The 56,307-nt window shown below is 65.0% G+C and carries 52 protein-coding genes and 2 pseudogenes (2 of these 54 only partly in view); 24 read left to right on the top strand and 30 right to left on the bottom strand.

Going from position 1 to position 56,307, the window contains the following annotated elements; all coding sequences use genetic code 11:
* Positions 1 to 1,027, top strand: the 3' portion of a protein-coding gene (locus HAP54_RS17805) for a cation:proton antiporter (RefSeq protein WP_166302224.1). Its footprint begins 518 nt before the window's first position; the window shows 1,027 of its 1,545 coding nt (coding positions 519–1,545); its start codon lies off the left edge, out of view; the stop codon is at positions 1,025 to 1,027.
* A gap of 75 nt (positions 1,028 to 1,102) precedes the next feature.
* Positions 1,103 to 1,873, top strand: coding sequence for a hypothetical protein (locus HAP54_RS17800; RefSeq protein WP_166302221.1), 771 nt, complete (start codon positions 1,103 to 1,105; stop codon positions 1,871 to 1,873).
* 20 nt (positions 1,874 to 1,893) lie between these two features.
* On the opposite strand, the gene HAP54_RS17795 is transcribed toward HAP54_RS17800, so the two are convergent.
* On the bottom strand, positions 1,894 to 2,700 hold the full coding sequence (locus tag HAP54_RS17795) for an SDR family NAD(P)-dependent oxidoreductase (RefSeq protein ID WP_166302218.1): 807 nt from the start codon (positions 2,698 to 2,700) through the stop codon (positions 1,894 to 1,896).
* 199 nt (positions 2,701 to 2,899) lie between these two features.
* On the opposite strand from HAP54_RS17795, the gene HAP54_RS17790 reads away from it, so the two are divergent.
* From HAP54_RS17790 to HAP54_RS17780, 3 genes are all read left to right on the top strand, one after another.
* Positions 2,900 to 3,934, top strand: a complete 1,035-nt coding sequence (locus HAP54_RS17790; RefSeq protein ID WP_166294930.1) for an IS110 family transposase — start codon at positions 2,900 to 2,902, stop codon at positions 3,932 to 3,934.
* A 466-nt stretch (positions 3,935 to 4,400) separates the two neighbouring features.
* Positions 4,401 to 5,660 (top strand): MFS transporter, encoded by a 1,260-nt coding sequence (locus tag HAP54_RS17785; protein ID WP_224741887.1) that lies wholly within the window; start codon positions 4,401 to 4,403, stop codon positions 5,658 to 5,660.
* A 371-nt stretch (positions 5,661 to 6,031) separates the two neighbouring features.
* Positions 6,032 to 7,249, top strand: a complete 1,218-nt coding sequence (locus tag HAP54_RS17780) for an EAL domain-containing response regulator (protein ID WP_166302213.1) — start codon at positions 6,032 to 6,034, stop codon at positions 7,247 to 7,249.
* 14 nt (positions 7,250 to 7,263) lie between these two features.
* Here the strand turns inward: HAP54_RS17780 and HAP54_RS17775 are convergent, their stop codons facing one another.
* The gene (locus HAP54_RS17775) at positions 7,264 to 8,166 is read right to left on the bottom strand and encodes an HpcH/HpaI aldolase/citrate lyase family protein (protein ID WP_175619441.1); all 903 of its coding nucleotides are present in this window, start codon (positions 8,164 to 8,166) and stop codon (positions 7,264 to 7,266) included.
* A 19-nt stretch (positions 8,167 to 8,185) separates the two neighbouring features.
* Entirely contained in the window at positions 8,186 to 8,665 is a 480-nt protein-coding gene (locus HAP54_RS17770; RefSeq protein ID WP_166302209.1) for a hypothetical protein, read from the bottom strand.
* 208 nt (positions 8,666 to 8,873) lie between these two features.
* On the opposite strand from HAP54_RS17770, the gene HAP54_RS17765 reads away from it, so the two are divergent.
* Positions 8,874 to 9,173, top strand: coding sequence for a hypothetical protein (locus HAP54_RS17765; protein WP_166302207.1), 300 nt, complete (start codon positions 8,874 to 8,876; stop codon positions 9,171 to 9,173).
* A gap of 267 nt (positions 9,174 to 9,440) precedes the next feature.
* On the opposite strand, the gene HAP54_RS17760 is transcribed toward HAP54_RS17765, so the two are convergent.
* The 3 genes from HAP54_RS17760 to HAP54_RS17750 all read right to left on the bottom strand — a co-directional run bounded on the left by HAP54_RS17760 (position 9,441) and on the right by HAP54_RS17750 (position 13,112).
* Positions 9,441 to 10,784 (bottom strand): IS1380-like element ISBdi2 family transposase, encoded by a 1,344-nt coding sequence (locus HAP54_RS17760; protein WP_166204320.1) that lies wholly within the window; start codon positions 10,782 to 10,784, stop codon positions 9,441 to 9,443.
* 141 nt (positions 10,785 to 10,925) lie between these two features.
* The gene (locus HAP54_RS17755) at positions 10,926 to 12,119 is read right to left on the bottom strand and encodes a hypothetical protein (protein WP_166302205.1); all 1,194 of its coding nucleotides are present in this window, start codon (positions 12,117 to 12,119) and stop codon (positions 10,926 to 10,928) included.
* 363 nt (positions 12,120 to 12,482) lie between these two features.
* A complete protein-coding gene (locus HAP54_RS17750; RefSeq protein ID WP_166302203.1) occupies positions 12,483 to 13,112 on the bottom strand; it encodes an NUDIX hydrolase in 630 nt (209 codons plus the stop codon).
* A 92-nt stretch (positions 13,113 to 13,204) separates the two neighbouring features.
* Between HAP54_RS17750 and HAP54_RS17745 the strand changes: the two genes are divergently transcribed.
* On the top strand, positions 13,205 to 13,630 hold the full coding sequence (locus tag HAP54_RS17745; protein ID WP_029077682.1) for a PaaI family thioesterase: 426 nt from the start codon (positions 13,205 to 13,207) through the stop codon (positions 13,628 to 13,630).
* A 102-nt stretch (positions 13,631 to 13,732) separates the two neighbouring features.
* Positions 13,733 to 14,744 (top strand): annotated as a pseudogene (locus tag HAP54_RS17740) (aldo/keto reductase).
* A gap of 423 nt (positions 14,745 to 15,167) precedes the next feature.
* Here the strand turns inward: HAP54_RS17740 and katG are convergent.
* Positions 15,168 to 17,333, bottom strand: a complete 2,166-nt coding sequence (katG, locus tag HAP54_RS17735; protein WP_166302201.1) for a catalase/peroxidase HPI — start codon at positions 17,331 to 17,333, stop codon at positions 15,168 to 15,170.
* A 118-nt stretch (positions 17,334 to 17,451) separates the two neighbouring features.
* Here katG and HAP54_RS17730 point away from each other — a divergent pair, with 118 nt between their 5' ends.
* Entirely contained in the window at positions 17,452 to 18,411 is a 960-nt protein-coding gene (locus HAP54_RS17730; protein ID WP_166302199.1) for a LysR substrate-binding domain-containing protein, read from the top strand.
* Positions 18,412 to 19,312: 901 nt separating this feature from the next.
* Here the strand turns inward: HAP54_RS17730 and galU are convergent.
* Positions 19,313 to 20,188, bottom strand: coding sequence for a UTP--glucose-1-phosphate uridylyltransferase GalU (gene galU / locus HAP54_RS17725; RefSeq protein WP_166302197.1), 876 nt, complete (start codon positions 20,186 to 20,188; stop codon positions 19,313 to 19,315).
* A gap of 306 nt (positions 20,189 to 20,494) precedes the next feature.
* On the opposite strand from galU, the gene HAP54_RS17720 reads away from it, so the two are divergent.
* Complete coding sequence (locus tag HAP54_RS17720) at positions 20,495 to 21,808, top strand: lytic murein transglycosylase (protein ID WP_224742068.1); 1,314 nt, start codon at positions 20,495 to 20,497, stop codon at positions 21,806 to 21,808.
* A gap of 359 nt (positions 21,809 to 22,167) precedes the next feature.
* Positions 22,168 to 23,889: an SGNH family hydrolase gene (locus tag HAP54_RS17715; protein ID WP_166302195.1), complete on the top strand. Its 1,722-nt coding sequence runs from the start codon at positions 22,168 to 22,170 to the stop codon at positions 23,887 to 23,889.
* A gap of 171 nt (positions 23,890 to 24,060) precedes the next feature.
* On the opposite strand, the gene HAP54_RS17710 is transcribed toward HAP54_RS17715, so the two are convergent.
* Positions 24,061 to 24,426 carry a CsbD family protein gene (locus HAP54_RS17710; protein WP_166302193.1) on the bottom strand — a complete coding sequence of 122 codons (366 nt, stop codon included), beginning with the start codon at positions 24,424 to 24,426 and terminating at the stop codon, positions 24,061 to 24,063.
* A gap of 61 nt (positions 24,427 to 24,487) precedes the next feature.
* Positions 24,488 to 25,222 carry an SDR family NAD(P)-dependent oxidoreductase gene (locus HAP54_RS17705; protein WP_166302191.1) on the bottom strand — a complete coding sequence of 245 codons (735 nt, stop codon included), beginning with the start codon at positions 25,220 to 25,222 and terminating at the stop codon, positions 24,488 to 24,490.
* Between the two features lie 176 nt (positions 25,223 to 25,398).
* Here HAP54_RS17705 and HAP54_RS17700 point away from each other — a divergent pair, with 176 nt between their 5' ends.
* The gene (locus HAP54_RS17700) at positions 25,399 to 26,178 is read left to right on the top strand and encodes an SDR family NAD(P)-dependent oxidoreductase (protein ID WP_166302189.1); all 780 of its coding nucleotides are present in this window, start codon (positions 25,399 to 25,401) and stop codon (positions 26,176 to 26,178) included.
* A gap of 228 nt (positions 26,179 to 26,406) precedes the next feature.
* The gene (locus tag HAP54_RS17695) at positions 26,407 to 27,294 is read left to right on the top strand and encodes a TauD/TfdA dioxygenase family protein (protein ID WP_166302186.1); all 888 of its coding nucleotides are present in this window, start codon (positions 26,407 to 26,409) and stop codon (positions 27,292 to 27,294) included.
* 145 nt (positions 27,295 to 27,439) lie between these two features.
* Here HAP54_RS17695 and HAP54_RS17690 read toward each other — a convergent pair whose 3' ends face one another.
* Positions 27,440 to 28,099, bottom strand: coding sequence for a YqgE/AlgH family protein (locus HAP54_RS17690; RefSeq protein ID WP_166302183.1), 660 nt, complete (start codon positions 28,097 to 28,099; stop codon positions 27,440 to 27,442).
* A gap of 136 nt (positions 28,100 to 28,235) precedes the next feature.
* Here HAP54_RS17690 and HAP54_RS17685 point away from each other — a divergent pair, with 136 nt between their 5' ends.
* From HAP54_RS17685 to HAP54_RS17670, 4 genes are all read left to right on the top strand, one after another.
* The gene (locus HAP54_RS17685; protein WP_166302180.1) at positions 28,236 to 29,075 is read left to right on the top strand and encodes a protein-disulfide reductase DsbD domain-containing protein; all 840 of its coding nucleotides are present in this window, start codon (positions 28,236 to 28,238) and stop codon (positions 29,073 to 29,075) included.
* A 185-nt stretch (positions 29,076 to 29,260) separates the two neighbouring features.
* Positions 29,261 to 30,652, top strand: coding sequence for an oligosaccharide flippase family protein (locus HAP54_RS17680; protein WP_166302178.1), 1,392 nt, complete (start codon positions 29,261 to 29,263; stop codon positions 30,650 to 30,652).
* Between the two features lie 33 nt (positions 30,653 to 30,685).
* Complete coding sequence (locus HAP54_RS17675) at positions 30,686 to 30,922, top strand: hypothetical protein (protein WP_166302175.1); 237 nt, start codon at positions 30,686 to 30,688, stop codon at positions 30,920 to 30,922.
* A complete protein-coding gene (locus HAP54_RS17670; protein ID WP_166302173.1) occupies positions 30,919 to 31,221 on the top strand; it encodes a type II toxin-antitoxin system RelE/ParE family toxin in 303 nt (100 codons plus the stop codon). The genes HAP54_RS17675 and HAP54_RS17670 overlap by 4 nt, the downstream gene beginning before the upstream one ends.
* An 88-nt stretch (positions 31,222 to 31,309) precedes the next feature.
* Here HAP54_RS17670 and HAP54_RS17665 read toward each other — a convergent pair whose 3' ends face one another.
* From HAP54_RS17665 to HAP54_RS17650, 4 genes and pseudogenes are all read right to left on the bottom strand, one after another.
* Entirely contained in the window at positions 31,310 to 32,098 is a 789-nt protein-coding gene (locus tag HAP54_RS17665) for a 3-hydroxybutyrate dehydrogenase (RefSeq protein WP_166302170.1), read from the bottom strand.
* Between the two features lie 12 nt (positions 32,099 to 32,110).
* Positions 32,111 to 33,279 (bottom strand): annotated as a pseudogene (locus tag HAP54_RS17660) (DUF3734 domain-containing protein).
* Between the two features lie 104 nt (positions 33,280 to 33,383).
* Positions 33,384 to 33,881 carry a CAP domain-containing protein gene (locus HAP54_RS17655; RefSeq protein WP_166302167.1) on the bottom strand — a complete coding sequence of 166 codons (498 nt, stop codon included), beginning with the start codon at positions 33,879 to 33,881 and terminating at the stop codon, positions 33,384 to 33,386.
* Between the two features lie 429 nt (positions 33,882 to 34,310).
* The gene (locus tag HAP54_RS17650) at positions 34,311 to 35,345 is read right to left on the bottom strand and encodes an IS110 family transposase (RefSeq protein WP_166294930.1); all 1,035 of its coding nucleotides are present in this window, start codon (positions 35,343 to 35,345) and stop codon (positions 34,311 to 34,313) included.
* Positions 35,346 to 35,810: 465 nt separating this feature from the next.
* On the opposite strand from HAP54_RS17650, the gene HAP54_RS17645 reads away from it, so the two are divergent.
* A complete protein-coding gene (locus HAP54_RS17645) occupies positions 35,811 to 36,281 on the top strand; it encodes a YybH family protein (RefSeq protein ID WP_166302164.1) in 471 nt (156 codons plus the stop codon).
* Positions 36,282 to 36,469: 188 nt separating this feature from the next.
* Here HAP54_RS17645 and HAP54_RS17640 read toward each other — a convergent pair whose 3' ends face one another.
* From HAP54_RS17640 to cysG, 9 genes are all read right to left on the bottom strand, one after another.
* Positions 36,470 to 37,519, bottom strand: coding sequence for a sulfate/molybdate ABC transporter ATP-binding protein (locus tag HAP54_RS17640; RefSeq protein WP_166302161.1), 1,050 nt, complete (start codon positions 37,517 to 37,519; stop codon positions 36,470 to 36,472).
* Positions 37,509 to 38,471, bottom strand: coding sequence for a sulfate ABC transporter permease subunit CysW (gene cysW / locus HAP54_RS17635; protein ID WP_414646202.1), 963 nt, complete (start codon positions 38,469 to 38,471; stop codon positions 37,509 to 37,511). The genes HAP54_RS17640 and cysW overlap by 11 nt, the downstream gene beginning before the upstream one ends.
* Positions 38,472 to 38,479: 8 nt before the next feature.
* A complete protein-coding gene (cysT, locus tag HAP54_RS17630) occupies positions 38,480 to 39,286 on the bottom strand; it encodes a sulfate ABC transporter permease subunit CysT (protein ID WP_166216195.1) in 807 nt (268 codons plus the stop codon).
* 64 nt (positions 39,287 to 39,350) lie between these two features.
* Positions 39,351 to 40,340, bottom strand: a complete 990-nt coding sequence (locus HAP54_RS17625) for a sulfate ABC transporter substrate-binding protein (RefSeq protein ID WP_166302155.1) — start codon at positions 40,338 to 40,340, stop codon at positions 39,351 to 39,353.
* Between the two features lie 210 nt (positions 40,341 to 40,550).
* A complete protein-coding gene (locus HAP54_RS17620) occupies positions 40,551 to 41,282 on the bottom strand; it encodes a phosphoadenylyl-sulfate reductase (RefSeq protein WP_166302152.1) in 732 nt (243 codons plus the stop codon).
* Positions 41,279 to 41,794 (bottom strand): DUF934 domain-containing protein, encoded by a 516-nt coding sequence (locus tag HAP54_RS17615; RefSeq protein WP_166302150.1) that lies wholly within the window; start codon positions 41,792 to 41,794, stop codon positions 41,279 to 41,281. The genes HAP54_RS17620 and HAP54_RS17615 overlap by 4 nt, the downstream gene beginning before the upstream one ends.
* Entirely contained in the window at positions 41,781 to 43,436 is a 1,656-nt protein-coding gene (locus tag HAP54_RS17610; RefSeq protein WP_166302147.1) for a nitrite/sulfite reductase, read from the bottom strand. Before HAP54_RS17610 ends, HAP54_RS17615 begins: the two co-directional genes overlap by 14 nt.
* Positions 43,437 to 43,448: 12 nt before the next feature.
* A complete protein-coding gene (locus tag HAP54_RS17605; RefSeq protein WP_029077708.1) occupies positions 43,449 to 43,766 on the bottom strand; it encodes a DUF2849 domain-containing protein in 318 nt (105 codons plus the stop codon).
* A complete protein-coding gene (gene cysG / locus HAP54_RS17600) occupies positions 43,763 to 45,214 on the bottom strand; it encodes a siroheme synthase CysG (protein ID WP_166302144.1) in 1,452 nt (483 codons plus the stop codon). The genes HAP54_RS17605 and cysG overlap by 4 nt, the downstream gene beginning before the upstream one ends.
* 247 nt (positions 45,215 to 45,461) lie before the next feature.
* Between cysG and cysD the strand changes: the two genes are divergently transcribed.
* The 3 genes from cysD to HAP54_RS17585 all read left to right on the top strand — a co-directional run bounded on the left by cysD (position 45,462) and on the right by HAP54_RS17585 (position 50,647).
* A complete protein-coding gene (gene cysD / locus HAP54_RS17595; RefSeq protein WP_166302141.1) occupies positions 45,462 to 46,256 on the top strand; it encodes a sulfate adenylyltransferase subunit CysD in 795 nt (264 codons plus the stop codon).
* Positions 46,257 to 46,304: 48 nt separating this feature from the next.
* Positions 46,305 to 48,224, top strand: coding sequence for an adenylyl-sulfate kinase (gene cysC / locus HAP54_RS17590; RefSeq protein ID WP_166302139.1), 1,920 nt, complete (start codon positions 46,305 to 46,307; stop codon positions 48,222 to 48,224).
* Between the two features lie 260 nt (positions 48,225 to 48,484).
* Entirely contained in the window at positions 48,485 to 50,647 is a 2,163-nt protein-coding gene (locus HAP54_RS17585; protein ID WP_166302136.1) for a malate synthase G, read from the top strand.
* Positions 50,648 to 50,719: 72 nt separating this feature from the next.
* On the opposite strand, the gene HAP54_RS17580 is transcribed toward HAP54_RS17585, so the two are convergent.
* From HAP54_RS17580 to HAP54_RS17570, 3 genes are all read right to left on the bottom strand, one after another.
* Positions 50,720 to 50,875 carry a Thivi_2564 family membrane protein gene (locus tag HAP54_RS17580; protein ID WP_061880958.1) on the bottom strand — a complete coding sequence of 52 codons (156 nt, stop codon included), beginning with the start codon at positions 50,873 to 50,875 and terminating at the stop codon, positions 50,720 to 50,722.
* Between the two features lie 199 nt (positions 50,876 to 51,074).
* Complete coding sequence (locus HAP54_RS17575; RefSeq protein WP_166302133.1) at positions 51,075 to 51,707, bottom strand: DUF2865 domain-containing protein; 633 nt, start codon at positions 51,705 to 51,707, stop codon at positions 51,075 to 51,077.
* Positions 51,708 to 51,733: 26 nt separating this feature from the next.
* A complete protein-coding gene (locus HAP54_RS17570; protein ID WP_166302130.1) occupies positions 51,734 to 52,552 on the bottom strand; it encodes a L,D-transpeptidase in 819 nt (272 codons plus the stop codon).
* A 230-nt stretch (positions 52,553 to 52,782) separates the two neighbouring features.
* Between HAP54_RS17570 and HAP54_RS17565 the strand changes: the two genes are divergently transcribed.
* The 3 genes from HAP54_RS17565 to HAP54_RS17555 all read left to right on the top strand — a co-directional run bounded on the left by HAP54_RS17565 (position 52,783) and on the right by HAP54_RS17555 (position 54,985).
* Complete coding sequence (locus HAP54_RS17565) at positions 52,783 to 53,895, top strand: AI-2E family transporter (protein ID WP_166302127.1); 1,113 nt, start codon at positions 52,783 to 52,785, stop codon at positions 53,893 to 53,895.
* Positions 53,896 to 54,032: 137 nt separating this feature from the next.
* A complete protein-coding gene (locus HAP54_RS17560) occupies positions 54,033 to 54,404 on the top strand; it encodes a DUF883 family protein (RefSeq protein ID WP_166302124.1) in 372 nt (123 codons plus the stop codon).
* A gap of 134 nt (positions 54,405 to 54,538) precedes the next feature.
* The gene (locus HAP54_RS17555; protein WP_166307977.1) at positions 54,539 to 54,985 is read left to right on the top strand and encodes a hypothetical protein; all 447 of its coding nucleotides are present in this window, start codon (positions 54,539 to 54,541) and stop codon (positions 54,983 to 54,985) included.
* 212 nt (positions 54,986 to 55,197) lie between these two features.
* Here HAP54_RS17555 and HAP54_RS17550 read toward each other — a convergent pair whose 3' ends face one another.
* The 3 genes from HAP54_RS17550 to HAP54_RS17540 all read right to left on the bottom strand — a co-directional run.
* Entirely contained in the window at positions 55,198 to 55,590 is a 393-nt protein-coding gene (locus HAP54_RS17550; protein ID WP_166302122.1) for a hypothetical protein, read from the bottom strand.
* A gap of 341 nt (positions 55,591 to 55,931) precedes the next feature.
* A complete protein-coding gene (locus HAP54_RS17545; RefSeq protein WP_165126501.1) occupies positions 55,932 to 56,105 on the bottom strand; it encodes a hypothetical protein in 174 nt (57 codons plus the stop codon).
* Positions 56,106 to 56,239: 134 nt separating this feature from the next.
* A protein-coding gene (locus tag HAP54_RS17540; RefSeq protein WP_166302120.1) for a hypothetical protein crosses the window boundary here: on the bottom strand, positions 56,240 to 56,307 show its 3' end. Its footprint extends 130 nt past the window's final position; 68 of the gene's 198 nt are visible here — the last part of the coding sequence; its start codon lies off the right edge, out of view; the stop codon is at positions 56,240 to 56,242.

Genomic DNA, 56,307 nt, shown 5'->3' with positions numbered 1-56,307 from the left:
GAAGGTGCGCGAATTCGTGCCGTCGCTTGCGGTCGCGCTGGTCGGCAGCCTCGCCGCAGGCTATCTGTTCGCGCAGGTCTGGATGATGATCACCCGCCGCATCACCGAGGCGCCGAGCGCGATCATCACCCAGTTCGGCGGCACCTTCATGGTGTGGATCATCGCCGAACATATCGGGCTGTCGGGCATCCTCACCATCATCGCCTATGCGATCACGATCGCCCGCACCGCTCCGGCCCGCACATCGGCGCGGCTGCGCGTGTCGTCCTATACGGTGTGGGAAACCGTGATCTTCGTCCTCAACGTGCTCGCCTTCATGCTGATCGGCATGCAGCTGCGTCCGATCTGGTCGGAGCTCGACGACGAGGTGCGGTGGAAATATTGCGGCTTTGCCGCTGCGATCCTCGCGGTCGTGGTCGTGGTCCGCATCGCCTGGGTGATGTCCTATGGCGCCTTCCTGCGTGCCCTGAAGGCGCGCAGCCTGCTTCCGCGCTACGTGGTGGCGGCGGTGCCGTCGCTGCGGCGTAGTATCGTCGTGTCCTGGTGCGGCATGCGCGGCATCGTCACACTGGCGGCCGCGTTTGCGCTGCCGGAGTATTTTCCGTATCGCGACCTGATCCTGCTGACGGCGTTTGCCGTGGTGCTGGGCTCGCTGGTGATCCAGGGCCTGACGCTGCGGCCGCTGATCCTGGCGATGAAATTCGATGACGACGATCCGATCGCGCGCGAGGCCGCGCACGCCCGCGGCGTCGCCTTTCGCGCGGCGCTGGACGAAATCGATGCGGACCCCTCCGAGGAGGCCGAGATCCTCCGACTCGAATACCGCGCGGTGCTGCTGCGCGCCGAGACCGAGCCGGACGGCGGCATCGCCTCGGGCGAGCTGCCGGCCGATCCGCTGCGCCGGCGCGCAATCGCAGCAGCGCGTCAGGCCTTGCTCAATTTGCGCCACACCGAGGCGATCGGTGACGACGCCTTCCATCTGGTCGAAGAAGAGCTCGACCGCGCCGAACTCAGCGCTGAAGCGTGACGGCCCGCCGTCTTCACAAGATCGTTCGCAGCCGAGCCCGGTTGAACCATCGCCGGATTTGTCAGACCCAACATCATGACAATCCTCATCGATCGCAATTCACAACGCGCCTCGGCGAAGATCGAAGCGCAGTTCTTCTATTTCTATATGGCGTTGTCGTGCATGGCGGTCGCCCTGCTCGGCTTTGCCCCGACCTACTGGGTGCCGATGGCGCGGGGCTCGCTGGCAGCGCCCCCTGTCGTGCATTTGCATGGTCTGCTGTTCTTCGCCTGGACACTCTATTTCGTATTCCAGAGCTGGCTTGCGGCTTCGGGGCGGATCGTGCGGCATCGCCGGGTCGGCATGATCGGCGTGTCGCTTGCGACCGCCATGACGATGCTGGGCCTGATGGCCTCGATCAGCGTCATGAAACGGTCGGCCGCGATCGGGCAGATCAACGAAGGCATCGCCTTTTCGATCGTTCCGTTCAGCGGCATCGTGTTCTTTGCCGTCGTCTTCGCGCTCGCGATCATTTATGTCCGCGACCGCGAAGCGCACAAGCGGCTGATGCTGCTCGCAGCCATTTCGATCCTCGACGCGGCGGTTGCACGCTGGTTCCTGACCTTCCTCGCACCAGCAGGCCCGCCGGGGCCACCGCCGGTCCCGGTCACGATCGCACCGGCATTCGTCGCCTATCTGCTGCTGGTCGTCGCGATCGTGTTCGACTGGCGCACCCGCGGCCGTCCGCACCCGGTCTACATCTATGGCGGATTGGCGCTGGTCGCGGTGAAGCTGTTGAACTGGCCGATCAGCACCTCGGCCGCCTGGCATTCATTCGCCGGCGGCATCCTGGCGCTGGCGCAGTAACCTCCTTCACGCACCCGACTTCACGCGCCCGACTTGGAGGTGATGCCGCCGTCGACCACGAGCTCGATGCCGGCGACATATTTCGATTCGTCCGACGCCAGGAACAGCGCGGCATTGGCGACGTCCCAGGCGTCGCCCATGTGCCCCATCGGCACCTGTGCGTCGCGGGCGCGCCACATCGCCTCGACATCGCCCTTGGCGTAGCTCTGCGCCAGCCCCGCCGAATGCGCGACCATCGGCGTCTTCATCAGCCCGGGCAGGATCGCGTTGACGCGGACATGCTTGGAGGCGAACTCGACTGCGGTCGAGCGCGTCATCTGGTTCATCGCGGCCTTGCTCGCGTTGTAGCTGACATAGGAAATGCCGACATGGCGGATCGAGGCGATCGACGAGATGTTTATGATCGAGCCGCCACCCTGCTTGATCATGACGGGAATGACGTGCTTCATCGACAGATAGGCGCTCTTCAGGTTGACCGCGAACACGCGGTCCCAATCGGCCTCCGCCACCTCGACCACGCTGCCGACCTCGGCGATGCCGACATTGTTGTCGAGCACGTCGATGCGGCCATAGGCCTTCAGGCAGGCCGCGACCATCACTTCGACCTCGGCAGCGCGCGACACGTCGGCGGTGAATGCGACAGCCTTGCCGCCCTCCTCCGTGATGATCTTGACCCTCTCCTCGGCCGCGGCGCCGTTGCGATCGACGCAGAACACGCTCGCGCCCTCGCGCGCAAAGGTCACGGCGGTCGCCTTGCCATTGCCCCAGCCGGGCCCGATCGAGCCCGCGCCAACCACCATCGCAACCTTGCCCTTGAGCAAATCCATCGTTTGTTCTCCGTTGTTGTTCTTGTCGCCCGAATAAGGCCCGTAGATGGGGTAACGGGCCGGCCGCCCGCTCGCTACGGCGCGATTTGGAAGCGCGCTCGCGAGCGGCCTGTTGGTTGGAAGGCGGTCGTCCCTCAAACTGATGGTGTCAATAAACGGAGTCGGGCAAGCCCGCTCCAAGCATCATTAAGGGACGACCATGTACCACTATGCAGGAATCGACGTGTCTTTGGAATGCTCGAGCGTCTGCCTTGTCGATGGGACAGGTAAGATTTTGCGCGAGGCGAGGGTTGCGAGTGAGCCGGAGGCCTTGATCACCTGGTTGCGGTCGCTGGGGTTGGTGCTGGAACGGATCGGGCTGGAGGCTGGTCCGCTGTCGCAATGGCTCTACGCAGCGATGCGGGATGCGGGCCTGGCAGTCGAACTGTTGGAGACGCGGCACGTCCGCGATGCCTTCAAGGCGATGCCGGTGAAGTCGGACCGCAACGATGCCCGCGGGATCGCGCAACTGATGCGGCTGGGCTGGTTCCGGCCGGTGCACTGCAAGTCGATCGAAGCGCAAGAGACGCGGGCGGTTCTGACGGCACGCAAGCTGCTGCAGTCCAAGCTGCGCGACATCGAGAACAGCCTGCGCGGCGTGCTCCGCGGCTTCGGTCTGAAGGTCGGCACGACCACCGAGCGCACGTTCGCCGAACGCATCCGGGAGCTCGTAGCGGGCCATCCCGGACTTGAGATCGTGGCACAGGCGCTGCTCGAAGCCCACGCCGTGCTGCGGCGCGAGTTCAATGGCCTGGATAAGCACACCCAAAAGCTCGCCAGGTCGCACCCTCAAGCCCGCCTCCTGATGACGACACCGTCCGTCGGCCCGATCGTGGCGCTTACCTACGCCTCGGCGGTCGACGACCCGAAGCGCTTCCGGTCCTCGAAGGCGACGGGAGCGCATTTTGGCCTCACCCCGAAGAAGTACCAATCGGGCGAAACCGACTATACCGGCCGCATCAGCAAGATCGGCGATGCCTCCGTGCGCGAGGCGCTCTATCAAGCGGCTCACGTCATGCTGACCAAGCCGGTCAGGAACTGCTCGGCGCTGAAAGGCTGGGCGATGCGGATCGCCCGGCGCGCAGGCCTGCGCAAGGCCAAGGTGGCGCTCGCACGCAAGCTCGCCGTCGTTCTGCATCGCATGCTCGCCGACGCCAAACCGTTCAACCCGATGGCCAAGGCCTCGGCAACCTAAGCAAGGAGCAGCAATCGGTTCTGGGCGGGCCACGACACCAGGCTCTCCCTGAGCGAGGTCCCTGCGCCGGGACGATGGATCCGGTCAGGCCGCCATCCGGGAAGTGGCTCACAACCACGCTTCCGTAGATTGGCCGGCCGGCTCCTCAATGCACCCCATCAGGCGACGGCCTTCGCGCCGATCCCGTACAGAAGCAAGTGCCCGGCGAGTGGATCACGCAAAAAGGGATTGACTTACAAAGGCCCGTTACAGAAGCCCGGATGAAGCGCCAGCGAAATCCGGGGGCCGGCCTCCCCGGATTACGCTGAGCCCTATTCTCCCCTTAGGCTCAGCCGGAAATTGGCCGCACACCCCCACTGGGTCAACCCATCCAAACAGGGATCCCGTATGGCAGCACCGCTCGCCACGACGGGAACTCTGCGCATGCGAGCGGGTTGAGATGCGCAATCCCGCGGCGAGGTATGACTTGCAGCCGTCCCGGACGACCGCCACGCGAGCGCTTGATGCGTTGAACTTCTTCCTCGCCGACGTGCGGGACGGGCTCGGCCCTTATCTGGCGATCTACCTGCTGACCGAACGGAAATGGGACGAGGCCTCGATCGGGTCAGTGATGTCGATCGCGGCGATTGCCGGGATCGTCGCCCAGACCCCGGCCGGTGCCCTGATCGACCGCAGCCGCGCCAAGCGCGCCCTGATGATCGCGGCTGCGATTGCCGTGACCGCCGCGTGCCTGCTGCTGCCGCTGCTCGACCGGTTCGAATTGGTCGCCGCGACCCAGGCGCTCGCGGCCGCCGCCGGTTCGGTGTTCGCGCCGGCGATCGCCGCGGTGACGCTCGGCATTGTCGGACCCAAGGCATTCGCGGCGCGGACCGGGCGCAACGAGGCGTTCAATCACGCCGGCAACGCGGTGGCCGCGGCGATCGCCGGCGGCACCGCCTACTGGTTCGGACCGATCGTCGTGTTCTGGCTGCTGGCGGCGATGGCGCTCGCTAGCATCGCCGCAACGCTGTCGATCCCGGCCGCCGCCATCGACCACCAGGTCGCGCGCGGGCTCGACGATGTCGCGGAGCAGCATGGCATGGCGCAGGACCAGCCATCCGGCTTTCGCGTGCTGCTGACCTGCAAGCCGCTTTTGATCTTCGCGGTCTCCACCGTGATCTTTCACTTTGCCAACGCGGCGATGCTACCGCTGGTCGGCCAGAAGCTCGCATTGGTCAACCGCAACCTCGGGACCTCGCTGATGTCGGTCTGCATCATCGCGGCGCAGATGGTGATGGTCCCGGTTGCGATGCTGGTCGGACGCAAGGCTGATGTCTGGGGCCGCAAGCCGATCTTCGCTGCGGCGCTCGCGGTGCTGGCTGTTCGCGGCGCGCTCTATCCGTTGTCGGACAACCCATACTGGCTGGTCTCGGTGCAATTGCTCGACGGCGTCGGCGCCGGCATCTTCGGCGCGCTGTTCCCGCTCGTGGTTGCCGATCTCACACACGGTACCGGGCATTTCAACATCAGTCAGGGCGCGATCGCCACCGCAACCGGCCTCGGCGGCGCGCTGAGCACGGCGGTCGCCGGATTCATCATCGTCCACGCCGGTTACAGCGCCGCATTCCTGTTCCTTGCAGCCGTCGCTTGTGCCGGGCTGATCGGCTACTGCGCGTTGATGCCGGAGACATTGCGCACCGCAACGACGACGTCACGCACGACTGCATTGGCACCGCAGAACGGATGATCCGATTCACGGTCGGCGCTCGGCAGCGAATCAACGCATCGTGCCGCGTGACGCGATCTGATGTCCAACAATGACGCAGATTCATATCTGCATCGAAGCGACACCACAGTCCTTAACGCCGTCTCTCGATGAAACACGCGCGCAATGTTTCTGCCGACGTCAAAAGCCGGCGCGATCGCGCTCATGAACGTCAGATGACGCATTTGTTGCGCGCGCGACAGCGGTGAAACGCGCCGATTCCCGCGTCATTTGATTCGAATTGAATCCTTTAAGGTTAGCGGCGCAATCAATGTATGAGCCAGAAATTTCCATGATTGCCGCCGCTCTTGGATGTACGAGTCAGGCCGGGGTAATTACGGATAAGGCGGGGCATGAACCACATCAGTCACATCGGACACGCGCGAGCCGGATGGTTCGGACATCGCAAGCTGACCCCACGCGCATGCATTGCGGACAGCAAAAAACACCTTCGGACCTTCCTCGCGGAGGCGCTGGAAGACCTCGGCTTCATCACCAGTGAATGCAGCCAGGCTTTGGAACTCGAAACCGTCCTGGACGCGGAACGGCCCGATCTTCTGGTGCTCGGCGTGTCCGTTGACGGCATCGAAGTCAGTAAAATTCTCGAGACTTTGGTGAGAAAGGACTACGGCGGCAAGGTCCTCGTCATCGGCCAGCCGGACTCGATCATCGTCAAGGCGGTCCGGCAGATCGGCGATGAATACGGCATCGTCATGCTGCCGGCACTGTCGACGCCGTTCAGCGCGGGAACCCTGCGTGACAGTCTTGCGTCGCTGCTGCCGCTCGAACCCGCGCCGAGCCCGGCGGTGGATGTGCCCGAAGCGCTGAAGGCCGGCTGGCTCGAGCTGTGGTATCAGCAGAAAATTCATCTCCGCACGCTGGTTCCGAGCGGCGCCGAAGCGCTGATCCGGATGCGCCATCCCGCCTGGGGCGTGGTGCCGCCGGCCTACTTCATCCCCGATGAGAGCGATCCGCATTTTCATGCGCTGTCCGAATTCGTGATCGCGCGCGCGATCGAGGACTGGCGCTATCTCCTCGAGCAGATCGGGCCGGTCGATCTCTCGATCAACCTGCCGATCTCGTTTCTCGCCGACGACGATGCGGTACGCGAGCTCTGTTACCGCATGCCGGATCATGCGGCCTTCGCCGGCCTGCTGATCGAGATCGACAGCACCGAGGTGGTCGACAATCTCGACCTTGCGATCGATGTCGCGAGGCGCGTACGGTTGCACAATATCGGCATCTCGATCGACAATGTCGGCGCCAACTGGCCGTCCTTGCTTGGACTGCCGAACTTCCCGTTCGTCCAGCTCAAGGTCGACCATCAATTCGTCACCGGCTGCGCGGACCAGCGCCTGAAGCAGACGGTGTGCCGGCGGGTCATTGAGCTCGCGCATGACAGCGGCGCGCAGGTCGTAGCCCAAGGCGTCGAGACGCGCGCGGATTTCCTCGCCGCGCATGAGATGGATTTCGATCAGGTCCAGGGTTACCTGTTCGGCAAGCCGATGGGCGTCAAGAAGTTCGCGCGCTCACGCATGCACTTCTCGGAGAAAGAGCCGGTCGTATCCTGAGGCGCGGCCTCTGGTCAGGCTTGAGCATTGCGATCGATCGCGCGCAGCGCCTCGCCGCGCGCGATCAGGCGCTTTGCGTTCGAATAGGTCGGGACCTCGAGCAGCGAGCCGTCGAGCTCGACGCGTCCAAGGCCCTGTGTCCGCGCCGCCTCGAACGCCGCGACGATCCTGCCTGCATGGCGCAGCTCGTCCTCGCTCGGCGTGAGGACGCCGTTGACGATTGTCGCATGTGCGGGATCGACCAGGCTCTTGGCGGTGTAGCCCAGCCGTCGCGCCCAGGCCGTGTCGCGCGCGACGCCTTCAGCGTCGCTCCAGGTGTAGGGACAATCGACCGCGACGACGCCAGCCGCGCGACATTCGACGATGAAGCGCTGCCGCGCATAGGCGAGCTCCAGGCCATCGCTGCCGCGCTCGGCACCAAGATCGGCGGCGAGATCTTCGGAGGCCATCAGGCAACCAATGATGCGGCGACTCCCCGCCGCAATCGCGCCCGTCTGCACCAGACCGCGCGCGAACTCGATATTCGGCAACAGGGACGTCGATCCCTCGGCGATGCCATAGTCGCGCTCGAACCGCGTCACCGCCTCGTCAAGCCTGACGACATGGTGCGGCTCGGCGACCTTCGGCAATGCAACGATATCCGGACGTCCCTGCATCACCGCGGCAAGATCATCCATGCCGTCCTGGTCCAGCGGATTGACGCGGACCGCGACGACGACGCCCTGGTCGCGCCAGGTCGCATAGAGCTCGGCCGAAAGCCGCCGCGCCTTCGGGCGCAGCGGCGGCGGGGTGAAGTCCTCGAGCTCGTGAATCAGCACGTCGGCGCCGCTGGCGGCCGCGTGCTGCAGAACCGCCTCATTGGCGCCTTCGAGAAACAGCCAGGAGCGGCAGAGCGGGGCTGGGCGCAGCTTGCGCATCACGCTATCAGCACAGCCGTCATTGGAACGTCATGTCGAGGCATTTCGAGATGTCGGACCCGAGGCCGGACGAGATGGTGATGCAGCCGCGGATCTTCTGGGTGTTGCCGTCGCTCGCCCAGATCGCGTAGCCGCCCGTACCGAAGAACGAATTGGTGTTCGGCGGCTCGGTCTCGGTGGCGTCGAAGGTGTAGTTGCCGTCGGTCTCGAAGATGCGCGGCTTCTTGGTGCAGCCGCCATCGGCCTGGACGTTGATGACCTCCTTGTTGTCCCGCGTCAGCGCCAGCGAAACCTGGCAGCGGAAGTATTCCGAGGTCTTGGCGTTGAACAGATAGGCGTAGGACTTGCAGGTCGCGGTGTTGAGCTTGCCGGCGGACAGGCCGCGGCTGCAGGAGATGCGCTGGTTGTTGGAGAGCTTGAATTCGTCGGCCTGCGCGGCTGACGCCAGCGTCATGAACGACAGCGCGACACCGATACCGATCTTCATGACGTGGTTCATCCTGATCCATCCCCAAGGTCGTGTTTCTGGCAATCGAGGCGTTTGTAAACGGTAACGCGAAGATAGTCGTCAAGCTCGATGCGGGAAATCACAAAGTCGCTGACAGACGTAAGCGGTCGCGCCGATTGTCGTATTGACGCACGAATGGCGTTCGTGATTTGTTCAGAACCGTGGGGACGACGCCGTTTTTCTCGGCCGGAGGTGGATCATGACGCATTTTTTGACCAAGACCTTTGTTGCGACTGCGGCGTTTGCCGCGCTGACGACCTGCGCCTTCGCGCAGGAGGCTGCGCCCTGGGAGCTGAAGCCGGACATGGGCTACGCCTATGACAAGGAGGGCAAGACCTGGGCCTACAAGATGGGCACCAGCAATGCCGGCACGCTGCTGAAGGGCGCCAAGAAGGTGCCGAGGGGGACGCTGTTCTTCATCGGCCACAACGGCCAGCTCTACATGCGCTCCGGGCCCTATCTCGAGGGCGACGGCAAGTTCATGTTCGGCTCGAACTAGAGCGTTTTCGAGCGAAGTGGACACCGGTTCGCGTGAAGAAAACGCGTCAAAACAAGAGTCTAGAGCTTCGGTTCTGATTGAATTAGAACCGAAGCTCTAGCCCGTCCTATTCGTGAGAGTGCGTTTTTTAGTCCGATTGATGTGGCCGCACATCTGCTCTGACGAGGCGCGCGGGATTGCCTTCGGCTTTTCACCGCCTGACCGACCCGTACTTTGCAACGCGCTTGAGGTGTAGGTTGGGCGAACGGGGGGCGGACGCCCCGCCGGTCAAGGACCGAGAGGCAGCAGCGCGCCTGGCAAGCCGCGGATCAGGTCGGCTTCGGGACATGCCGCGGCAAACGCAAGGCGAATGCGGCTCGTGGTCTCGACGACACGGGCAGCGAGTTTCAAGAGACGAAGACGCAGCGTCGCGAACTCGGCTGTGGCCAATTCCCGGGCTTTGGGAATCGCGTCGCGCACGGTCAGCATCAGCCAATAAGCGGCGGTGTGGAGAACGAGGCGGACTTGATTGGCGAGCGCCGAACGGCAGCTGGTGCGATCGGAGGCGAGCTGTGTCTTATGCAGCTTGATCAGATTCTCGGCTTGGCCGCGCGCGCAATACAGGCTGTCGTAGATCCACTCGGCCGAGCCGACATCGAGGCTGGTGACGACGAAACGGATGTCGAGGCCGAGCATCGTCGCCTCAATACGGGCGACGGTACGCCGTTCGCGATCCCAGGACTTGGCCTTGTGGCGCGTCTCGGTATAGCCACGCAGAACCGGCAGGTTCTCGATGGCGCGTCGCGTGCGGATGTCGTCGGCGGCCTCGTCGAGTTTTCTGGCGAGCGGCTTGGTGCCGGACAGACCGAAGATGTAGTCGATGCCGTTGGTCTCGCACCACGCCATGGCCTCCGGCCGGGCATAGTGCCCGTCGCCACGGAACGTGATTCGCGTGTTGTGCCACCGCGTCCGGATATGCCGTATCAGGCGGCGCAGATGGGCACGCACCTCGACGCCGCCCGGCGTCTTGCCGGGCCGCAGCACGACCGCCACGGGCCGGCTCTTCTCCGTGTCGTAGACGTGGATCGGCAGGAAGCAGCGTTCGTCATAATGAGCGTTGAACAGCGAGAGCTGCTGATGGCCGTGGACGACATCGCAGGTATCATCGATGTCGAGCGTGACGGATGCCGGCTCGCGCGGGTAGCTATCCATCCATGCGTCGACCAAAGTGTAGGTCAGTCGGATCACGTCGCGCAGGCGCGGAGCATTCTCCAGCCGCGACAGCGTCGGTTGGGAACACAGATCGCGACCCGTGTCCGGCAGCCGTCCGCAGGCCAGCTTGAATGCGGGATCGGACCGCAGATGATCGAGGTCGTCGGCGTCCTCGTAGCCGCAGCAGATCGCGAACATGCGCGCGCGGAACATATCGACAAGGCTGTGCACGACCCGCGTCGGATCGCGCCGATCCGGGAACACCCGGGCCAAATTGTCGGCCAAGCCGAGACGCCGCTCGGCCATCGCCAGAAGCATCACGCCCCCGTTCGAGGTCAGCCGACCGCCATCGAAGGCAGCTGTGACTTTCTTGGCGTGAACGGCTGGAAACGAGAAGGGCAGAATCGTATCATCGGTCATGGCGGGCCTGGCGTTCGCGGTTGAGGTGATGGGGTTGGCTTTGCAACCGAATCCTACGCCGCATCAGCGCTTTACACCACGCTCGCCAGCCTCTCAGGCGCACTCTGACGAATAAGACGGGCTAGCGTTTTTCGGCAGACGTCAGAACGCCGCGGCCAATTCCCGGGCGCCAGGCTTGTTGCTGTTGAAGTCCATCCGCTCGTTGGTGACGGCGAGCAGCCGGGCCACGGTGTTGTGGCGGATCGCGACCGGGTTGCGCTCGTAGCCCGAGCGCTGGAAGAAGTTCGAGGTCGGCACCTGCTCGCGCATCGCCTGAGGCATGGTCACCATGTCGAGCCCGGTGCCGTCGCCGGTCAGGTTCATCATCTCGAGCTCGGCTGCGGTCAGCGGCCTTGTGTAGCCCTTGTTGCGGGCGAAGATCACCGAGGTCAGCAGCTTGTGGGTCTGCAGCATCGGGCCGACATCGATGTCGAGCACCATGGCGTGACAGGCCCAGCCCTGCGCGGTGTCGGCGAGCCGTTGATGTGCCGACCAGTCGTCCGGCACGGTGCGACTGAACGCGACCATCTTCTTCAGCACCGCGAGCTTGTGCTCCATGGCCTTGCGCGCCGGCCCCTGCGTCGCCGCCACCCGCTCGGAGAGGTCCCGCACGAATTCATGCCCCTGCTCGGCCAATAGCTCTATGGTATTGGTGGTGAGCAGCTGGTTGTAGCCCATCGCGGTGGAAATGGCGCGCTTGCCGCCATGCTCGATGCCCGCCTGCACGTCGTAATTGCCGGTGCCGCCGGTCTCGAACGAATAGACCCGCACCGCCTGCTCCGGCGTCAGCCCCGCCGCGCGTGCGTAGCGGGCATAGGCGCGCTTGAACTCGAGCTCTTTGGCCGGCCGCTGCGGCGTAAACTGGAATTGCTCGGCCGCCGCCCTGAGCAAATCCGAGACCACCGGTATGGTTTTGGGCGGACGCTTGCCGCCCTCCTCCTCTTCCGGAGCCGGGTTGACCGGCCGCTTCGGGCCCTCATAGACCGGCGGCTGCTGCAGCACGTAATCGTCCAGCGCGATCTGCGCGCGGTCGCGGCGCTTGGCATTGCGGCCGCGCCGCTTGTCGGCGATCGCATTCCAATAGGCGGTCGCGTCCTGCTCGAAGGCGGCGCGCGCCTCTTGGTATTCCTGCAGCTTGCGGCGATATTCCATGATCGCCTGCGGCGAGGCCTGCGCCATCGCATTGGCGACGGAAGGCGGCAACGCAGCGGCCTCGCCGGCCAACACAGACGGCGCGCTAGCGACCAGCGCGAGCGCGACAAATCCTGACGAGAGGCGAATCAATTGCGAGCGCATCGCCTCCTTGTAGCAAGCGCGGCCGTGAAGTCAGCCCGGAATTGTCCGGATCGAAGGCGGCGGGATGCCGCGACCAAATCCAGAATTTTCGCCATAATGCGGTGTTCTCCGAGGAAAGCAGTGGAGATCGCGATGAGGAAGGCACTCTGGCTCGCCGCCGCAGGCGCGCTGACGCTGATGGCGCCGGCGCGCGCCGAACGTCCGGATTGCGGATCGTTTCCGGATACCCGTTCACGTCTCACCTGTTACGAGAATGTGTCGCGGGCACCCAATCCGGAACCCGCGGTCGCGGCGCATCCTGCCGCACCACCGAAAGTAACGAAGCCGCGCCGCCACAAGCGGCACCACAGTAGCTTCCTCCACTCACTTCCATGCGAACACCGGCTGCTCGAGATCGGCGACGCGGGTGTTGCGGCCGGCCAGCACCTCGCGGAATTGATAGATCAGCGCGGCGGTCGGCGCATGGATGTGCTGGCCGCCGAGACGGAAGCGGATCACGCGCCGCGAACTCTCCGGGATCGTGACGAAGCTGAAGGCGTCCTCTAGCTCGATCGCATCGAGGCCGATGCGGTGGACGGATGCGACCTCATCCGGGTTCGGCACGATCGCCGCGTTGGCGCCGGCCCAGACCACGACCGGCGTGACCAGATAGCCGGACCGGGTCGGATAGTCGTCCAGCATGCCGAGCACGTCGCGGTCGGACAGCGCCATGCCAAGCTCCTCGTGCAATTCGCGCAGCGCGGCTTCAGCCTGGGTCTCGCCGGCATCGCAGCGCCCGCCCGGCAGCGCCCATTGCGCGCTGTGGGCGCGCAGGCGCGCGCTACGGCGGGTCAAGAGGAAGGCCGTGCCGTTGCCGTCATCGCTCTCGGTCAGCGCGATCGCCACCGCCGCGCGCTTCAGCGTCGGTGCGGCATCGGCCGGCGCGAGACGCGCGAACGCCGAGCAGAGCTCTGCGATATTCCGCCGGGTGGACTCGTCAAATGTGCGGGCCATTGATCTTGACTACAACACAACAGCGTTTGATGAAATGACCTGAACGGCATCCTCCTGCGATCAATCATTTGCAAGCAACGGATCCTCACCTCATGACGGCCAAGGTCGCGGACAAGCTCAAATCCGACGGCTGGAAGGTCGCCGACACCACGGGCTTCCTGACGCTGATCGGCCCGTTGTGGGAACGGCTGAAGGACGGCGCGCTCGAGCTCGCATTGATCACCGAGGACAAGCACCACAACCGCCGCGGCCTGGTGCAGGGCGGCGTCATCATGACCTTCGCCGACCGCGCCTGCGGCATGGCCGCGCGTTTCGTCTCGGGCAAGCCGACGCTTGCGACGGTGCAGCTCGACACCCATTTCGTCGAGGCCGGCAAGATCGGCGAGATCCTGACGACGCGCCCGCGCGTGGTGCGCTCGACCCGCAGCCTGATCTTCATCACGGCCGAGGTGACGGTCGACAAGCGCTGCATCGCGATGGCCAACGGCGTGTTCAAGATTCTGAAGAACGAGAGCTGACCATCGTCGTTCCGGGGCGATGCGCAGCATCGAACCCGGAACCTCGAGATTCCGGGTCCGGTCCTTCGGACCATCCCGGAATGACATCAGGAGGAACGATCGATGCAATATCGCCAGCTTGGCCGCAGCGGCCTGAAGGTTTCGCCGATCTGCCTGGGCACCATGATGTTCGGCGGGCCGACCGATGAGGCGACCTCGTCGCGGATCGTGGCGAAGGCGCGCGAGGCCGGCATCAACTTCATCGACAGCGCCGACGCCTATAATGGCGGCAAATCCGAGGAGGTCGTCGGACGCGCGATCTCGAACAGAAGGTCGAACTGGGTGCTGGCGACCAAACTCGCCAATCCGATCGGTGACGACCCCAACCATGGCGGACTGTCGCGGCGCTGGGTGCTCCAGGCCGCCGACGAGAGTCTGAAGCGGCTCGGCACCGACTACATCGACGTCTACTACCTGCACAAGGAAGACCACACCACGCCGCTCGACGAGACGGTGCGCGCGATCGGCGACCTGATCCGCGCCGGCAAGGTGCGCTATTTCGGCGTCTCCAACTACCGCGCCTGGCGCGTCGCCGAGATCTGCAACATCTGCGACCGGCTCGGCATCGACCGCCCGGTCGCAAGCCAGCCCTATTACAACGCGATGAACCGGATGCCGGAGGTCGAGCACTTTCCGGCCTGCGCCTATTACGGCCTCGGCATCGTGCCCTACAGCCCGCTGGCGCGCGGCGTCTTGACCGGCAAATACGCGCCCGATGCGGCGCCGCCCGCGGACACGCGCGCGGGGCGCAACGACAAGCGCATGATGCAGACCGAGTGGCGGCCGGAATCGCTGCAGCTCGCGCAGCAGATCAAGCACCACGCCGAGAGCCGCGGCATCACCGCCGGGCAGTTCGCAGTGTCCTGGGTGCTGAACTCCTCGTTCGTCAGCGCCGTCATCGCCGGCCCGCGCACCGAAGCGCAATGGGACGATTACATCCGCGCGCTTCGATTATCGCTTCACCGCCGCGGACGAGGCGCTGATCGATCGCCTCGTCGTCACCGGCCATCCCTCGACGCCCGGGTTCAACGATCCCGCCTATCCGATCGAAGGACGCCGGGCGCGGACCGAATAGCATCGCGGCGTCGGCGTTTGTCTCGGCGGCGCCGAAGTTACGTTTCGCACCTTCCGAATTGCGCAATGTCCGCGGCGGCTGCAGCATCAGGGCATGACAATGCTGATACTGGTGCTGCAATGATTGCATCCAATGTACTGGACTGGACTGGATCGTAGCGCTGCTGGTCTGCTGGGCAAGCCTGACCGCGATCTTCGAGCCCTCGCGCGGGGCCTCACAGTGCGACGTCCCCTATGCGACGAGCAGCGGACCGCAGGTCCCGCTCGCGGCTCCGACCCAGGCGGAGATCGCAGCGATGATTCGCGACATGAAGCTGCACGACTGAGCGGGATAGCCAAACCGCGAAACCCTTCGTTTTCGTCCCTGAAATGAAACAGGGCGGCGCCGAAGCGCCGCCCTGCCTATGTTGTCGTTGCTGGCCGCTTACTTCACGAGCTCGAAGCGATCGGCGTTCATCACCTTGGTCCAGGCCGCGACGAAGTCCTTCACGAACTGCTCCTTGGCATCCGACGAGCCGTAGACCTCGGCGAACGCGCGCAGCTGCGAGTGCGAGCCGAAGATCAGGTCGGCGCGGGTGCCGGTCCACTTCACCGCCTTGGTCTTGCGGTCGCGGCCCTCATAGACGCCCTCGCCGGCATCGCTCCACACCGTGCCCATGTCGAGCAGGTTGAGGAAGAAGTCGTTGGTCAGCGTCCCCGGCTTGCCGGTGAAGACGCCGTGCTTCGACTTCTTGGCGTTGGCGCCGAGCACGCGCAGGCCGCCGATCAGAACCGTCAATTCCGGTCCGGTCAGCCGCAAGAGGTGTGCACGATCGACCAACGCCTCCTCGGGCAGCATGAACTGACGCTTGCCGCTGATATAGTTGCGGAAGCCGTCAGCCCGCGGCTCGAGCGGAGCGAACGATTCGACGTCGGTCTGATCCTGCGACGCGTCGGTGCGGCCGGGCGTGAAGGGGACCTTCACATTGGTGCCGCCGTCCTTCGCCGCCTTCTCGATCGCAGCGGCGCCGCCGAGCACGATCAGATCGGCCAGCGAGACCTTCTTGCCGAACTCCTTCTGGATGGCTTCGAGCTTGGACAGCACAGTCTTGAGCTGCGCCGGCTCGTTGACATCCCAGTCCTTCTGCGGGGCGAGACGGATGCGCGCGCCGTTGGCACCGCCGCGCTTGTCGGAGCCGCGGAACGTGGAGGCGGAGGCCCAGGCGGTCGACACCAGTTCGGACACCGACAGACCCGAGGCTGTTATCTTCGCCTTGAGCGCCTCGATATCCTTGTCGTCGATCACGGCATGATCGAGCGCCGGAACCGGATCCTGCCAGATCAGCGTTTCCTTCGGCACCAGCGGGCCGAGGTAGCGCACGATCGGACCCATGTCGCGGTGGGTGAGCTTGAACCAGGCGCGGGCAAAGGCGTCCGCGAACTGATCCGGATGCTCATAGAACCGGCGCGAGATCTTCTCATAGGCCGGATCGTAGCGCAGCGAGAGGTCGGTGGTCAGCATCGTCGGGACATGCTTCTTCGACGGGTCGAACGCGTCCGGAATGACGGCGTCCGCGCCCTTTGCCTTCCACTGCTTCGCACCCGCCGGACTCTTCGTCAGCTCCCATTCGTACTTGAACAGGTTTTCGAAGAAGTGGTTGCTCCACTTGGTCGGGGTCTGGGTCCAGGTGACCTCGGGGCCGCCGGTGATCGCGTCAGCGCCGACGCCGGTGCCGAACTTGCTCTTCCAGCCGAGGCCTTGCTCCTCGAGCGCGCCACCTTCCGGTTCCGGACCGATCAACGACGGATCGCCCGCACCGTGGGTCTTGCCGAAGGTGTGGCCGCCGGCGATCAGCGCAACCGTCTCCTCGTCGTTCATCGCCATGCGGAAGAACGTCTCGCGGATGTCCTTGGCCGCGGCAACCGGGTCCGGATTGCCGTTCGGGCCTTCCGGGTTGACGTAGATCAGGCCCATCTGCACCGCGCCAAGCGGCTCGGAGAGCTGGCGCTCGCCGCTATAACGCTCATCGCCGAGCCAGGTGCCTTCCGGACCCCAGTACAGTTCCTCGGGCTCCCACACGTCGGCGCGGCCGCCGGCGAAGCCGAAGGTCTTGAAGCCCATCGATTCCAGCGCGACGTTGCCGGCGAGGACCATCAAATCGGCCCACGAGATCTTGCGGCCGTATTTCTGCTTGATCGGCCAGAGCAGCCGGCGCGCCTTGTCGAGGTTGGCGTTGTCGGGCCAGCTGTTGAGCGGAGCGAACCGCTGCTGACCGGCGCCGGCGCCGCCGCGGCCGTCGGTGATGCGGTAGGTGCCCGCCGAGTGCCAGGCCATGCGGATCATCAGGCCGCCGTAGTGACCGAAGTCAGCCGGCCACCATTCCTGCGACGTCGTCATCAGGGCCGTGAGGTCCTTGATCACGGCGTTGAGATCGAGGGTCTTGAATTCCTTGGCGTAGTCGAAGCCCTTGCCCATCGGGTCGGACAGGCTGGAGTTCTGATGCAGCACCTGAACGTCGAGCGTCTCCGGCCACCAGTCACGATTCGAGTGCCCGCGGGGCCCGCCCGTGAATGGGCATTTGCCCGCGCCTTCGTCGGTTTTTGCGTCCATGTTTCTTCTCCGAGGTGATGGATTCTGGAATGGGCTGGAGCTCTTCCAAGAACAATTCTACGCGCCCCAATCCATCAGGTGAAATTGACTTTAATGATCGCGACGATAAGATAATCTGATGATAAATGTCACACTCCGGCAATTGAGGTATTTCGATGCGCTGGCGCAGCACGGGCATTTCGGCCGCGCCGCGGAGGCCTGCGCGGTCTCGCAGCCGGCGCTGTCGATGCAGATCCGCGAGCTGGAACGCGCCGTCGGCGGCGTGCTGATCGAACGCAATGCGCGACAGGTCACGCTGACGACCTTCGGCGAGGACCTGTTGCATCGCGTGCGCGACATCCTGCGCTCGGTCGACGAGCTCGGCGACTTCGCGCGCGCCTCGCGCGACAAGCTTGCCGGGCGGCTGCGCGTCGGCATGATCCCGACGATTGCGCCATATCTGCTGCCGAAGGTGATCGAGACGCTGGCGCGGCTGCATCCCGAGCTCGACATCCATGTCCGCGAGACACTGACGCCGAAGCTGATCAAGGAGGTCGCCGAAGGCCGGCTCGACACCGCGATCGTGGCGCTGCCGGTGCATGAACCGTCGCTGACCGAGGTCGCGCTGTTCACGGAAAGCTTTTTGCTGGTGCGGCCGGGCGAGGACGCGAAGACGCCGGTGCCGAGCGCCGAGATGCTGCGCGAGATGCGGCTCTTGCTGCTCGAGGAAGGCCATTGCTTCCGCGACCAGGCGCTGTCGTTCTGCAACATGCAGTCGTCGTCGCCGCCGCGCGAGGTGCTGGACGCGAGTTCGCTGTCGACGCTGGTGCAGATGGTCGGCGCCGGCATCGGCGTCACCCTGATCCCCGAGATGGCCGTGACGGTCGAGACGCGCTCGGCGCCGGTCACGGTCTCGCGCTTCAAGAACCCGCAGCCCTCGCGCACCATCGGCATGGTCTGGCGCAAGACCAGCCCGCTCGCGGCACAGCTCCTGCAGATCGCCGAAGTGGTCAGTCTCGCCGCCGACGAATTGCGCGCGCCGAAGGGGAACGGTGCGAAAGAGCCGGCAAAGCGCGCGGGGCGGCGGAAGGTCGCTTGATCGCTCTTGTGGCACGACGGAGCCGCAGGCCGCGTTTGACACGCACGTCGCACCACCCCCACAACTGTCGTCCCGGCGAAGGCCGGGACCCATACGCCGCAGCAATTATAGTGAACGGGACTCGTCGTTCCAGCGACGCTCAGCAACATCCTTTTGTGGTTATGGGTCCCGGCCTTCGCCGGGACGACACCGAGTGTGTTGCATGGCCTGTGAGTCACGCATCCGCATTCTCGCGACATGATTTGTCCGAGCTTTGCTCTTCGTTCCGCCCTCTTTCTCGCAGAGGGCGCAGGGAAAGCCGGGTGCCGATCGCACCCATGGGCCCCGAGCAAAGGTAGAAAGCTCGGGGGTAGGACCACAGGTGTAACCGGGAACAACCCGGCTTTCCCTGCGCGATGGGTTACGGCTTACTTCGTGCTCTCCCCGGCGAGACTTGGCTTGTTTGTCACCGCTTTCGCAAAACGCTTACGCGTTTTGCGAGAGGACACCGGCCACTAGGGCGTCAGGACCACACGACTTCACCGTCCGCGTCACGCGCATTCGTCGACTGCGCAATCAGCGTCCACCGCATCTCACCGCAACACCCGTGACGATGCGCAGCGCCCCTCGATCGGGTGAGACGGGCGGACCATACACCGAGTTGGGTGTTCTGATAAATAGAAATATTTTTGTTGCGGGGGCTTGCGCCGTCGGGCAACTCAGTGGCACGCGCGTGAGGGACGCACCGACGGCAGGGTTCCCTCCCCCCTTGCGGGGGAGGGAGCCTGAGGGGCGTGCTCACCTCACCGTCATTCCGGGGCGCGCCTCTTGGCGCGAGCCCGGAATCCATCGAGCCGCAAAACAAGTGGTGAAATGGATTCCGGGCTCTCGCTTCGCGAGCCCCGGAATGACGAGGAGCGCCTCACCGCTCCAGATACTTCTTCATCTCGGTGATCAGGCCGTCGCGCAGTTCGGGGCGTTTGAGGCCGAAGGCGATGTTGGCGCGGAGGAAGCCGGGCTTCGAGCCGCAATCGTGGCGCTCGCCCTCGAACTCGACGCCGTAGAATTTTTGCGTCCTGGCGAGCCCGATCATCGCGTCGGTGAGCTGAATCTCGCCGCCGGCGCCACGTTCCTGGGTGGCCAGGATATCGAAGATCTCCGGCTGCAGGATGTAGCGGCCGGTGATCGAGAGGTTGGACGGCGCGGTGCCCTGCGGCGGCTTCTCGACCATGCGATCGACCTCGAAGATGTTGCCGGTGCGCTTGCCGACGCTGCAGATGCCGTATTGATGGGTGAGCTCGTCGGGCACCGCCTCGACCGCGATCAGGTTCGACTTGTCGCCGAGCTTGCTTGCGGCGTCGATCATCTGCTTCAGGCAGCCCGGCGTGTTCAGCACCAGCTCGTCCGGCAACACCACGGCAAACGGCTCGTTGCCGACGATGTCGCGCGCGCACCACACCGCGTGGCCAAGACCGAGCGGCGACTGCTGCCGGGTGAAGCTCATCGCGCCGGCTTCGGGCTGGTTCTGCGCCAGGATCTCCTGCTCGGTCTTCTTGCCGCGCTGCGCGAGCGTGGTGTCGAGCTCGAACATGCGGTCGAAATGATCCTCGATGACGCCCTTGTTGCGGCCGGTGACGAACACGAAGTGCTCGATGCCGGCTTCCCTCGCCTCATCGACCACGTACTGGATCAGCGGCTTGTCGACGATCGTCAGCATCTCCTTCGGCATCGCCTTGGTGGCGGGCAGCACGCGGGTACCCAGACCGGCGACGGGGAATACGGCTTTGCGGATCTTCATTGGATTATCGGAAGCCTTGAAATGGGTGGGACGGCGGCACGAAATGAATCACGCCTTGGTACCTGTTTTGCAGCCGCCAACAAAGGCGGATGTGTGGTGAGGCTTAATTCCGCCGTTCCCGCCGGCCAAAGCTGCGGCAGCAAAATCTCGCCGATGTTAAGTTAATGGAAACCGTGCCGGGGCCTTCTGAAACCGCACGTTTTTGACAGGCACACGACAATGCACGCGACGGGAACATCAAGGACCAGGCTTTTCAGCGCGCGCCTCGTCGCGCTGGCCGTTCTGCTGTCAGGCGCGGCGCTGTTGATGCCCGGCGGCGCCCGGGCCCAATCGGGCAACGGCCTGACCAACCTGATCGACAGCATCTTTTCCGGACCCAATGCCGCGACGCCGCCGCAGGCCGCGACCGGAGGCGACGGCACCGCGCCGGCCTGGAGCGGGGAGGACGGCGCCTCCGGCCATCCGCTGATGACGGTGGCGGCGATCCGCCAGGCCGCGTCGGACTTCCCGAACTGCCTCGCAGCGATGTGGCCAGATGCCGCACGACGCAACATCACGCGCGAGAATTTCGAGCGCTTCACCGCGGGCCTCACGCCCGATCTGCGCATCATGGATCTGATGGATTCGCAGCCGGAATTCACCAAGGCGATCTGGGACTATCTCGACATTCTCGTCAGCGACGCGAGGCTGGCGAAAGGCCGCGAGATCCTTGCGAAGTACAAGGCGCAATTCGACGCGACCGAGCAGGCCTATGGCGTCGATCGCTATATCATCGCGGCGATCTGGGGCATCGAATCGAACTATTCGACCCAGATGGGCGATCGCAGCGTGGTGCAGTCGACCGCGACCCTTGCCTGCATCGGTCGCCGCCAGGCCTATTTCAAGGACGAGTTCCTGTCGGCGCTGGAAATCCTCAACCGCGGCGATCTCAGGCCCGAGCAGATGCGCGGCTCCTGGGCCGGCGCCTTCGGCCCGACCCAGTTCATGCCGACCGCGTTCAAGCGCTACGCGGTCGACGGCGACGGCGACGGCCGCCGCGACGTCGTCGACGATCCGAGCGATTTGATCGCCTCGACCGCCAACAATCTGAAAAAGGACGGCTGGCAGACCGGCGCGAGCTGGGGCTACGAGGTCGTGCTGCCGGAAGGCTTCAACTACATGCTGGCCGATCGCGCCAAGGCGATGCCGCTGTCGCAATGGGAGCAGCTCGGCCTCAAGCGGCCGAACGGCCAGCCGTTCCCACGGTCCTCCGACAAGGCCTATCTGCTGGCGCCGGCCGGCGCCGCGGGGCCGGGCTTCCTGATGCAGCAGAATTTCCGGGTGATCATGAAGTACAACCCGGCGGAGGCCTATGCACTCGCGATCGGCCATTTCGCCGACCGCCTGCGCGGCGGCCCACCCTTCGTGCAGCCCTGGCCGCGCCAGGAACGGGTACTGTCGCGCGCCGAGCGGCTGGAACTGCAGCAGCTGCTGGCCCAGCGCGGCTTCTACAAGGGTACGCCCGACGGCCAGTTCGGCGGCCAGACCCGCGAGGCACTGCGCGGCTTCCAGGTCTCGATCGGCGCCCCCGCCGACGGCTTTGCCACCGCCGAGGTGCTGGAGCGGCTGCGGGGAAGGTAGGGCGTCCTACGGAGCTTCTTCACCTCCCCTTGAAAAAGGGGAGGTCGCTTTGCTCGAGAGAGCAAAGCGGGTGGGGATCGTCTCTTTCCACGAGCGACGGTGCGTGTGGCTGACCCCCATCCCGACCTTCCCCCTTTCAGGGGGAAGGAGAAGGCTAAGCCCCGGATGAGGCCCCCGCCCCATCCGGGCTGCGGGCGTGGGCAGCAGGCCCCTCATCCCCAAAAGTAACCGTGAAATCCGATATTTGCCCGGCGCCTTGACGGCCGCCGGGGGCACCCGATTTATGGTGGAAAAGCTGCCCGCTTGCGGCCCGATTCCGCTAGTATGGGGTGGTACTTCCAGATCATTGCGACCGCCCGATGCGAAAGCCGAAGTCCTTCCTGCGCATATTCACCGAAGCCGGCCCGCTGGTCGCGCTCGCGGTGGCGCTTGCGCTCCTGATCGGCGTCGCCCAGCCCGCCTCGGCCCAGTTCTTCGGCTTCCCGGGCTTTGGTGACGCACCCCAGCGCCGCGCGGCGCCGCCGCGCAGCGGTGGCGGTGGCGGCGGCGGCTGGTTCGGGGGCGATTTCTTCGCGCCGTTCCAGCAGCAGCAGCAACCGCAATCACAGCAGCAGCGGCCGCGCGAGGATTTCTCGCGCGCGCCGGCGCCGGCCAAGCGCGAGGCCGCCGCCGAGCGCAACGTGCTCGTGATCGGCGACGCGATGGCCGACTGGCTCGCCTATGGCCTGGAGGATGCCTATTCCGACCAGCCCGACATGGGCGTGATCCGCAAGCACAAGACCGTGTCCGGCCTGATCCGCTATCAGCCCAAGGGCGATCCGGCCGATTGGGCCGCCGCCGCCAAGGGCATTCTCGCCACCGAGAACCCCGACGCGATCGTCGTGATGCTCGGCCTCAACGATCGCACCGCGATCCGCGAACCTGTCGTGGAGAAGAAGGTCGATAAGAAGGACGACAAAAAGGACGCGCGCGCCAAACCGGACGCAAAGCCCGGCGACAAGCCCGATACCGCCGCCAAGACTGATGGCAAGACCGACGGCAAGCCCGCCGATGCCGAGCCGCTAGCCGACGACGCCGACAATGATGCCCAGGCCGCGCCGGAAAAGACCGCGCGCTCGCCCAACGGCCTCTATGAATTCCGCGACGACCGCTGGGTCGAGCTCTACGGCAAGAAGATCGAGGAATTGATCAACGTGCTGAAGAGCAAGGGCGTGCCGGTGCTGTGGGTCGGCCTGCCCGCGATCCGCGGCCAGCAGGGCACGTCGGACATGCTGTTCCTCGACGCGCTGTATCGCGACGGCGCCGGCAAGGCCGGCATCACCTATGTCGACGTCTGGGACGGCTTTGTCGACGAGGCCGGCCGCTTCATGCAAAAGGGCCCGGACTTCGAAGGCCAGCCCCGCAAGCTGCGCTCCGATGACGGCGTGTTCTTCACCAAGGCCGGCGCGCGCAAGCTCGCGCACTATGTCGAGCGCGAGGTGACGCGGCTGCTTGCGGTGCGCACCGGCCCGATCGCGCTGCCGAGCGAGCCGGCAACGCCCGATACCAGCGCCGAGCCTGGCAAGCCGGCGCCGCGGCCGCTGGCGGGCCCCGTGCTGCCGCTGGTCGCCTCCACGGTCGGCACCGATCAATTGCTCGGCGGACCGGGCTCGCGGCCCGCCGCCGTCGATGCGCTCGCCGCGCGCACGCTGGTGAAGGGCGAGGCCCTGGCGCCGCCCGCCGGCCGCGCCGACGATTTCGCCTGGCCGCGCCGCGAGATCGGCCGCGAGCAGGCCAAGGGCGACGTGCCTGTCGCCGCGACCACGCCAGCCGCGCCGAGCGGTGCGCCGGCGAATCCGCCGCCCTCCACCACGGCGATCGCGCCCGACGGCTCGATCATCACCGCGCCGAAGCCGCAACGGCGTGCGTTCCGTCCGGCCCAGGCCCAACCGCAGCAACAGCAGCCGCAGACCCAACCCTGGCTGCGCGACATCTTCGGCTTCGGCGCGCCGCAGCAGCGCCCGCTGGTCGCACCGCCGCCGCGGCCGCCCGGCAATATCGGACAGCGGGCCGCGGCGCCGGGGAATCCCTGGCAGTGGTAAGCGCGAGGCGCGCGGCCTCAAACATAGCTGAGGGTTTGTAAGGCGGATTAACCCACCGGGTCCGCGCGAAGCGCGGCCCGATGACAGGCTCCGGCGTAATCCGCCGATATCGCAATCGTGGAGAAACGGCGGGTTACGCTATCGCTAACCCGCCCTACGCAGCTACGGCGCTCAGCCGTAATAGCGCCAGCGCGACGGCGGCGGGCGGCGCGGCTGGCGCGTCATCAGGAGCGCGAGCGCAAAGCCTATGCCGCCGGCAATCAGCAGCGATCCGAGCGGATTGTCCTGCACCGTCTGCGCCATCGCCTTCTGCCCGCTGCGAACGGTCTCGCCGCGTTGCTCGTAGGCATCCTTGGCGTAGTTGACCGCGGTGTCGGCCGCGTCCTTGGCCTGACCGTAGAAATCCTGCACCGCGCCAGCCGCTTCGCGCACGCGGCCCGATGCTTGCGTCTTTGCATCGCCGGCTACGTCACCGACTGCGCCTTCGGCCTTGCCCGCGAACTCCTTCGCCGTACCGAGAATCCGATCCTTGTCCATCACAACGACTCCCTGAAAATGTCAGGGGGCTAACCGGCGAACCGCGTGCAGGTTCCTGGCGTTAAAGGATCAGCCCGCCATCGACGACGATGGTCTGGCCGACGATGTAGGAGGCGAGCGGCGAGGCGAGGAACAGCGCGGCGCCGGCCATGTCGGCGGGCGTGCCGAGACGCTTCAGCGGAATGCGCTCCAGTGCGCCTTCGAGACGCTTTGGATTGGCCGTCGTCGCCTTGGTCATCTTGGTGTCGACGAGGCCCGGCGCGATGCCGTTGACGCGGATGCCGTTCTCCGCCCAGGCCTCGCCCAGCGTGCGCGTCAGCCCGACGGCGCCGGTCTTCGAGGCGTTGTAGGCCGGATTGCCCATGGTGGAATGATAGGCCGCGGTCGAGCTCACGATGATCAGCGAGCCCTTGCTCGCGGTCAGCATCGCGTGGAATTTGGTGGCGCAGGCCATCAGGCTCATCAGATTGACCTCGAGCACCTTGCGGAAGCCCGCCATCTCGAATTCCCCGCGGCGGTAAATCACCGCGCCCTGCGCCAGCACCAGCACATCGAGCCGGCCGAATGACGGCGTGAAACTCTCGATCGCCTGCGGATTAGAGACATCGAGCTGCGCGTAGGCGAGGCCCTCGAGATCCGAGCCCTCCTCTTTCGAATAATCGCTCGCCTGCGCACGGGTGCCGTACACACTGACGCGCGCGCCCTTGGCGCGGAAGGCCTGCGCGATGCCGTTGCCGATGCCGCTGGAGCCGCCGACCACCAATATTTGCTTGCCGCCGAAATCGAGCTCGTTCATCGCGTTCCTCCTTCTCTGTTTTCTTGATTGAGCATCATCCTTTTCGAAAAGCCAACCGGGAAACTTGCGTTAACGCGCTGCGCGCGCGCCGATATCGGATCGGTGGTTTGACGTCTCCGCGGATCGGTGCCAGCGTTGTCGATCTCACAACGCAAAAAAATCAACGGGGGTCCGTCATGTCCGAATTCAAACAGCTCAGCCGTTCGGTGAAGGGCCTCACCGTTCTCGTCACCGGCGCCGCCAGCGGCATGGGCCGCGCCACCGCGCGGGTGTTCGCCGACGAAGGCGCCAATGTCGCGGTCACCGACCTGACCGAAGAAGGCACGCAGGCGGTGGCGAAGGAAATCTCGGCGAGCGGCGGCTCGGCAAAGGCCTGGACGCTCGACGTCGCCGATCGCGATGCGATCACTAAAGTCGTCAACGATGTCGCCGCGCATTTCGGCGGGCTCGACATCGTCGTCAACAATGCCGGCATCTCGGTGCGCGTGGCGATCGACGATCCCGGATACGAGGACGCCTGGGCCAAGGGCATCGCGGTGATGCTGACGGCGCATCCACGCATCATCCGCGCCGCACTGCCGTACCTGCGCAAGTCGCGATCGCCGCGCATCGTCAACATCGCCTCGACCGAGGCGCTCGGCGCGACCGGGTTGCACAGCGCCTACTCCGCGGCGAAGGGCGGCGTCGCCAGCCTGACCCGCTCGCTCGCGGTGGAACTGGGGCGCGAGGGCATCACCGTGAACTGCATCTGCCCGGGCCCGATCCGCACCGCCATCACCGACCGCATCTCCGAGGAGCACAAGACGATCTACGCCAAGCGCCGCACCGCGCTCGCGCGTTACGGCGATCCCGAAGAGGTCGCGCACATGACGCTGAGCCTGTGCCTGCCCGCGGCATCGTTCCTGACCGGCGCCGTGATTCCGGTCGACGGCGGGTTGATGGCCAGAAACGCTTGATGCGTTCCCCGGATGCGGCGCAGCACAGAGTGGTGCGCTGCTGATCCGGGGCCACGCAGCAAGGGTCCCGGCTCTGCGGTGCACCGTCAAGAGACGCTGCACCGCGTCCGGGACACGAGTCGGCGCAACCCTGCATGTCGTACCGTGCGTTGACAGGGCGCTCCTCGGGAGTAGCCTTCCCGGCAAGCGAAGCGGGACAACCGCCCGCGCGATACGGGGAGATACGCCATGACGGCCCTGATCCGCCAGCTTCACAAGCATTTCGTCGGCGAGGTCTCCGGCGTCGATCTGCGCAAGCCGCTGACGAAGCAGGAAGCGATCGACATCGAGGCCGGCATGGACAAATACGCCGTGCTCGTCTTCCACGGCCAGGACATCACGGACGACCAGCAGATGGCGTTCGCGCTGAATTTCGGCGAGCGCGAGGATGCGCGCGGTGGCACCGTGGCGAAGAAGGAGGACTACCGTCTCTCCGCCGGGCTCAACGATGTCAGTAATCTCGGCAAGGACGGCAAGCCGCTGCCGAAGGATCACCGCACCCATCTGTTCAACCTCGGCAACTGCCTGTGGCATTCCGACAGCTCGTTCCGGCCGATCCCGGCGAAGTTCTCGCTGCTGTCGGCGCGCGTGGTGAACCCGAAGGGCGGCAACACCGAATTCGCCGACATGCGCGCCGCCTATGACGCGCTCGACGACGAGACCAAGGCGGAGATCGAGGACATGATCTGCGAGCACTCGCTGATGTATTCGCGCGGCTCGCTCGGCTTCCTCGATTATACGGATGAAGAAAAGCAGATGTTCAAGCCGGTGCTGCAGCGCCTGGTGCGCACGCATCCGGTGCACGGCCGCAAGTCGCTCTATCTGTCGTCGCATGCCGGCGCCATCAGGGGCATGAGCATGCCGGAGGCACGGCTGCTGCTGCGCGACCTCACCGAGCACGCGACGCAGGGCGAGTTCGTCTATGTGCACAAATGGACGGTGCATGACCTCGTGATGTGGGACAACCGCCAGACCGTGCACCGCGTCCGCCGCTACGACCAGTCGCAGCCCCGCGACATGCGCCGCGCCACGGTGGCGGGCACCCAGCCGACGGTGGCGCAGGAAGCGGCGGAGTAGCGGGCGCAGCCATATCCCAAGCTGTCATCGCCCGGCTCGACCGGGCGATCCAGTATTCCAGAGACATTTGTGGATTGCCGAAGGGCCACGGCGTACTGGATGCCCCGCTTTCGCGGGGCATGACACGGAGAGAGACGCGCACAAACTACGCGTGGCCGGCGTCGTTGGAGAGCATGCCGGCCTCGATGCCGATCTTGCGCAGGGCGCGCGCGTATTTCTCGTCGACATCGGCGCCGAAGATCAGCTCCGGATCGGCGTCGCAGTGCAGCCAGCCATTGTGCTGGATCTCGTTCTCGAGCTGGCCCGGCGCCCAGCCGGCATAGCCGAGCGCGAGGATCGCGTGCTTGGGGCCTGAGCCCTTGGCGATCGCCTTGAGGATGTCGACGGTCGCAGTCAGCGAGATGCCGTCGTCGATGTTGAGCGTCGCATCCTGGATGTAGAAGTCGCTGGAATGCAGCACGAAGCCGCGGCCGGTGTCGACCGGGCCGCCCTTCATCACCTTCATCATCTCGGCATTCTCGGGCAGCTGGATCTGGTCCGATTTCTCGATGATGTCGAGCTGCACCAGGAGCCCGGGGAAATCGATGCTGCCGGCCGGGCGATTGACGATGATGCCCATGGCGCCCTCGGAGGAATGGGCGCACATGTAGATCACCGAGCGCTCGAAGCGCGGGTCGTTCATCACAGGCATCGCAATCAGCATCTGGCCGTCGAGATAGCCATCATCGGCGGCATGGGGACCGGGGGCCGGGTTTCTGCCGGCGGCGGTCCTGCGAGTCTTGCCTGTTTTGCCTTCAGGGCGCATCCGCAAAGGCCTTTCCTGCTGATTTGGCATCCTGATATTGGGTCGCGGTTCTGTCAATCAACCATCGCCCGGCGTGCGGCGATGCATCACAAGCAATTCAATGGTTTGCGACGAAAGTTGCGGGTAAAGACGTCTCATGATCGTCACAGTTCCCCTGCGGGCCGCCTTTGGCGTTGCCGCCCTACTTTCCGTCGCATCCATGGCAACGGAGGTCCGCGCCGACGACGCCTCGCCGTGGCAGCAGGACACGCATTCGGCGGTACGGCTGCTCGCGGGATCGCGCAGCGGCACGGTGCTGCTCGGCGGCATTGCCTTCCAGCTGCAGGACGGCTGGAAGACCTACTGGCGGACACCCGGCGATTCCGGCGTGCCGCCGCGGTTCGATTTCTCTAGGTCGGACAATGTCGAGGCTGTCACGGTGATGTGGCCGGCGCCGCGCCAGTTTGACGACGGCGCCGGCGGCACCTCGCTCGGCTACAAGCACCAGGTGGTGCTGCCGCTGCGCATCGTCGCGAAGAACCCCGACAAGCCGCTGGTGCTGCGCGCCGACATCAACTACGCGGTGTGCGAGAAGCTGTGCGTGCCGGTGGAAGCGAAGGCCGAGCTGGCATTCGCCAGCGTCGCCTCGACCGAGGACGCCGCGCTGACCGACGCGCTCAACGCGGTGCCGAAGCCCGCCAATATCGGCGATCCCACGCCGTTCACGATCCGCGACGTCAAGCGCGACGGCAAGAACAACGTGCTGGTCGATGTCACCGCGCCCGAGAGCCGCGACCTCAGCCTGTTCGTCGAGGGGCCGACGCCCGACTGGGCGCTTCCGGTGCCCAAGCTGGTCGAGCACGCGCCGCCCGGCGTGAAGCGCTTCTCTTTCGAGCTCGACGGGCTGCCGCCCGGCGCCACGGCGGAAGGCGCCGCGCTGAAGCTGACACTGGTCGGCGGCGACAAGAGCTACGAATTCAATATCAATTTGAACTGACGCCATTTGAGCTAATGCCGTGGGCGCTCGCCAAGCGGGCAGTTCCGCCGGCGCGAGCCGCGTCTGATACGCAGTTTGGCGCATCGGCAGGTTCCCTGCCCGGGCGGCCGTCCAACCCAATCTTAACGTTTCGTTGATAGATCGAGGCGCATTGCCGCGCTGCGGCGCTTCAGGAATTTTCCGCCTTGGCTGTGATGGAAACCCAAACCGCAACTTCTGCGCCATCGGGCCCGGTCGCACGCCTGCGGGGCCTCGCCGCGCGCCTGCTCGGCGGCACCAAGGAGGCCTCGGTCACCAAGCGCCTGGCCGGCACCATCTTCGTCATCCGCGTCATCAGCGCCGCGATCGCCTATCTCGCGCAGATCCTGCTGGCGCGCTGGATGAGCGGCTCGGACTACGGCATCTATGTCTATGTCTGGACCTGGGTGCTGCTGCTCGGCAGCACCATGGATTTCGGCATCGCGCCCTCCTCGCAGAAGATCATCCCGGAATATCGCGCGCGCGGCGACCTCGCCGCGCTGCGCGGCTTCCTCTCCGGCGGCCGCTGGGTGGTGCTGGCCGCGTCCAGCACGGTGGCGCTGCTGCTCGCTGGCGTGATCCATTTCGCGTCGCCCTGGATCGACTCCAACGCGATCGTGCCGCTCTATATCGGCTGCCTGACGCTGCCGCCCTTCGTGGTCGCCAACACCCAGGACGGCATCTCGCGCGCGCATGACTGGATGCAACTCGGCCTGATGCCGCAGTTCATCGTCCGGCAGGGGCTGATCATCGCGCTGACTGCCGGCGCGCTGGCGCTCGGCCTCAATCTCGGCGCGACGGTGGCGATGATCGCGAGCGCCGCTGCGGTCTACATCGCGGCGATCGGCCAGATGATCGTGCTGAACCGCCGGCTCACCGCCCATGTCGGGCCCGGCGAGAAGACCTATGACGTCAAGGGCTGGTTCGCGATCTCGCTGCCGATCATGCTGGTCGAAAGCTTCTATCTGCTGCTCGGCTACACCGACGTGCTGATGCTGCAGCAATTCCGCTCGTCGGAAGAGGTCGGCATCTATTTCGCCGTGGTGAAGACGCTGGCGCTGGTGTCGTTCGTGCACTACGCGATGTCGGCGACGACGGCGCACCGCTTCGCCGAGTACAACGCGCTCGGCGACAAGGACCGGCTGTCGGCCTATGTCGCGCACGCGATCAGCTGGACATTCTGGCCTTCGCTGTTCGCGACCATCGCGCTGCTCGCGTTCGGCAAGCCGCTGCTGTGGCTGTTCGGCCCGAAATTCGTCGACGGCTACAGCATCATGTTCATCGCCGCGATCGGCCTTGTGATCCGCTCGGCGATCGGGCCGGTCGAGCGCCTGTTGAACATGCTCGGACACCAGGGCATCTGCGCGACGGCCTATGCGGTGTCGTTCTTCATGAATGTCGGGCTCTGCATCGCGCTCGTCCCGCGCTACGGCGGCATGGGCGCGGCCGCCTCGACCTCGCTGTCGCTGACCTTCGAGACGATCCTGCTGTTCTATGTGGTGCGCTCGCGGCTCGGGCTGCACGTGCTGGCGTTCGGGAAGGCCCGTTCCGCGCCGTAGCATTTCCGCCGACTACGGCATATATTACGCGACATGACCGCCGCCGAACTGAAAAATCTGCTCGATCGCGTTCAATCCTGGCCCGAGTCGGCACAGGATGAACTCGTATCGATCGCAAACCAGATCGAAATCGAACTGCAGGCCCAGGACTACGTCGCGACGCGGGACGAATTGCGGGTCATCGATGCCGCAATGGAGTCCATCGACGCAGGCGAGTGCGCGACCGACGAAGAGGTCGCAGCCGCGTTTGCCAAATTTCGTCGCAAGTGAAGGTCGTCTTCTCGCGCCAAGCGCTGACTGATCTGGACGAAATCGCGACTTACTATTCGACCCACGCCAGCCCGACAATCGCTGCGGCTGAACGCCGCTTCCACGAAGTTATTGACCGTGTGAGCCGCGCGCCCGGATCAGCGCCGCGCGTCTCACAGCGCTCCGCGGTCCGTGCGATCACCGTCCTGCGCTATCCGTTCCGTATCTTCTATCGGGTCCGCAGCGATACAATCGACATCCTGCACATCAGACATACATCTCGGATGCCGTTCTCCCCGTCCGATCCGGATCCGCACTAGCTCGCGGTCTCAAGTAAAAGCCGGCCCTGATTCAATCAGGGCCGGCTCATTGTTTCTGGCAGTCCAGCGACAAATCCCGCCGGAAAAACTACTCCGCGGTCCAGCCGCCGTCGATCGAGAGATTGGCGCCGGTGATCTGCGCGGCATCGTCGCCGCACAGGAACAGCGCGAGTGCTGCGACCTGCTCCGAGGTGACGAACTCCTTGGTCGGCTGGGCGGCGAGCAGCACGTCCTTGATGACCTGCTCCTTGGTCAGATTGCGCGCCTTCATGGTCTCCGGAATCTGGTGCTCGACCAGCGGCGTCCAGACGTAGCCCGGGCTGATGCAGTTGCAGGTGATCTTGAACTGCGCGAGCTCGAGCGCCGCGGTCTTGGTCAGGCCGGCGATGCCGTGCTTGGCCGAAACATAGGCCGACTTGAACGGCGAGGCGACCAGCGAGTGCGCGGAAGCCGTATTGATGATGCGGCCCCAGCCGCGCTTCTTCATGCCGGGCACCGCGGCGCGGATGCCGTAGAACGCCGACGACAAATTGATCGCGATGATCGCTTCCCACTTCTCCGGCGGAAACTCCTCGATCGGCGAAACGAACTGGATGCCGGCATTGTTGACGAGGATGTCGACCGAACCGAAGGTCTTCTCGCCGAGCGCGATCATGTCGGCGATCTCGGCCGGCTTGGTCATGTCGGCCGGCGAATAGGCCGCCTTGACCTTGAAGTCGGTCTCGATGCCGGAACGCTCCTTCTCGATGTCGGCCGGCACGCCCATGCCGTTGAGGACGATATTGGCGCCGGCGCCGGCAAAGGCGCGCGCATAAGCCAATCCGATGCCGCTGGTCGAGCCGGTCACAACGGCGGTCTTGCCTGTCAACGTACCCATTGTTGTTCGCTCCTATTTGCTTGCCGGGGGCGTGGGTTCGTCCCCCGTGAGATCGTAAGTCACCATGGTTTCCCCGGACTGTGGCCGTTCTAGCCATTCTTTGTGACGCATCGACAAATGCACGTCGCGCACGCCGGCGCCCCAGTGCTCGACCATCGCAACATGGGAGAAGTCGTAGTCCTTCGACGAGCTCTCGTAGTTCTTGCTCTTGTAGATCAGGTGAACCACCGTGACGGTGTTCTCCTTGGACGCCTTGCGCAGCAGCTCGACCGACGGATCGTTCTTCAGGTAATCCGGCAGCTTGCTGATCAGGTCGCGCACCGCCATGCGGGCGTTATGGATCTGCTTGTTCTTGTCGGTGTTCATCCGCGTCCGGCTGGAAAAGCGGATGTCCTTTTCGCGCTCGGCGGCCTCCAGCAGCGTCTCCGGCAACAGCCCGCGCGCGCTGAACAGGTCGACCTGAAAGATCAGGAGATCACGGCTGATCTCCTCGTCCAGCACGAAGTCGAGCGGGGTGTTGGAGGCGATGCCGCCATCCCAGTAATGCTCGCCCTCGATCACGACGGCGGGAAAGCCCGGCGGCAACGCACCCGAGGCCATGATGTGCTCGGGGCCGATCTTCTTGCCGCGCTTCTTGAACTCGTAATTGTCGAAATAGCAGAAATTTCCTGAGGTGACGCTGACCGCACCGACCGACAGGCGCGTCTTCAGATCGTTGATGCGATCGAAGTCAACCAGCCGCTCCAGCGTCTTCTTCAGGGGCGCGGTGTCGTAATAGCTCAGCGATTGCGAGCTGCCGGGCGGCCACAGCGGCGCCGGCGGAAGCCGCGGCGTGAAGAAGCCGGGCACGCCGAAGGTCGCGATGATCGCCGCAGAGGTCTCGTTGAACAGCGAGCGGGCGCGCTCATGCTTCAAGACCGGATTCCACGGCACCGGCGCCGACACCATCTCCCAGAATTCCTTCAGCCGCGGCACGCGCTTGTCCGGCTCGTTGCCGGCAATGATCGCGGCATTGATGGCGCCGATCGAGATGCCAGCGATCCATTCCGGCTCGAAGCCCGCATGGCAGAGCGCCTGGAAGGCGCCGGCCTGATAGGAGCCGAGCGCACCGCCGCCCTGAGAACCAGCACACGCTGCGCTTGCGCCGGCGTCGAGGCGGGCGCGGTGTCAGAAGTATCCATTCGTAACCGCCCAGTCAGGATTACCTTGCAGCGCACCGTGGCGGCTGTTCGCAGCCGCGTCAATCGACGAGATGCGGAAGCGGATCACGCGGATTTTATCGAAATCAGGTTGCCGCCAAAATGAGCGTCCAGAACACCTTGTATTTGGTGTTGGGAGCATAGACGGCCGCGATGCCCATTTTTGTGACACCGCTCTTGAGCATATTGGCCTTGTGCGGCGGTGAATCGCGCCACCCTGAAAATGCTTCCGCCAGCGTGTGATAGCCGGCCGAGATGTTCTCGACCGCGACGGTTGCGGGATAGCCCCCGGCCTGCAGCCGCTTGCCGAGCGGGGCCTTCACGTCATGGTCCATCTTGTTGCGGGCGGCCATCGCCTGCGACTGCTGCTCGGCAAGCTTCGTCAGGTCCGGATCCACCACGACGGTGCCAAGACCATTGTTCTGGCGGTATTGCGAAAACATGATCGCGGCCGCCTGGCTATCCAGCACCGCGCCGGCCTGCGCCATGTTGAGATACATGGTCGGTTCTTCCGGGATTTTGGTGTCTGCGGCACAGCCGGCGAGCACCAGTAGCCCGAACAGGGCAACCGTCGTCCGTTTCACTGGTAAAAACCCCCAAGGTTGGCCCGCCGTTGTTGCATACCAACCGTGGCTGAATGGTGAACAGGGGCTAACTTTTGGCCTGTTCCAGCACGTAGCCCGGATGGAGCGAAAGCGTAATCCGGGACGGTCCAACCACGCGGTTCGATCCCCGGATTACGCTGCGCTTCATCCGGGCTTCTGTAACGGGCCTTTGTAAGTCAATCCCTTTTTGCGTGATCCACTCGCCGGGCACTTGCTTCTGTACGGGATCGGCGCGAAGGCCGTCGCCTGATGGGGTGCATTGAGGAGCCGGCCGGCCAATCTACGGAAGCGTGGTTGTGAGCCACTTCCCGGATGGCGGCCTGACCGGATCCATCGTCCCGGCGCAGGGACCTCGCTCAGGGAGAGCCTGGTGTCGTGGCCCGCCCAGAACCGATTGCTGCTCCTTGCTTAGGTTGCCGAGGCCTTGGCCATCGGGTTGAACGGTTTGGCGTCGGCGAGCATGCGATGCAGAACGACGGCGAGCTTGCGTGCGAGCGCCACCTTGGCCTTGCGCAGGCCTGCGCGCCGGGCGATCCGCATCGCCCAGCCTTTCAGCGCCGAGCAGTTCCTGACCGGCTTGGTCAGCATGACGTGAGCCGCTTGATAGAGCGCCTCGCGCACGGAGGCATCGCCGATCTTGCTGATGCGGCCGGTATAGTCGGTTTCGCCCGATTGGTACTTCTTCGGGGTGAGGCCAAAATGCGCTCCCGTCGCCTTCGAGGACCGGAAGCGCTTCGGGTCGTCGACCGCCGAGGCGTAGGTAAGCGCCACGATCGGGCCGACGGACGGTGTCGTCATCAGGAGGCGGGCTTGAGGGTGCGACCTGGCGAGCTTTTGGGTGTGCTTATCCAGGCCATTGAACTCGCGCCGCAGCACGGCGTGGGCTTCGAGCAGCGCCTGTGCCACGATCTCAAGTCCGGGATGGCCCGCTACGAGCTCCCGGATGCGTTCGGCGAACGTGCGCTCGGTGGTCGTGCCGACCTTCAGACCGAAGCCGCGGAGCACGCCGCGCAGGCTGTTCTCGATGTCGCGCAGCTTGGACTGCAGCAGCTTGCGTGCCGTCAGAACCGCCCGCGTCTCTTGCGCTTCGATCGACTTGCAGTGCACCGGCCGGAACCAGCCCAGCCGCATCAGTTGCGCGATCCCGCGGGCATCGTTGCGGTCCGACTTCACCGGCATCGCCTTGAAGGCATCGCGGACGTGCCGCGTCTCCAACAGTTCGACTGCCAGGCCCGCATCCCGCATCGCTGCGTAGAGCCATTGCGACAGCGGACCAGCCTCCAGCCCGATCCGTTCCAGCACCAACCCCAGCGACCGCAACCAGGTGATCAAGGCCTCCGGCTCACTCGCAACCCTCGCCTCGCGCAAAATCTTACCTGTCCCATCGACAAGGCAGACGCTCGAGCATTCCAAAGACACGTCGATTCCTGCATAGTGGTACATGGTCGTCCCTTAATGATGCTTGGAGCGGGCTTGCCCGACTCCGTTTATTGACACCATCAGTTTGAGGGACGACCGCCTTCCAACCAACAGGCCGCTCGCGAGCGCGCTTCCAAATCGCGCCGTAGCGAGCGGGCGGCCGGCCCGTTACCCCATCTACGGCCTTCTCCTTCCCCCTGAAAGGGGGAAGGTCTGGATGGGGGTCGGCCGCAGGCGACGCTGCAAGTGGAGAGAGCAGATCCCCACCCGCTTTGCTCTGGCGAGCAAAGCGACCTCCCCTTTTCAAGGGGAGGTTTTGACCCGTCGTCCGGATGGAGCCAACGGGTCGCGCGAACGCGCAACCGGTGACAGGCTCCGCGATCCGCGGTCAGTCGATCCGCGGAACAAAGTCCCCGGACCTCGCTTCGTTGACACTGTTGTGCGTTTCTGGCTCCGTCGGCCGCCATAGCCGTCGGGTTGAGGAAGATGATGAGCCAGCAAACAGCGCTGCCGATCGCCGATTCAGCAACGACCCGATCCGTCTTCGATTGGCTCGAGCGGTTCGCGGCCTGCGTCAGGGCGGTGGACTATGCTGCGGCCCGTCCGTTCTGGCATTCCGATATCATCTCGTTTGGCACCTACCAGGAACTGATCCGCGGCCGCACGCGCTGGACCGAGATGCAATGGGACAATGTCTGGCCGCGCACGGCGGATTTCGCCTTCGACCTCGACAATACGGCGGTGCTGGTGAGCGCCGACGGCGGCACGGCGACGGTGATCACGCCGTGGACGAGCGCTGGCTTCCATCCCGACGGAAGCCGGTTCGATCGGCCAGGGCGGGCGACGATCATCCTCGCGCGTCAGGCCGACGGACATTGGCTCGGCATTCACTCGCACATGTCGCTGCAGCGTGGCGTACCGCAGGACAGCCACGGCAACCGGCCGGTCAGGGCGCGTTAGTCACAGGCTGTTGGCTCATCCGAGCTACGGCACTTGCTTCTCCTTCCCCCTGCAAGGGGGAAGGTCGGGATGGGGGTCGGCCACAGGCGACAGCCGATGTCGTGGAGAGAGGATCCCCACCCGCTTTGCTCTGACGAGCAAAGCGACCTCCCCTTTTCAAGGGGAGGTTTGGGCACGGCGGCCGGGTCCTACTCCTGTGCCGCAAAAATCCGGTAGCGGCGGGGCTGCAAGGAGACGATTTCGCCGGCCTGCAGCTCGCGATCGCGGGGGGCGTCGATCTCGATCACGGTCTTGCCCTCGCTACCCGACAGCGCCACTTCGGCGCGCTGGATCGGCCCGAACGAACGGACGTGACGGATGGCGCCTTCCAGGGCGCCGGTTCCGGCCGGACCGACCGCCATGTCATGGCGGCGGACGAACAGCTTTGCGGCGCCCGATGCCGCGCCGAGCGCCGGAATGTTCAGCGGACGGCCGTCCAGCCGCACCGCGTCGCCGGCCACATCGACCGGAAGCACGATGGATTCGCCGATGAAGCCGTGCACGAAGGCGGTCGCCGGGTTGTCATAGACCTCGCCGGGCGAGCCGATCTGCTCGATCTTGCCTTTGTCCATCACCACGACGCGGTTGGCGACTTCGAGCGCCTCCTCCTGGTCGTGGGTGACGAAGATCGAGGTGACGTGGATCTCGTTGTGCAGCGAGCGCAGCCATTGCCGGAGCTCCTTGCGCACCTTGGCATCGAGCGCGCCGAACGGCTCGTCAAGCAGCAGGATGCGCGGCTCGATCGCAAGCGCACGCGCCAGCGCGATGCGCTGCCGCTGGCCGCCGGACAGCTGGCTCGGATAGCGGTTGGCGAGCCAATCGAGCTGCACCAGGTCGAGCAATTCCTTGACCCGGGCGCGGATCGTCGCCTCGTCCTTGCGGATCGCGCGCGGCTGCACGCGCAGGCCGAACGCGACGTTCTCGAACACCGTCATATGGCGGAACAGCGCGTAGTGCTGGAACACGAAGCCGACCTGACGCTCGCTGGCGCCGCGCGACAGCGCATTCTCGCCGTCGATCGCGACCTCGCCGCTGTCTGGCCAGTCCAGTCCCGCGATGATCCGCAGCAGCGTGGTCTTGCCGGAGCCGGACGGGCCGAGCAGCGCCAACAGCTCGCCATCGTCAACCTTGAGATCGACATTGTCGAGCGCGGCAAAGCTGCCGAACGTCTTTACGATATTCTTGACTTCAATCGCCATCGGGCACCTCTGCCTCGTCGAGCCGTTGCTCGAGAACGGTCTTCGCCACCAGCGTGATCAGCGCCAGCATCGCCAGCAGCGATGCGATCGCGAACGACGCGACGAACTGATATTCGTTGTAGAGAATTTCGACCAGGAGCGGCATCGTGTTGGTCTCGCCGCGGATATGGCCGGAGACGACCGAGACCGCACCGAACTCGCCCATCGCGCGCGCGTTGCAGAGCAGGACGCCGTAGAGCAGGCCCCACTTGATGTTGGGCAGCGTCACGCGGAAGAAGGTCTGCAGTCCGGAAGCGCCGAGCGAGATCGCCGCCTCCTCCTCCTGGGTGCCTTGCTCCTGCATCAGCGGGATCAGCGCGCGCGCCACGAACGGGAAGGTGACGAAGATCGTCGCCAGCGCGATGCCGGGCACCGCGAACAGGATATGGACGTTGTGCGCCTGCAGCCACGGACCGAAATAGCCCTGGGCGCCGAACAGCAGCACGAAGACCAGGCCGGAGATCACGGGCGAGACCGAGAACGGCAGGTCGATCAGCGTGATCAGGAAGGTCTTACCGGTGAATTCGAATTTCGAGATCGCCCAGGCCGCGACCACGCCGAACACCAGATTGAGCGTGACCGAGATCGCGGCGATCAGCAGCGTCAACTTGATAGCGGCGAGCGCCTCGGGCTCGGCCAGCGCGGCGACATAGGCGCCGATCCCTTTCGAGAAGGCCGACGCGAACACGACGACCAGCGGCAGCACGACGAACACGCTGAGGAAGGTGATCGCCAGCGCGATGATGATGAAGCGGATCGGGCCGGGCTCGGTGCGCAAATTGCGCTGCGCCGTGCCGGGCTCCGCGCGCGCGATCTCGAGCCGCGGCACTGGCGCCGCCACGCTGACATCGGTCGCGGGCGCGTAGGTCCGCAGTTGCGTCGTCGAGGTCACCAATCCCGTCTGCATCGACATCTCGAACCTCAATGCACGGGAATGCGGGCTTGCGCCCAGCGCTGCAGGCGATTGATCACGAAGATGATCAGGAATGAGGCCACCAGCATCACGACTGCGATCGCGGTGGCGTCGGCATAGCGGAATTCGGACAGCCGGATCACGATCAACAGCGGCGCGATTTCGGAGACGTTGGGCAGATTGCCGGCGATGAAGATCACCGAACCGTATTCACCGATGGCGCGGGCAAAGGCCAGCGCAAAGCCGGTGAGCAGCGCCGGGATCAGGCTCGGCAGGATGACGCGGAACACGGTGTGCCAGCGGTTGGCACCTAAGCTCGCGGCGGCTTCCTCGATCTCGGGATCGAGATCGATCAGCACCGGCTGCACCGTGCGCACCACGAAGGGAATGCCGATGAAGATCATCGCGATGAAGATGCCGATCGGCGTAAACGCGACCTTGATGCCGAGTTCGGCGAGCGGCGCGCCGAGCCAGCCCTTCTGCGCGAACAATTGCGTCAGCGCGACGCCGGCGACCGCGGTCGGCAAGGCGAATGGAATATCGACGATGGCGTCGAACAGCCGCCGGCCCGGAAAACGGTAGCGCACCAGCGCCCAGACGATGATGGTGCCCATCACCAGGTTGACGCAGGCGGCCGCAAACGAAAGCCCAAACGAAATCTTCAGGGCATTCAGGGTGCGGCGGCTGGTGATGATGGCCCAGAACTGATCGAGGCTGAGCTCGAACGTCTTGAGGAACAGCGCGGCCAGCGGAATCAGGATGATAACGGAGAGCCATGTCAGGGTCAGTCCCATGGTGAGACCGAACCCCGGCAGGGTACTGCGCCGTGCAACCGCTGTGCTCACAAATCCCCCTGTTTAACCCGAACGATAGTCCCGATCAGTTCTTGTAGATCTGATCGAAAATGCCGCCCTCGGCGAAATGCTCCTTCTGCGCCTTGGTCCAACCTCCAAAAACGTCGTCGATGGTGAAAAGTTCAACCTTGGCAAAGGATTTTTCGTACTCCTTGGCGATCTCGGGATCACGCGGCCGGTAGGAGTTGCGCGCGGCGATCTCCTGGCCTTCCTTGGTGTACCAGTACTTCAGATAGGCTTCGGCGACGGCGCGGGTGCCCTTCTTGTCGGCAACCGTGTCGACCACGGCGACCGGCGGCTCGGCGAGGATCGACTGCGCCGGGGCCACGATCTCGAACTTGTCCTTGCCGAATTCGCGTTGTGCCAGAAAGGCTTCGTTCTCCCACGCGAGTAGCACGTCGCCGACGCCGCGCTCGACGAAGGTCACGGTCGAGCCGCGCGCGCCGGTGTCGAGCACCGGAACGTTCTGGTAGAGGTCGGCGACGAACTTCTTCGCCTTGTCGGCCGAGCCGAACTTCTTCTGCGCGTAGCCCCAGGCGGCGAGATAGTTCCAGCGCGCGCCGCCGGAGGTCTTCGGGTTCGGCGTGATCACAGCGACGCCGGGTTTAATCAAATCATCCCAATCCTTGATGCCCTTGGGGTTGCCCTTGCGCACCAGGAACACGATGGTCGAGGTATAGGGCGAGGCGTTCAGCGGCAGCCGCTTCTGCCAATCGGCCGCGAGCAGGCCCTTGCCCGCGATCGCATCGATGTCATAGGCGAGCGCCAGCGTGACCACATCGGCCTGCAGTCCGTCGATCACCGAGCGCGCCTGCGAGCCCGAACCGCCATGCGACTGCTTGATCTCGACGCTCTTGCCGGTTTCCTTCTGATAGGCCGCGGCGAACGCCTTGTTGAAATCGACATAGAGCTCGCGGGTCGGATCGTAGGACACGTTGAGCAGCGAATAGTCGGCCGCGAAGGCCGAGCTCGCCCACAACAATCCCGCGACCAGCGGCAGGATACGACGGATCATTTCTGTCTCCATTCAACCCGAGAATGTCAGGGAACGCGCCAGACATAACTCGCGGCGAAGTGGCTTTAAGTCAACGAAACCGGTTTTCTTTGTTTGCGGCCGTGCAGCGCGCTTGTGCTACGAAGGCGCCGCACTGCGAAGGCTTTGTCGCGTCGCCAGATCGCGATGAACCGTCATCGCGATTGAGCGCCTGCTCCACGACATCATGCTCTACGACATCTTCATCGTATGGATGCCGCATTCCGTCTTCGCCCGGCCGCGCCAGCGGCCGTCGCGTGCATCCTCGCCGGTGGCAGACCGGCTCGAGCAAGGCATACACCCGACCGACTGATATCCCGATGCGACAAGTGGATGCGGCGGCAGCTTGCCGAGCGCGTAGATCGCCTCGATCTCCTCGCGCGAGACGTTGGCGAACGGATTGAATTTCAGCCTGACCCCGTCGTCCTCGACGACCGGAATGTCGGTGCGGGCGCCGCCCTGGAAGCGCTTGCGGCCATTGATCCAGCCGGCGAACGGTTTTAGCGCACGCGCCAAGGGCTCGACCTTGCGGATCCGGCAGCAGGCATCGGGATCGGTGAACCACAATTCGCGGTCCGGATCCTGGCGCGACAGCGCCTGCTCGTCGGGCTTGATCGAACGCACATCGGTGAGGCCGAGCGTGGCTATCAAGGTGTCACGATAAGCCAGCGTCTCCTCGAACAGCCAGCCGGTGTCGAGGAAGACCACCGGGATCGCCGGGTCGACATCCGCCATCACCTTGAGCAGCGCGGCGGACTCGGTGCCGAACGACGACACCAGCGCCAGCCTCTCGCGGCCGACCGTCTTCAGCGCGGCCGCGATCACTTCGGCGGGCGATGCCGTGCGCAGCGCGCGATCGAGCGCATCGGCCGCGGGCAATCCGCCCGGCGCCGCTGCTGCGAGCTCTGGTGCGACCGTGCTCACTGGCCCGCGCTCTCCGAGTGACGCAGCTGCATGCGGCGGTTGAGTGCGGTGACGCGCCCGTCGCCGGTCGGCTGGTAGAACACCGAATAGCGCTTCATGGTCGCGGCGAAGGCGTCGGCATCGGCGTCCTTCTTCACTTCGAAGGCGTCGAAGCCGGCGCGCGTCATGAACACGAACTGGTCGCGCAGCACCTGTCCGGTGGCGCGCAGCTCGCCGTCATAGCCGTAGCGCTCGCGCAGCAGGCGCGCCTGGCTGTAGGCGCGGCCGTCGCGGAAGGTCGGGAACACCAGCGCGACCGAGGCGAGACGATCGAGATGCGACACCAGATCGTCGAGATTGCGGTTGTTCGGCCAGATCACGCCGACCTTGCCGGGGCGGCGCAGCAGCGCCTCCGGACCGGCGAGAAAGCGTTCGGCGCTCACCAGCACCGCACCGTCGCCCGGCAGCTCGGCGCCGTCGGCGACATGCACGAACAAATCGGTGGTTAGTCTTCCCTGCTTAACGAGTGGCATAGACCCGCTCCCTGAAAGGCTCGACGCCCAGACGCTTCACCGTATCGACGAACAATTCCTCGGGACGGTCGCGCAGCGCGAGATAGGCTTCGACAATGTCTTCGATCACGTCGGCGACTTCCGCATAGGGAACGGCCGGGCCGATCAAGGTGCCCATCTGCGCGTTCTCGTCGGCGCGGCCGCCGATCGTGATCTGGTAGAATTCCTCACCGTTCTTCTCGACGCCGAGAACGCCGATGTGGCCGACATGGTGATGGCCGCAGGCATTGATGCAGCCGGAGATGTTGATGTGGAGCCGGCCGATCAGGTCGGCGGTGTCGTGATTGGCGAAGCGCCGCGTCAGCTCTTGCGCGATCGGGATCGAGCGCGCATTCGCCAGCGAGCAGTAGTCGAGTCCCGGGCAGGCGATGATGTCGGTGACGAGGTTGACGTTCGGCGTCGCCAGGCCGAGCCGGTCGAGCGCCTTGAACAGTGCCGGCAGGTCGCGCTTGGCGACGTGCGGCAGAGCCAGGTTCTGCTCGTGGCCGACGCGGATCTCGCCGAACGAATATTTGTCGGCGAGGTCGGCGAGCGCGTCCATCTGCTCGGCGGTGGCGTCGCCGGGCGGGCCGCCGACCGGCTTCAGCGACAGCACGACGATCGAGTAGCCCTGCACCTTGTGCGGGAACACCGAGTTCTTGCGCCAGCGCTCGAACAGCTTGTCATGCGCGGCCTGCTTCAGCTCGTCCGGCATGTGCGGCAGCTTTTCGTAAGCCGGATAGGAGAAGCGCGAGCGGACCTCCTCGATGGCGGCGTGATCGAGCGTCAGCCCAACATCGCCCATCTGCTTCCACTCCTCGTCGACTTCCTTGGCGAACTTCTCGATGCCGAGCTCGTGCACCAGGATCTTGATCCGCGCCTTGTAGATGTTGTCGCGGCGGCCGTACTGGTTGTAGACGCGCAGGATCGCCTCGATGTAGCTCAGGATATCGCGGCCGGGGACGAACGGCTTGATGGTCTTGGCGATGAACGGGGTGCGGCCGAGGCCGCCGCCGACCAGCACCTCGAAGCCGGTCTCGCCGTCGGCATTCTTGTGCAGCCGCAGGCCGATGTCGTGGATCTTGATCGCGGCGCGATCGTGCTCGGAGGCGGTGATCGCGATCTTGAACTTGCGCGGCAGGAACGAGAATTCCGGATGCAGCGTGGTGTGCTGGCGGATCAGCTCCGACCAGATCCGCGGGTCCTCGATCTCGCCCGGCGCGACCCCGGCCCACTGGTCCGAGGTGACGTTGCGCATGTTGTTGCCGGAGGTCTGCATCGCGTGGATGCCGACCTCGGCGAGGTCGGACAGCGCGTCGGGCAGCTCGCTGAGCTTGATCCAGTTGAACTGGATGTTCTGCCGGGTGGTGAAGTGGCCGTAGCCGCGATCGTAGCGGCGCGCGACATGGGCGAAGCGGCGCAGCTGCTTCGACGACAGCGTGCCGTAGGGGATCGCGACGCGGAACATGTAGGCGTGCAGCTGCAAATACACGCCGTTCTGCAGACGCAGGATCTTGAATTCGTCCTCGGTGAGCTCGCCCGAGAGGCGGCGCTTCACCTGGTCGCGGAATTCCGAAACACGCTCGTTGATCAGCGTGCGGTCGAGTTCGTCATATGCATACATGATGGATGAGCCTTACGCCGGCACCTGAAGATCGATCGTGACGCCCTTGGCGCGGATGTGTTCGCGGAGATTGCCCGGCTTGACCTTGCCGCCGTCCTTGAGCTCGACCGGCGCGATATAGGGGCCGACCGCGCCGACGTCGTCGGCGGCGGCTTCGGCCAGCAGTGCGCGGGCATCGTCGGAGGTGCTGACAATGGCGGAGTCAGCGAGTTCGGTGGACCAGCCCTTTTGCGCGGTCCGGTACACCACCGCACCATCCCAGGTGCGGTTGGCGGTGACCACCGACGGGCCCGTGATCCTGATTTTCTTCTGTTCAAGCGGAGAGGTCATTCGGCAGCTTTCAGCAGTTCGGAGAACATCTGGTTGGAGAAGAGTTGGGTGACGTTGGATCGGCTCCACGGCGCGGAATGCGCGACCACGTCGCCGATAATGAGGACAGCGGGACCGCCATCGACCTGTTTGACCAGCTCGGGCAGCCGCGCCAGCGTGCCGACCGCCGCCTTGGCGTCCGGCCGCGTGACGCGGGCGAACACGCCGACCGGCGTCTCCGGCGAGCGGCCCGCGGCGAGCAGGCCTTCGCGGATCGAAGGCGCCGCGGTCATGCCCATGTAGACGACGACGGTCATCTTATTGTCGGTCAGCACCGACCAGTCGACGACCTCGGCATCGCGCGCCTTGTGCGCGGTGAGGAAGGTGATGCGCAGCGCCTCGTGGCGGAAGGTCAGCGGCACTTCGAACTGCGCGGCCGCGCCAAGACCGGCGGAGATGCCCGGAATAATGGAGTAAGCAACGCCGGCGTCGCGCAGTGCCTCGATTTCCTCGCCGCCGCGGCCGAACACAAAGGGATCGCCGCCCTTCAGCCGCACCGCGCGCTGGCCCGCCTGCGCCGCCTCGATCATCAGGCGGTTGATGGCGTCCTGGCCGATGCCGGGCTTGCCGACACGGCGACCGACCGGAATGCGCGCGGCATCGCGCCGGATGCGGTCGAGAATTTCAGGTGACACCAGTTCGTCATAGAACACGACGTCGGCATCCTGCAGCGCGCGCAGCGCCTTCACCGTCAAGAGATCAGGATCGCCGGGACCCGCACCGACCAGCGTGACGTGGCCAATGGCTTTGCCCTCTGCGCTCGCGCCGGCGAATGCGGCGGGATCAGGGATCGCGTTCAGCGCCTGCTCGGCTTCGTCCTTGCGGCCGGCCAGCACCAGCGCGCCGATCGGGCCGTCGACGATGCGCTCCCAGAAGCGGCGGCGCAGCGGAAACTCTTCGATGCGGGCATGGATCGATTTGCGGAAGCGGCCGATGAAGCCGGCGAGGTCGCCGATCCGTGCCGGCAGCACCGCCTCGATCTTCTCGCGGATGCGGCGCGCCACCACCGGCGACGTGCCGCCGGTACCGACCGCGACCACGACATCGCCGCGATCGACGATCGCAGGCATGATGAAGGTGGAGTGGACGAGGTCGTCCATCACATTGACCGGCAGGCCAATCGCCTGGGCGCGCACCGACATCGCAACGCCGATGTCGCCGGCGCCGGCGCAGAGCACGGCGATGACATCTGAAAGATCAGCGGCGAGCGGATCGCCCTCGGCGCGCTCGATCCGCGCGGCCTCCTCCGCAGCGAGGCCGGCGAGATCATGGTTGCCGTCGGTCGCGTACCAGCGGACCGCGGCGCCGGCGGCCGCAAGCAGCCGCTGCTTGGCGCGCACGAGCTCGCCCGCTCCAACGAGCAGCACCTTGCCGCTTTGCAGATCCAGAAACACCGGCAGATATCGCATCAGACACTCGCTTCCCCAACTTGGGGGTTGACTGAAATTATTTTCTATTTATCTCTCGATCAAGGCCAGCAAAGAGAAAATTATTTCTTCTCTATTGCAGCGCAACTTTAGAATTTTCAACTCCACAGGCCAAGGCCGATAGATGCATCTTCTCGACAAAGAATCCGCCGCTGCCGGATCACGGTCTGCAGCCCTTGCACAAGCATCTTCCGTGCCGGGGATTTCGGCCCATCAGGCCCCCCCGACCATGGATCACCTGGACGAGCTCGAGGCGCAAAGCGTTTACATCCTGCGCGAGGCATTCGCCCGGCTGAAGAAGCTCGCGCTGCTCTGGTCGCTTGGCAAAGACTCCAATGTGATGATCTGGCTGGCACGCAAGGCATTCTTCGGCCGGGTTCCGTTCCCCGCGATGCATGTCGACACCGGCAAGAAGTTTCCGGAGATGTACGCGTTCCGCGACCGCTTCGGCAAGGAATGGGACCTCGACCTGCGCGTCGAACCCTGCCCGTCGATCGACAGCGTCGATCCGACCCTGCCGCCGGCCGCGCGCTCCGCCGCGCGCAAGACCGAAGGGCTGAAGCTCGCACTCAATAAGTATGGCTTTGACGGATTGATCGCCGGCATCCGCCGCGACGAGGAGGCGACGCGCGCCAAGGAGCGCGTGTTCTCGCCGCGCGGCCTCGAGGGCGAGTGGGACGTGCGCGACCAGCCGCCGGAGTTCTGGGACCAGTTCAACGCCTCGCCGCCGCAGGGCGCGCATTTGCGCATCCATCCGATCCTGCATTGGACCGAGGCCGATATCTGGGCCTACACCAAGCGCGAGAACATCCCGATCATTCCGCTGTATCTCGCCAAGGACGGCAAGCGCTACCGCTCGCTGGGTGATCAGGACATCACCAACCCTGTCGCTTCGACCGCTTCCAACATCGACGAGATCCTCGCCGAACTCGACGCCACCAAGATCCCGGAGCGCGCCGGCCGCGCACTCGACCACGAGACCGAGGATGCGTTCGAGCGGCTGCGTGTCGCCGGCTATCTCTGATCAACTGGCTTCTCAACAATTGGCTTCCCATTTCGCGCGAGCGTTCCGATGAACATGATCCTTCCCACCGCCTCGATCTCGGCAACGCCCAACGGCACGACGCGGCCGCAAGTGCGCATCGCCATCGTCGGCCATGTCGATCACGGCAAGTCGACGCTGGTCGGGCGCCTGCTGCATGAGACCGGCAGCCTGCCGGACGGCAAGCTGGAAATGTTGAAGGCGGTCAGCGCACGGCGCGGCATGCCGTTCGAATGGTCGTTCCTGCTCGACGCGCTGCAGACCGAGCGGGACCAGGGCATCACCATCGACACCACCCAGATCCGCTTCCGCACCCGCTCGCGCGACGTCGTGCTGATCGACGCGCCCGGCCATGCAGAGTTTTTGCGCAACATGATCACCGGCGCCTCGCAGGCCGACGGCGCCGTGTTGATCATCGATGCGCTCGAAGGCGTGCGCGACCAGACAAGGCGGCACGGCTATCTGTTGCATCTGCTCGGCGTGAAGCAGGTTGCGGTCGTCGTCAACAAGATGGACCGTGTCGACTTCAGCGCCGAGAGGTTTAAGGAAATCAGCGACGAGATTTCGGCGCATTTGATCGGCCTCGGCGTCAAGCCGACGGCCGTGATCCCGATCTCGGCGCGCGACGGCGACGGCGTTGCCGAGCGCACGGCGCGGATCGACTGGTACAAGGGACCGACCGTGGTCGATGCGCTCGATGCGCTCGAGCCGGCGCGTCCGCTCGCCGAGTTGCCCCTGCGGCTGCCGGTGCAGGCGATCTACAAGTTCGACGACCGTCGCATCGTGGCAGGCCGCATCGAGTCGGGCAGCCTGAAGGCCGGCGACGAGATCGTGATCATGCCGACCGGCAAGATCGCCAGGATCAAGACGGTCGAGAGCTGGCCGGTGACGCCGGTCGACGGCCCGCAGGGCGCCGGGCGCTCGGTCGGCATCACGCTCGACCGCGAGCTGTTCCTCGAGCGCGGCGACATCATCGGACATAGCGGGCAGAGCCCGCGCGACACCCGCCGCATCCGCGCGCGGATCTTCTGGCTGCACGACAAGCCGTTGACCAAGGGCGAGCAGATCCTGATCCGGCTCGGCACCAAGGAAAGCCGCGCCACCGTGGTCGCGATCGAGAAGGCGATTGATCCCGGCGCGCTGTCCAACGAAGAGAACAGCGCAATCGCGCGCAACCATGTCGGCGAGATCGACATCTCGCTGGCGCAGCCGGTGGCGACCGATCCCTACACCGACAATCCGCGCACCGGGCGCCTCGTGATCGAGGTCAACGGCCGCATCGCCGGCGGCGGCCTCGTGCTGTCGGTCGACGCCGGCCGGCCTGCGGTGCCGGTCGATATCGTGCCGGTGGAATCCGCCCTGCGTGCGGACGAGCGCTCGGCGCGCTACCACCACAACGGCGCCGTGATCTGGCTGACCGGCCTGCCCGGCTCGGGCAAGTCGACCCTTGCGCGGGCGCTGGAGCGCCGCCTGTTCGGCAATGGCGGCTCGCCGATCCTGCTCGACGGCGACACGCTGCGTGCGGGCCTCAACAGCGATCTCGGCTTCTCGCCGCAGGATCGGGCTGAGAACATCCGCCGTCTCGCCGAGGTCGCGACCCATCTGGCGCGCAACGGCCATATCGCGATCGTCGCCGCGGTGTCACCGTCCGCCGCCGACCGTGCGACGGCCCGCCGCATCGCCGACAACGCGTTCCGCGAGATCTATGTCGCGACGCCTGCCGAGGTCTGCGAGACCCGCGACCCCAAGGGCCATTACGCCAAGGCCCGCTCCGGCGGATTGCCGTCCTTTACCGGCATCACCAATGACTACCAGCCGCCGGCCGGCAACGAATTGACCATCGACACCTCGAACCGCTCGGTCACTGAAGCCACCGACGAGATCGAGCGGATGCTGGCCGAGACCGGCATCCTGTTCGACGAACTGACCGATCTCGCGGCGAATATCTGACCTCGCTCGCCTGTCATCGCCCGGCTTGTCTGGGCGATCCAGTATTCCAGAGACAGCAATTATCGAGCCGGGAGGCCGCGGCGTACTGGATGCCCCGCTTGAAGCGGGGCATGACGGCGTCATGCGCGGCAACAAAGGGGCCTTCTCAGAGCCGGGACTTTAGGGCTAAAAGGGCCGTGAACGCGGCCCTTTGGCGCGTTTTTTGCTGATTTCTTTCGAAAACAGCTCCTAAAACGCCCGTTTCTTTGAGAAAGCCCATCATGACTCGTGTCGATGCCCATGGATTGAAGATCGCCCCTGTCCTGTTCGATTTCATCGCCAAGGAGGCGACGCCCAAGGCCGGGATCGCTCCCGACGCGTTCTGGGCCGGACTTGCCGCCATCATCCAGAAGCTCGGACCGAAGAACCGCGAGCTGCTCGCGGTCCGCGACACGCTGCAGGCCAAGATCGACGACTGGCACCGCGCCCACAAGGGCAAGGCGTTCGACATCAACGCCTACACCGCGTTCCTGAAGGACATCGGCTACCTGCTGCCGGAGCCCGCGACCCACAAGGTCGAGACATCCAATGTCGATGAGGAAATCGGCAAGATCTGCGGCCCGCAGCTCGTGGTGCCGCTGACCAACGCCCGCTATGCGCTGAACGCCGCCAACGCGCGCTGGGGTTCGCTGTACGACGCCTTCTACGGCACCGACGCCATCCCGCACGATCCGAGCGAAGCTGGCCGCGGCTACAACAAGGCCCGCGGCGACAAGGTGATCGCGAAGGCAAAGGCCTTCCTTGACGCATCAGCGCCGCTTGCGACCGCAAGCCATACCGATGTGACCTCCTACAGCGTGATCGCCGGCCAGCTGTCGGCCAAGCTGAAGAGCGGCAATTCAACCGCGCTGAAGGACGGCGCCCAGTTCGCCGGCTATCAGGGCGATGCGGCCCAGCCTTCCGCGATCTTGCTCGTCAACAACGGCATGCATGTCGAGATCAAGATCGACCGCAGCAACATCATCGGCAAGGATGATCCGGCCGGCGTCGCCGACATGATCCTGGAATCGGCTGTTTCCACCATTCTCGACATGGAAGACTCGGTCGCCGCCGTCGACGCCGAGGACAAGGTGCTGGTCTATCGCAACACGCTCGGCCTGATGAACGGCACGCTGTCGGCCGATTTCGACAAGGGCGGCAAGACGTTGACCCGTTCGCTCAATGCCGACCGCGTCTACAAGAAGCCCGATGGCAGCGAGCTGAAGCTGCACGGCCGCAGCCTGCTGCTGATGCGCAATGTCGGCCACCACATGTTCACCGACGCGGTGCTCGACGCCAAGGGCGAGGAGATTCCGGAAGGCCTGCTGGATGCCGCGGTCGCCGGCCTGCTCGCGATCCACGACATCAAGGGCAATTCCAAGGTCAAGAACAGCCGCACCGGCTCGGTCTATATCGTCAAGCCGAAGATGCACGGCCCCGACGAGGTGACGCTGACCTGCGACCTGTTCGCCGAGGTCGAGAAGATGCTCTCGCTGCCCGAGAACACGCTGAAGGTCGGCATCATGGACGAGGAGCGCCGCACCACTGTCAATCTCAAGGCCTGCATCCAGCGCGCCTCCAAGCGCATCATGTTCATCAACACCGGCTTCCTCGACCGCACCGGCGACGAGATCCACACCTCGATGGAAGCGGGTCCGATGATCCGCAAGAACGACATGAAGGCGCAGCCCTGGATCAAGGCCTATGAGGACTGGAACGTCGACAACGGCCTGATCGACGGCCTGCCCGGCCATGCCCAGATCGGCAAGGGCATGTGGGCCGCGCCCGATAAGATGGCCGACATGCTGGTGCAGAAGATCGGCCATCCGCAGGCCGGCGCCACCACCGCCTGGGTGCCGTCGCCGACCGCGGCCACGCTGCACGCCCTGCACTATCACCAGGTCAACGTAACAGCCCGGCAGCAGGAGCTCGCCAAGGGCGGGCCGCGCGCAAAGCTCTCCGACATCCTCACCATTCCGGTGTCGCAGTCGAACTGGGCGCCCGACGATGTCAAGCAGGAGATCGACAACAACTGCCAGGGCATATTGGGCTACGTGGTACGCTGGATCGACCAGGGCGTCGGCTGCTCCAAGGTGCCGGATATCCACGACGTCGGCCTGATGGAAGACCGCGCCACGCTGCGCATCTCGAGCCAGCATCTGGCGAACTGGCTGCATCAGGGCGTCATCACCAAAGATCAGGTGATGGAGTCGCTGAAGCGCATGGCCGTCGTGGTCGACAAGCAGAACGCCGGCGATTCCCTCTACAAGCCGATGGCGCCGTCGTTCGACGGTATCGCCTTCAAGGCCGCCTGCGACCTGATCTTCGAGGGCCGTACGCAGCCGAACGGCTACACCGAATACATCCTCACCGCACGCCGCCGCGAGGCCAAGGCCGCGGGCTGATCCGCGGGTCACGACGACAAGCAAAAGCCCCGGCGACAAGCCGGGGCTTTTTTGTTGGCGTCGCGCGCTGGACTAAAATACCGCCAAATATTTCAGCAGCGAGACGATGCCGATGATGATGACGACGACGCGCGCGATCTGCTTGGCGCGGCCGTCGAGCGGCAGCATGTTGATGAGATAAAGAACGAGAATAACGACAAGGAAGGTGACGAGTACGCCGACGAGCATGCGGGGCCCCCTGATGGCATCGGTGAATGTGCTGTTCGCCCTTTGCTAACGTGCAGGGGGGAAGTCGGTTCCGGGCCAGGAACCGAATGTGGCTTCGGTTCTGATTAGATCAGAACCGAAGCTCTCGATTCTTGTTTTGACGCGTTTTCTTCACGCGAACCGGTGTCCACTTCGCTCGAAAACGCTCTAGTGAGCAACGCTACTCGCGCGCCAGCACCGCCGGACGCTGATATTTGGCGCGGATGCGATCCGGTGCCGGCGTGAAGTTGAGAGAAGCCCCGCGCCGGTCCGGGCGGCCGACCGACATCAGCCCGTCCTTGCCGGCGACGATGTCGCCCTTGCGCAGGGTCGGATCGTCCTCGATCCTCACCGCGGCCAGGCCGACCGAATCCTTGCCGTTGCAGGTGCAGCCCGCGACGATCTGGTCGCGATAGCGGAACGCATTCGGCAGCTCGGAATAGGGCTTGCCGTTCTCGGTCGCGGCATTGTCGATATTGCCGCCATAGACCACTTCGGTCGCGCTCGCCGGGCAGAAGCTATTGCAGCTCTCCGCCTTGCTTTGGTTGCCGGTCGCGGCCAGCGGGAAATAGCGGCCGTCGCAGGTCCGCACGCAGTAAGCCTGACCGCCGTCATAGCGCGCGCGACGCTCGCCCCGCGGCGCGACTGGCGCCGGGCCGTCGTCGAACGGGATCCGGATCACCGGCGGCCGGCCCTGCATGAAGCCGCCGAACAGTTGCGAGAAGAAATCCTGGGCTTGCGCGGCAGGCGCAAGGGACAGGCCAAGCAACGCCGCCGTCCCGAACACCCACCGCCTGGAATGTCGCTTCACCATCACCGCCCCTCATACAACGCCGATCCTCAGTACAACGAGGAAGCGGTCGGAATGTTCATCGCCTGGCGGCCTGAGGGCAGCGTCATCACCGCGGGACGCGGCTGCACCGGTGCCGGCCGGACCGAAATCTGCGTCGTGGTCGGGCCGAGTTCGCGGGCGGCGAGATGCGGCGCGTTCTTCGGCAGCACCACGACCTTGGTGCCGACATCGACCCGGCTGAACAGATCGGAGACATCCTCATTGGTCAGGCGGATGCAGCCCGATGACACGTACTTGCCGATCGTCGAGGGATCGTTGGTGCCGTGGATGCGGTACTCGCTGGAGCCGAGGTACATCGCGCGTGCGCCGAGCGGGTTGCCCGGGCCGCCGGCCATGAAGCGCGGCAGATAGGGCTGGCGCCTGATCATCTCGGCCGGCGGATGCCAATCCGGCCACTCCGCCTTGCGACTGATGGTCTGGACGCCGGCCCAGGTAAAGCCCTCGCGGCCGACGCCGACGCCGTAACGGATCGCCCGGCCGCCGCCGAGCACGTAATAGAGCGCGGTGTTGCCGGTATCGATGATGATGGTGCCGGGCGCTTCCGTCGTGTTGAGCGCGACGGTGGTGCGGCGCAGCCGCTCCGGCAGCGCGCCGTCCTCTCTGGCCCCGGTCGAGGGATCGTTCATCATTTCGTCGGACGGAAATGCACCCGGCTGCGTCGACGCATAGCCGAGCGCAGACGAGCGGACTTGGGCGTTGGCCGAGGTGGTGACAACGAACGGCGTCACGAACAGGACGCTGGCGAAGGCAACGGTGCGCGCGGCGCGCGACGCAAGCCGGCGGCTGGAGAGAGACTGATGTGTCATGTGCTGCCCCTGGACGGGATGCGCATCGTGGTGATGCGATGCCGGAGCAACGCGCGTGGCCGCCAGACAGTTTCGGCGCGAATCATCGCAAGGCCGAGATTGTCAACCCGCCGCGTCTCACGAACCCGCGATGGAACCTTTGCCGACGCGGGCCGTTGTCAGGCGCTATTGGACGCGCGGGGTCACCTCGCAGCGCCAAATTCATTTTGCCTTCGTGCGGGAGAAAACTGGTGCGCGCGTTACCGGGTGAACGTCTGCTTGGCAATCCGCCCGAAGGCACGCCCTTCCCCGACAGCAAAGCCGAACTGCCGCCGGTGATCAGCCGTGCCGAGGTCGTCGCCTTCGCGCTGGTCGCGCTGCTGGTCATCGTCGTCGTGGCCGTACTCTATCTGGCGCGCGCATTCTTTCTCCCGATCACGATGGCCTTCATTGTCGGCACCATGCTGTCGCCGGCCGCAGGCCTGCTCGAACGCTACCGAATCCCGCGCGCGCTTGGTGCGGTGCTGCTGGTGTTCGCGGTCGTCGCGACCGTCAGCTTCATGGTCGGGTTGATTTCGGCCCCGCTGATGGAATGGAGCTCGCGGCTGCCCGAGCTCGGCGCGATCCTGAGGGAGAAGCTGCACGTGTTCGACCGGCCGCTCGCGCTGTGGCAGGAGCTGCAGAGCATGCTCGGCGGCTCCGACACGCTTGCCACCCTGCAGTTGCCGAAATTCGAATGGGTGCAGCCGACGCTGGAATTCCTGTCGCCGACATTTGCCGAATTCCTGCTGTTCATCGCAACCCTGATCCTGTTCATCGCGAGCTGGAACGACCTGCGCCGCGCGCTGGTGATGAACTTCAGCGAACGCGCGGCGCGGCTGCGCACGCTGCGCATCCTCAACGAGATCGAGACCCATCTCGGCAACTACCTGCTGACGGTGACCATGATCAATGTCGGCGTCGGCATCGTCACCGGTGCGATCTGCGCGGCGACAGGCACGCCCAATCCGGCCGGACTTGGCGCGCTCGCCGCGACACTGAACTTCATTCCGATCATCGGGCCGGTCGCGATGTTCGTGGTTCTGGTCGCAGTCGGCATCGTTTCCTCGCCGACCATCGGCGCCGGGCTGATCGCGCCAGCCTGCTTTGCGGCCGTGACCTTCCTGGAAGGACATTTCGTGACCCCGATGATCGTCGGCCGCAGGCTGTCGCTGAATGCGCTCGCAGTCTTCCTCGCGCTCGCGTTCTGGACCTGGCTGTGGGGCCCGATCGGCGCCTTCCTGTCGTCACCGCTGCTGATCGTGGCGTTGATCGTCAAAGAGCATTTGATGCCGGACAATTCGCCGCAGCTGCCCGAGGAATAGGAAGCGTTTTCAAGCGAAGCAGGCGCCGGCTCGCGTCGAGAACAGCCTCCTGAACGATCAGGCCCGGTTTCGCATCAGGAACTTTGCCTGCTGCGAGGCGTTTTTCCTTACAACACGCGAATCTCCGGGAGCTTTCGATGTCGAGCACGGACAGCGCATTTGGGATCAAGAACATGACGGACAAAGCGACCTACGAACGCCTGGAAAAGGATGTCACCGCCGTGAAGAACGATATCGCAGCCCTTACCGAACAGATCACCGGCGCGCTCAACTCGTTTGCCAACAACGCGGGCAAGCAGGCCCGCCGCCACTACAAGGATGCACGCGCCAACGCGGAATCGACGCTCGACGACATGTCGGAGCGCGGCAGCGCGATGATGGGCGCGGCGCAGGACGCGGCATCCTCGATCGAGGAATCGCTGGAAGACGTGATCACGCAGCGACCGCTGGCGACCGTCGGCCTGGCGCTCGGCCTCGGCTTCCTGATCGGGGTCGCCTGGCGGCGCTAACGGATATTCTCGGATGAGGCCCGCGGTGGCGGTCAAGCGAAAACCACCTTTCTAGACGCGATGGCAGCGCTGGCGCGCCGCCGCTTCGTTTGTCGATGCGCTTTTCAAGGCGAGATTGAAAACAAGGCTTGGCAATGCTTCAGCGGCTGATCAATGACGTCAAGGAATCCACCGGCAGCGCGTTGCGCCTGACGTCGCTTGCGGCCGCCGCTGCGATCGCGCTGTCCATCACCATCGCCTTCCTGTGCGCGGCCGCCTTCGTCTATGTGCTGCAGCAATACGGTCCGGTGGAGGCGTGCCTCGCCGGCGCCGCGGTGTTCCTGGTCGTCACGCTGGTCGCTGTCGCCGTTTACATCGTGCGTAAGCGCGAGGCACGCCAGCGTGCCGAGAAGGCGGCCAAGGCCGCGAAATCGGCTGCAGCGACCATGTTCGCCGACCCCGCATTGATCGCCACCGGCCTGCAGATCGTCCGGGCGATCGGCGTGAAGCGGCTGATCCCGATCCTGGCGGTCGGTGGCCTCGCACTCGGCCTGATGGCCAGCCGCAGCGCCGCCGCGAGCAGCGAGCCGGCGGAGGAGTGACGCTCTCGCGCGAGAATGCGCGACCGTCCTATCCAAACCGTCACCACCCAACCGGTGTCATCGCCCGGCTTGACCGGGCGATCCAGTATTCCAGAGACAATTGTGATTGAGCCGATAGGCCGCGGCGTACTGGATCGCCCGCATTCGCGGGCGATGACAGCTGTGCCTGTTGAGATCGCGGAGCCTCTAGTTGAGATCGCGGAGCGCCGTTCTCAGGTCACGCAGCGGCCGGGCTGCAGCAGCTTGGCCACTTCGGTCAGCACGCTGACCACGGGCTCGCAGGCCACCTTGCGGGTGTCGCCGGGCCGGGCCCGGGCGGGTGCTGTCGGGCGATTGCGAGCCTCTTCCCGCGCCACGGGAACGCGGACCAGCACCGACGTCTCCGGAAGCCGGTCGACCTTCAGCGCGACGGTCCGGCTCGGCAGGCCGCTCGATGGAACCGCGGCGCGGTCGGTCTTGGCGGCACGGTTGACCGCGCTCTCCGGTGCCAGTGCGGTGGTGACCTTCTGAGTTCCAATGAGATCGTGGCCGGACGCGAGCTGCACCGCGCCAAGCGTCAATCCGCCCGCCAACGCAGCGAAAATTCCCCTTTGAATCTTTGACATGGTGATGTCCCTCGCCCCATGGAAATTTCCCTTGGCGATCACGGACACAACGCGAGCGGAACCTGTGGAGTTCTCGCGTCCGGCCATCACTTAACCGTGTACGAAAATATTTTCACGCGCAGGGAACGAGTCCGGGGGGATGCGAGTCATTGCAAGAGCCGGTTATTCCCCCTGCCCCATTGACCGGCGACGTAGGGCGCGACCGTGGTGATGCCGGTCGCGCCCTGCTCTTTTTTGCGGTCTGCCGCGGGCGGGCGTCCGCCAGCATCTCACTCACCGGTTGCATTTGGAGTGAGGCGCCGAGGGGGCTTGGTCCCCTCACTGGCGAGAGGACCGCCTGACTACGCGTTGTCGTTTGCTGGCATGTCCTGGGAACGAACGACTGTCACTTCACGGCAGGACAGGCAACGACCGACGTGAAACTTGATTCCGGTCGTCTGGTCGTCGACGAGCATCAATTCGCTCAGGGGCTCGCCACATTTGCAGGTCACCGTCTTGCTGTCGGCAAAATACATCGGACGTCCCTCCGTGGGCTGGAGATTTCATCTCGTCATTGGGGGCGAACTCGACTGCCCCTTCCGATCGCTTCCACTCCTTTTCGGCCGGTAACGTCCGGGCAATCCGGACAATTGGGGTGACGTTCCCAGATTTATTTTGAAGCCTGTTTCGAAGCAGCTTGCGTCTTCGTCTGGAACTGCGCGGCTTCGCGCGCTTGCC

The organism is Bradyrhizobium sp. 2S1, from assembly GCF_011516625.5.
GTDB classification, from domain to species: Bacteria; Pseudomonadota; Alphaproteobacteria; order Rhizobiales; family Xanthobacteraceae; genus Bradyrhizobium; species Bradyrhizobium septentrionale.
Note: the sequence above shows the minus strand (reverse complement) of the source record. Positions and strands in the feature narration are given on the sequence as shown.

What these genes read in the sequence shown, in the direction of transcription:
- HAP54_RS17605 (WP_029077708.1), bottom strand. Translation starts at nt 43,766, where the DNA reads ATGACCTCTCCGCTTGAACAGAAGAAAATCAGGATCACGGGCCCGTCG.
- cysW (WP_414646202.1), bottom strand. Translation starts at nt 38,471, where the DNA reads ATGTCGATGCAGACGGGATTGGTGACCTCGACGACGCAACTGCGGACC.
- HAP54_RS17550 (WP_166302122.1), bottom strand. Translation starts at nt 55,590, where the DNA reads ATGTCAAAGATTCAAAGGGGAATTTTCGCTGCGTTGGCGGGCGGATTG.
- HAP54_RS17770 (WP_166302209.1), bottom strand. Translation starts at nt 8,665, where the DNA reads ATGAACCACGTCATGAAGATCGGTATCGGTGTCGCGCTGTCGTTCATG.
- HAP54_RS17545 (WP_165126501.1), bottom strand. Translation starts at nt 56,105, where the DNA reads ATGTATTTTGCCGACAGCAAGACGGTGACCTGCAAATGTGGCGAGCCC.
- HAP54_RS17580 (WP_061880958.1), bottom strand. Translation starts at nt 50,875, where the DNA reads ATGCTCGTCGGCGTACTCGTCACCTTCCTTGTCGTTATTCTCGTTCTT.
- HAP54_RS17775 (WP_175619441.1), bottom strand. Translation starts at nt 8,166, where the DNA reads ATGCGCAAGCTGCGCCCAGCCCCGCTCTGCCGCTCCTGGCTGTTTCTC.
- HAP54_RS17720 (WP_224742068.1), top strand. Translation starts at nt 20,495, where the DNA reads ATGCCCGGCGGCGCCCGGGCCCAATCGGGCAACGGCCTGACCAACCTG.
- HAP54_RS17640 (WP_166302161.1), bottom strand. Translation starts at nt 37,519, where the DNA reads ATGGCGATTGAAGTCAAGAATATCGTAAAGACGTTCGGCAGCTTTGCC.
- HAP54_RS17610 (WP_166302147.1), bottom strand. Translation starts at nt 43,436, where the DNA reads ATGTATGCATATGACGAACTCGACCGCACGCTGATCAACGAGCGTGTT.
- HAP54_RS17645 (WP_166302164.1), top strand. Translation starts at nt 35,811, where the DNA reads ATGAGCCAGCAAACAGCGCTGCCGATCGCCGATTCAGCAACGACCCGA.
- HAP54_RS17695 (WP_166302186.1), top strand. Translation starts at nt 26,407, where the DNA reads ATGACGGCCCTGATCCGCCAGCTTCACAAGCATTTCGTCGGCGAGGTC.
- cysD (WP_166302141.1), top strand. Translation starts at nt 45,462, where the DNA reads ATGGATCACCTGGACGAGCTCGAGGCGCAAAGCGTTTACATCCTGCGC.
- HAP54_RS17755 (WP_166302205.1), bottom strand. Translation starts at nt 12,119, where the DNA reads ATGCGCTCGCAATTGATTCGCCTCTCGTCAGGATTTGTCGCGCTCGCG.
- HAP54_RS17800 (WP_166302221.1), top strand. Translation starts at nt 1,103, where the DNA reads ATGACAATCCTCATCGATCGCAATTCACAACGCGCCTCGGCGAAGATC.
- HAP54_RS17555 (WP_166307977.1), top strand. Translation starts at nt 54,539, where the DNA reads ATGCTTCAGCGGCTGATCAATGACGTCAAGGAATCCACCGGCAGCGCG.
- katG (WP_166302201.1), bottom strand. Translation starts at nt 17,333, where the DNA reads ATGGACGCAAAAACCGACGAAGGCGCGGGCAAATGCCCATTCACGGGC.
- HAP54_RS17560 (WP_166302124.1), top strand. Translation starts at nt 54,033, where the DNA reads ATGTCGAGCACGGACAGCGCATTTGGGATCAAGAACATGACGGACAAA.
- galU (WP_166302197.1), bottom strand. Translation starts at nt 20,188, where the DNA reads ATGAAGATCCGCAAAGCCGTATTCCCCGTCGCCGGTCTGGGTACCCGC.
- HAP54_RS17700 (WP_166302189.1), top strand. Translation starts at nt 25,399, where the DNA reads ATGTCCGAATTCAAACAGCTCAGCCGTTCGGTGAAGGGCCTCACCGTT.
- HAP54_RS17665 (WP_166302170.1), bottom strand. Translation starts at nt 32,098, where the DNA reads ATGGGTACGTTGACAGGCAAGACCGCCGTTGTGACCGGCTCGACCAGC.
- HAP54_RS17715 (WP_166302195.1), top strand. Translation starts at nt 22,168, where the DNA reads ATGCGAAAGCCGAAGTCCTTCCTGCGCATATTCACCGAAGCCGGCCCG.
- HAP54_RS17745 (WP_029077682.1), top strand. Translation starts at nt 13,205, where the DNA reads ATGACGGCCAAGGTCGCGGACAAGCTCAAATCCGACGGCTGGAAGGTC.
- HAP54_RS17795 (WP_166302218.1), bottom strand. Translation starts at nt 2,700, where the DNA reads ATGGATTTGCTCAAGGGCAAGGTTGCGATGGTGGTTGGCGCGGGCTCG.
- HAP54_RS17705 (WP_166302191.1), bottom strand. Translation starts at nt 25,222, where the DNA reads ATGAACGAGCTCGATTTCGGCGGCAAGCAAATATTGGTGGTCGGCGGC.
- cysG (WP_166302144.1), bottom strand. Translation starts at nt 45,214, where the DNA reads ATGCGATATCTGCCGGTGTTTCTGGATCTGCAAAGCGGCAAGGTGCTG.
- HAP54_RS17685 (WP_166302180.1), top strand. Translation starts at nt 28,236, where the DNA reads ATGATCGTCACAGTTCCCCTGCGGGCCGCCTTTGGCGTTGCCGCCCTA.
- HAP54_RS17765 (WP_166302207.1), top strand. Translation starts at nt 8,874, where the DNA reads ATGACGCATTTTTTGACCAAGACCTTTGTTGCGACTGCGGCGTTTGCC.
- HAP54_RS17750 (WP_166302203.1), bottom strand. Translation starts at nt 13,112, where the DNA reads ATGGCCCGCACATTTGACGAGTCCACCCGGCGGAATATCGCAGAGCTC.
- HAP54_RS17575 (WP_166302133.1), bottom strand. Translation starts at nt 51,707, where the DNA reads ATGGTGAAGCGACATTCCAGGCGGTGGGTGTTCGGGACGGCGGCGTTG.
- HAP54_RS17570 (WP_166302130.1), bottom strand. Translation starts at nt 52,552, where the DNA reads ATGACACATCAGTCTCTCTCCAGCCGCCGGCTTGCGTCGCGCGCCGCG.
- HAP54_RS17625 (WP_166302155.1), bottom strand. Translation starts at nt 40,340, where the DNA reads ATGATCCGTCGTATCCTGCCGCTGGTCGCGGGATTGTTGTGGGCGAGC.
- HAP54_RS17585 (WP_166302136.1), top strand. Translation starts at nt 48,485, where the DNA reads ATGACTCGTGTCGATGCCCATGGATTGAAGATCGCCCCTGTCCTGTTC.
- HAP54_RS17760 (WP_166204320.1), bottom strand. Translation starts at nt 10,784, where the DNA reads ATGACCGATGATACGATTCTGCCCTTCTCGTTTCCAGCCGTTCACGCC.
- HAP54_RS17690 (WP_166302183.1), bottom strand. Translation starts at nt 28,099, where the DNA reads ATGCGCCCTGAAGGCAAAACAGGCAAGACTCGCAGGACCGCCGCCGGC.
- HAP54_RS17710 (WP_166302193.1), bottom strand. Translation starts at nt 24,426, where the DNA reads ATGGACAAGGATCGGATTCTCGGTACGGCGAAGGAGTTCGCGGGCAAG.
- HAP54_RS17675 (WP_166302175.1), top strand. Translation starts at nt 30,686, where the DNA reads ATGACCGCCGCCGAACTGAAAAATCTGCTCGATCGCGTTCAATCCTGG.
- HAP54_RS17615 (WP_166302150.1), bottom strand. Translation starts at nt 41,794, where the DNA reads ATGCCACTCGTTAAGCAGGGAAGACTAACCACCGATTTGTTCGTGCAT.
- HAP54_RS17650 (WP_166294930.1), bottom strand. Translation starts at nt 35,345, where the DNA reads ATGTACCACTATGCAGGAATCGACGTGTCTTTGGAATGCTCGAGCGTC.
- HAP54_RS17730 (WP_166302199.1), top strand. Translation starts at nt 17,452, where the DNA reads ATGATAAATGTCACACTCCGGCAATTGAGGTATTTCGATGCGCTGGCG.
- HAP54_RS17780 (WP_166302213.1), top strand. Translation starts at nt 6,032, where the DNA reads ATGAACCACATCAGTCACATCGGACACGCGCGAGCCGGATGGTTCGGA.
- HAP54_RS17790 (WP_166294930.1), top strand. Translation starts at nt 2,900, where the DNA reads ATGTACCACTATGCAGGAATCGACGTGTCTTTGGAATGCTCGAGCGTC.
- cysC (WP_166302139.1), top strand. Translation starts at nt 46,305, where the DNA reads ATGAACATGATCCTTCCCACCGCCTCGATCTCGGCAACGCCCAACGGC.